The sequence below is a fragment of the Bacillus sp. JJ1474 genome, from assembly GCF_036965225.1.
Lineage (GTDB): Bacteria > Bacillota > Bacilli > Bacillales > Cytobacillaceae > Cytobacillus.
The window spans coordinates 1-57671 of record NZ_JBALPC010000029.1; the positions used below are offsets into that span (position 1 = coordinate 1).

General features: G+C 39.8%; 55 protein-coding genes, 2 pseudogenes and 1 riboswitch (1 of these 58 running past the window's edge). Of the genes and pseudogenes, 48 read left to right on the forward strand and 9 right to left on the reverse strand.

Annotation, left to right across the window (positions count from 1 at the left end):
- Positions 1–352 precede the first annotated feature (352 nt).
- The 13 genes from V7164_RS04535 to V7164_RS04595 all read left to right on the forward strand — a co-directional run bounded on the left by V7164_RS04535 (position 353) and on the right by V7164_RS04595 (position 14260).
- Positions 353–1705, forward strand: a complete 1353-nt coding sequence (locus V7164_RS04535) for a D-serine ammonia-lyase (RefSeq protein ID WP_335353491.1) — start codon at positions 353–355, stop codon at positions 1703–1705.
- A 34-nt stretch (positions 1706–1739) separates the two neighbouring features.
- Positions 1740–2951 (forward strand): alanyl-tRNA editing protein, encoded by a 1212-nt coding sequence (locus V7164_RS04540; protein WP_335345129.1) that lies wholly within the window; start codon positions 1740–1742, stop codon positions 2949–2951.
- Between the two features lie 172 nt (positions 2952–3123).
- Positions 3124–3441, forward strand: a complete 318-nt coding sequence (locus tag V7164_RS04545) for a DUF3870 domain-containing protein (protein WP_335345130.1) — start codon at positions 3124–3126, stop codon at positions 3439–3441.
- A gap of 151 nt (positions 3442–3592) precedes the next feature.
- A complete protein-coding gene (locus V7164_RS04550) occupies positions 3593–4417 on the forward strand; it encodes a M55 family metallopeptidase (RefSeq protein ID WP_335345131.1) in 825 nt (274 codons plus the stop codon).
- A 13-nt stretch (positions 4418–4430) separates the two neighbouring features.
- Complete coding sequence (locus V7164_RS04555) at positions 4431–5363, forward strand: ABC transporter permease (RefSeq protein ID WP_335345132.1); 933 nt, start codon at positions 4431–4433, stop codon at positions 5361–5363.
- On the forward strand, positions 5363–6316 hold the full coding sequence (locus V7164_RS04560; protein WP_335345133.1) for an ABC transporter permease: 954 nt from the start codon (positions 5363–5365) through the stop codon (positions 6314–6316). The genes V7164_RS04555 and V7164_RS04560 overlap by 1 nt, the downstream gene beginning before the upstream one ends.
- Positions 6317–6321: 5 nt before the next feature.
- Positions 6322–7320: an ABC transporter ATP-binding protein gene (locus V7164_RS04565; RefSeq protein WP_335345134.1), complete on the forward strand. Its 999-nt coding sequence runs from the start codon at positions 6322–6324 to the stop codon at positions 7318–7320.
- A gap of 162 nt (positions 7321–7482) precedes the next feature.
- Positions 7483–9126 carry a peptide ABC transporter substrate-binding protein gene (locus tag V7164_RS04570; protein WP_335345135.1) on the forward strand — a complete coding sequence of 548 codons (1644 nt, stop codon included), beginning with the start codon at positions 7483–7485 and terminating at the stop codon, positions 9124–9126.
- 316 nt (positions 9127–9442) lie between these two features.
- Complete coding sequence (locus V7164_RS04575; RefSeq protein WP_335345136.1) at positions 9443–10363, forward strand: S66 peptidase family protein; 921 nt, start codon at positions 9443–9445, stop codon at positions 10361–10363.
- A gap of 64 nt (positions 10364–10427) precedes the next feature.
- Positions 10428–11537: a dipeptide epimerase gene (locus tag V7164_RS04580; protein ID WP_335345137.1), complete on the forward strand. Its 1110-nt coding sequence runs from the start codon at positions 10428–10430 to the stop codon at positions 11535–11537.
- On the forward strand, positions 11521–12450 hold the full coding sequence (locus tag V7164_RS04585) for a C40 family peptidase (protein WP_335345138.1): 930 nt from the start codon (positions 11521–11523) through the stop codon (positions 12448–12450). Before V7164_RS04580 ends, V7164_RS04585 begins: the two co-directional genes overlap by 17 nt.
- A gap of 2 nt (positions 12451–12452) precedes the next feature.
- Entirely contained in the window at positions 12453–13475 is a 1023-nt protein-coding gene (locus tag V7164_RS04590) for an ABC transporter ATP-binding protein (RefSeq protein ID WP_335345139.1), read from the forward strand.
- Positions 13475–14260: a serine hydrolase gene (locus tag V7164_RS04595; protein WP_335353492.1), complete on the forward strand. Its 786-nt coding sequence runs from the start codon at positions 13475–13477 to the stop codon at positions 14258–14260. Before V7164_RS04590 ends, V7164_RS04595 begins: the two co-directional genes overlap by 1 nt.
- Before the next feature lie 336 nt (positions 14261–14596).
- Here the strand turns inward: V7164_RS04595 and V7164_RS04600 are convergent, their stop codons facing one another.
- From V7164_RS04600 to V7164_RS04620, 5 genes are all read right to left on the reverse strand, one after another.
- On the reverse strand, positions 14597–15919 hold the full coding sequence (locus tag V7164_RS04600; RefSeq protein ID WP_335345141.1) for a TrkH family potassium uptake protein: 1323 nt from the start codon (positions 15917–15919) through the stop codon (positions 14597–14599).
- Positions 15920–16147: 228 nt separating this feature from the next.
- Complete coding sequence (locus tag V7164_RS04605) at positions 16148–16774, reverse strand: pyridoxamine 5'-phosphate oxidase family protein (RefSeq protein WP_335345142.1); 627 nt, start codon at positions 16772–16774, stop codon at positions 16148–16150.
- A 25-nt stretch (positions 16775–16799) separates the two neighbouring features.
- A complete protein-coding gene (locus V7164_RS04610; RefSeq protein WP_335345143.1) occupies positions 16800–17693 on the reverse strand; it encodes a DMT family transporter in 894 nt (297 codons plus the stop codon).
- Positions 17694–17760: 67 nt separating this feature from the next.
- Positions 17761–18417, reverse strand: coding sequence for a VC0807 family protein (locus V7164_RS04615; RefSeq protein WP_335353493.1), 657 nt, complete (start codon positions 18415–18417; stop codon positions 17761–17763).
- A 113-nt stretch (positions 18418–18530) separates the two neighbouring features.
- On the reverse strand, positions 18531–18968 hold the full coding sequence (locus V7164_RS04620; RefSeq protein ID WP_335345145.1) for a Dps family protein: 438 nt from the start codon (positions 18966–18968) through the stop codon (positions 18531–18533).
- Positions 18969–19299: 331 nt separating this feature from the next.
- On the opposite strand from V7164_RS04620, the gene V7164_RS04625 reads away from it, so the two are divergent.
- The gene (locus V7164_RS04625; protein ID WP_335353494.1) at positions 19300–20175 is read left to right on the forward strand and encodes a sulfite exporter TauE/SafE family protein; all 876 of its coding nucleotides are present in this window, start codon (positions 19300–19302) and stop codon (positions 20173–20175) included.
- A gap of 71 nt (positions 20176–20246) precedes the next feature.
- Here V7164_RS04625 and V7164_RS04630 read toward each other — a convergent pair whose 3' ends face one another.
- On the reverse strand, positions 20247–21440 hold the full coding sequence (locus V7164_RS04630) for an FtsW/RodA/SpoVE family cell cycle protein (RefSeq protein ID WP_335345147.1): 1194 nt from the start codon (positions 21438–21440) through the stop codon (positions 20247–20249).
- A 150-nt stretch (positions 21441–21590) separates the two neighbouring features.
- Complete coding sequence (gene mgtE / locus V7164_RS04635) at positions 21591–22949, reverse strand: magnesium transporter (RefSeq protein WP_335345148.1); 1359 nt, start codon at positions 22947–22949, stop codon at positions 21591–21593.
- 489 nt (positions 22950–23438) lie between these two features.
- Here mgtE and V7164_RS04640 point away from each other — a divergent pair, with 489 nt between their 5' ends.
- The 26 genes and pseudogenes from V7164_RS04640 (at position 23439) to V7164_RS04765 (ending at position 48202) form a co-directional block, all read left to right on the forward strand.
- Complete coding sequence (locus tag V7164_RS04640; protein WP_335353495.1) at positions 23439–24215, forward strand: hypothetical protein; 777 nt, start codon at positions 23439–23441, stop codon at positions 24213–24215.
- Positions 24216–24315: 100 nt separating this feature from the next.
- Positions 24316–24503: riboswitch (cobalamin riboswitch) on the forward strand.
- A gap of 160 nt (positions 24504–24663) precedes the next feature.
- A complete protein-coding gene (locus V7164_RS04645; RefSeq protein ID WP_335344666.1) occupies positions 24664–25638 on the forward strand; it encodes an ABC transporter substrate-binding protein in 975 nt (324 codons plus the stop codon).
- Positions 25604–26662, forward strand: a complete 1059-nt coding sequence (locus V7164_RS04650) for a FecCD family ABC transporter permease (protein WP_335344665.1) — start codon at positions 25604–25606, stop codon at positions 26660–26662. The genes V7164_RS04645 and V7164_RS04650 overlap by 35 nt, the downstream gene beginning before the upstream one ends.
- A 3-nt stretch (positions 26663–26665) precedes the next feature.
- Positions 26666–28135 carry a heme ABC transporter ATP-binding protein gene (locus V7164_RS04655; protein WP_335344664.1) on the forward strand — a complete coding sequence of 490 codons (1470 nt, stop codon included), beginning with the start codon at positions 26666–26668 and terminating at the stop codon, positions 28133–28135.
- A complete protein-coding gene (cbiB, locus tag V7164_RS04660) occupies positions 28132–29097 on the forward strand; it encodes an adenosylcobinamide-phosphate synthase CbiB (RefSeq protein ID WP_335344667.1) in 966 nt (321 codons plus the stop codon). The genes V7164_RS04655 and cbiB overlap by 4 nt, the downstream gene beginning before the upstream one ends.
- The gene (gene cobD / locus V7164_RS04665) at positions 29072–30148 is read left to right on the forward strand and encodes a threonine-phosphate decarboxylase CobD (protein WP_335344663.1); all 1077 of its coding nucleotides are present in this window, start codon (positions 29072–29074) and stop codon (positions 30146–30148) included. Before cbiB ends, cobD begins: the two co-directional genes overlap by 26 nt.
- A complete protein-coding gene (locus tag V7164_RS04670) occupies positions 30130–30702 on the forward strand; it encodes a bifunctional adenosylcobinamide kinase/adenosylcobinamide-phosphate guanylyltransferase (protein ID WP_335353496.1) in 573 nt (190 codons plus the stop codon). Before cobD ends, V7164_RS04670 begins: the two co-directional genes overlap by 19 nt.
- A 2-nt stretch (positions 30703–30704) precedes the next feature.
- A pseudogene (locus tag V7164_RS04675) lies at positions 30705–31424 on the forward strand (cobyric acid synthase); the annotation flags it as partial.
- 142 nt (positions 31425–31566) lie between these two features.
- Positions 31567–32358, forward strand: a complete 792-nt coding sequence (gene cobS, locus V7164_RS04680) for an adenosylcobinamide-GDP ribazoletransferase (RefSeq protein WP_335344659.1) — start codon at positions 31567–31569, stop codon at positions 32356–32358.
- Positions 32316–32921 carry a histidine phosphatase family protein gene (locus V7164_RS04685; protein ID WP_335344658.1) on the forward strand — a complete coding sequence of 202 codons (606 nt, stop codon included), beginning with the start codon at positions 32316–32318 and terminating at the stop codon, positions 32919–32921. The genes cobS and V7164_RS04685 overlap by 43 nt, the downstream gene beginning before the upstream one ends.
- Positions 32873–33304 (forward strand): bifunctional adenosylcobinamide kinase/adenosylcobinamide-phosphate guanylyltransferase, encoded by a 432-nt coding sequence (locus V7164_RS04690; protein ID WP_335344657.1) that lies wholly within the window; start codon positions 32873–32875, stop codon positions 33302–33304. Before V7164_RS04685 ends, V7164_RS04690 begins: the two co-directional genes overlap by 49 nt.
- 93 nt (positions 33305–33397) lie before the next feature.
- Positions 33398–33982 carry a cob(I)yrinic acid a,c-diamide adenosyltransferase gene (locus V7164_RS04695; RefSeq protein WP_335344656.1) on the forward strand — a complete coding sequence of 195 codons (585 nt, stop codon included), beginning with the start codon at positions 33398–33400 and terminating at the stop codon, positions 33980–33982.
- Positions 33983–34477, forward strand: a complete 495-nt coding sequence (locus V7164_RS04700; RefSeq protein ID WP_335344655.1) for an ECF transporter S component — start codon at positions 33983–33985, stop codon at positions 34475–34477.
- On the forward strand, positions 34474–35196 hold the full coding sequence (locus V7164_RS04705) for an ATP-binding protein (protein WP_335344654.1): 723 nt from the start codon (positions 34474–34476) through the stop codon (positions 35194–35196). The genes V7164_RS04700 and V7164_RS04705 overlap by 4 nt, the downstream gene beginning before the upstream one ends.
- Complete coding sequence (locus V7164_RS04710) at positions 35190–35798, forward strand: histidine phosphatase family protein (protein WP_335353497.1); 609 nt, start codon at positions 35190–35192, stop codon at positions 35796–35798. The genes V7164_RS04705 and V7164_RS04710 overlap by 7 nt, the downstream gene beginning before the upstream one ends.
- 569 nt (positions 35799–36367) lie before the next feature.
- Entirely contained in the window at positions 36368–36751 is a 384-nt protein-coding gene (locus V7164_RS04715) for a VOC family protein (RefSeq protein WP_335344652.1), read from the forward strand.
- 386 nt (positions 36752–37137) lie between these two features.
- On the forward strand, positions 37138–38604 hold the full coding sequence (locus tag V7164_RS04720; RefSeq protein ID WP_335344651.1) for a SulP family inorganic anion transporter: 1467 nt from the start codon (positions 37138–37140) through the stop codon (positions 38602–38604).
- Positions 38605–38941: 337 nt separating this feature from the next.
- On the forward strand, positions 38942–39997 hold the full coding sequence (locus V7164_RS04725) for an ABC transporter substrate-binding protein (protein WP_438824086.1): 1056 nt from the start codon (positions 38942–38944) through the stop codon (positions 39995–39997).
- Positions 39987–40814, forward strand: coding sequence for an alkaline phosphatase family protein (locus tag V7164_RS04730; RefSeq protein ID WP_335344649.1), 828 nt, complete (start codon positions 39987–39989; stop codon positions 40812–40814). Before V7164_RS04725 ends, V7164_RS04730 begins: the two co-directional genes overlap by 11 nt.
- A 120-nt stretch (positions 40815–40934) precedes the next feature.
- Complete coding sequence (locus V7164_RS04735; RefSeq protein WP_335344648.1) at positions 40935–41771, forward strand: ABC transporter permease; 837 nt, start codon at positions 40935–40937, stop codon at positions 41769–41771.
- A complete protein-coding gene (locus tag V7164_RS04740) occupies positions 41768–42547 on the forward strand; it encodes an ABC transporter permease (protein WP_335344647.1) in 780 nt (259 codons plus the stop codon). Before V7164_RS04735 ends, V7164_RS04740 begins: the two co-directional genes overlap by 4 nt.
- On the forward strand, positions 42544–43548 hold the full coding sequence (locus tag V7164_RS04745; protein WP_335344646.1) for an ABC transporter ATP-binding protein: 1005 nt from the start codon (positions 42544–42546) through the stop codon (positions 43546–43548). The genes V7164_RS04740 and V7164_RS04745 overlap by 4 nt, the downstream gene beginning before the upstream one ends.
- Entirely contained in the window at positions 43545–44333 is a 789-nt protein-coding gene (locus V7164_RS04750; protein ID WP_335344645.1) for a DeoR/GlpR family DNA-binding transcription regulator, read from the forward strand. Before V7164_RS04745 ends, V7164_RS04750 begins: the two co-directional genes overlap by 4 nt.
- On the forward strand, positions 44327–45334 hold the full coding sequence (locus V7164_RS04755; RefSeq protein WP_335344644.1) for a histidinol phosphate phosphatase domain-containing protein: 1008 nt from the start codon (positions 44327–44329) through the stop codon (positions 45332–45334). The genes V7164_RS04750 and V7164_RS04755 overlap by 7 nt, the downstream gene beginning before the upstream one ends.
- Positions 45335–45652: 318 nt before the next feature.
- Positions 45653–46735: a D-alanine--D-alanine ligase gene (locus V7164_RS04760; protein WP_335344643.1), complete on the forward strand. Its 1083-nt coding sequence runs from the start codon at positions 45653–45655 to the stop codon at positions 46733–46735.
- Positions 46736–46828: 93 nt separating this feature from the next.
- Positions 46829–48202 carry a UDP-N-acetylmuramoyl-tripeptide--D-alanyl-D-alanine ligase gene (locus V7164_RS04765; RefSeq protein ID WP_335344642.1) on the forward strand — a complete coding sequence of 458 codons (1374 nt, stop codon included), beginning with the start codon at positions 46829–46831 and terminating at the stop codon, positions 48200–48202.
- 63 nt (positions 48203–48265) lie between these two features.
- Here V7164_RS04765 and V7164_RS04770 read toward each other — a convergent pair whose 3' ends face one another.
- Positions 48266–48406, reverse strand: a complete 141-nt coding sequence (locus V7164_RS04770; protein ID WP_335353498.1) for a hypothetical protein — start codon at positions 48404–48406, stop codon at positions 48266–48268.
- Positions 48407–48689: 283 nt separating this feature from the next.
- Between V7164_RS04770 and V7164_RS04775 the strand changes: the two genes are divergently transcribed.
- The 3 genes from V7164_RS04775 to V7164_RS04785 all read left to right on the forward strand — a co-directional run bounded on the left by V7164_RS04775 (position 48690) and on the right by V7164_RS04785 (position 52577).
- Entirely contained in the window at positions 48690–50066 is a 1377-nt protein-coding gene (locus V7164_RS04775; RefSeq protein ID WP_335353499.1) for a globin-coupled sensor protein, read from the forward strand.
- A gap of 142 nt (positions 50067–50208) precedes the next feature.
- On the forward strand, positions 50209–50907 hold the full coding sequence (locus tag V7164_RS04780) for an alpha/beta hydrolase (protein WP_335348143.1): 699 nt from the start codon (positions 50209–50211) through the stop codon (positions 50905–50907).
- 197 nt (positions 50908–51104) lie between these two features.
- A complete protein-coding gene (locus tag V7164_RS04785) occupies positions 51105–52577 on the forward strand; it encodes a DEAD/DEAH box helicase (RefSeq protein WP_335348144.1) in 1473 nt (490 codons plus the stop codon).
- Between the two features lie 39 nt (positions 52578–52616).
- Here the strand turns inward: V7164_RS04785 and V7164_RS04790 are convergent, their stop codons facing one another.
- On the reverse strand, positions 52617–53027 hold the full coding sequence (locus V7164_RS04790; protein ID WP_335348145.1) for a VOC family protein: 411 nt from the start codon (positions 53025–53027) through the stop codon (positions 52617–52619).
- Positions 53028–53214: 187 nt separating this feature from the next.
- Between V7164_RS04790 and V7164_RS04795 the strand changes: the two genes are divergently transcribed.
- The 5 genes and pseudogenes from V7164_RS04795 to V7164_RS04815 all read left to right on the forward strand — a co-directional run.
- On the forward strand, positions 53215–53694 hold the full coding sequence (locus tag V7164_RS04795) for a PH domain-containing protein (protein ID WP_335353500.1): 480 nt from the start codon (positions 53215–53217) through the stop codon (positions 53692–53694).
- Entirely contained in the window at positions 53687–55129 is a 1443-nt protein-coding gene (locus tag V7164_RS04800) for a PH domain-containing protein (protein WP_335345502.1), read from the forward strand. Before V7164_RS04795 ends, V7164_RS04800 begins: the two co-directional genes overlap by 8 nt.
- A gap of 599 nt (positions 55130–55728) precedes the next feature.
- Positions 55729–56298, forward strand: a pseudogene (locus V7164_RS25635) (methyl-accepting chemotaxis protein); the annotation flags it as partial.
- Positions 56299–56433: 135 nt separating this feature from the next.
- Positions 56434–57465: an NAD-dependent epimerase/dehydratase family protein gene (locus tag V7164_RS04810; protein WP_335345500.1), complete on the forward strand. Its 1032-nt coding sequence runs from the start codon at positions 56434–56436 to the stop codon at positions 57463–57465.
- 15 nt (positions 57466–57480) lie between these two features.
- Positions 57481–57671, forward strand: partial view of a hypothetical protein gene (locus V7164_RS04815; protein ID WP_335345499.1) — the 5' end (the start) only. Its footprint extends 541 nt past the window's final position; the window shows 191 of its 732 coding nt (coding positions 1–191); its start codon is at positions 57481–57483; its stop codon lies off the right edge, out of view.

Here is a 57671-nt window from a genome sequence, read left to right on the forward strand (position 1 = left end):
GAGGTGCAAGCGGTCATCAGTAGCCGGTTTAGGTGCCCGCTCCTACCAACAATAGTCAACTTCGGTCATCAAACCCAGCCAAATTTTTGGCATCCTTAAAAGGAGAAGTCACAACTTTTTATATACGCCTCGATCATCCATATGAAGGGGAAATCGGTGATACGTATCAATCCCCACTTTTGAAAAGATCGGTTCGACAAACCCGTCCTTTTCTGCTCTTGTTATTTTCATATTAAATTGTCAAACTTGTTTCTCAAATAATAAATTTTCGATTATTTCGCGTTTTACCTTGTAAAAGTGCCTCTTTTCATTCAAAATAACAAGATAAAAATGTAGAAAAGAGATGATTTTGATGCAAACTGATGTTATTCAAGGGAAATCGATAGAAGAATGGGAAAAGGAATACCCGGTGCTTTCAGAAATGACTAAGTTAAAGGAAGTTTTTTGGACGAATCCGAAGTACAAGTCAATCGCGGAGCACTCTTCCATGACGATGGAAGATGTCATCGATGCGGAAGAAAGATTGGCGCGCTTTGCCCCGTACATTGCAAAGGTATTTCCAGAAACGGCGAAGGAAAAGGGATTTATTGAATCACCGCTCTTTCCGATTCCGAATATGGAAACTAGGTTAGAAGAGCTTTATCAACATGTTTTACCTGGAAATTTGTTTTTGAAGGGGGATAGCCACCTTCCGATTTCTGGCTCTATTAAGGCGAGAGGCGGAATTTATGAAGTACTGAAATATGCCGAGGAATTAGCCCTAACACATGAGCTGCTTTCGCTAGAGGATGATTATTCAATATTGGCTGAGCAAAAATATAAAGATTTTTTTTCAGGCTACTCCATTGCTGTAGGTTCAACAGGAAACTTAGGGCTTAGCATCGGCATTATGAGCGCGAAGCTCGGCTTCAAAGTGTTCGTTCATATGTCGGCTGATGCCAAGCAGTGGAAAAAGGATTTGCTTCGCGAAAAGGGAGTAGTTGTCGTTGAGCATGCATCGGATTTTAGTGAAGCCGTTGCACAGGGCAGAAAGCAGGCAAATGAGGATCCGAATATGTATTTTGTTGATGATGAAAGCTCTAAGCATCTTTTCCTAGGCTATTCAGTAGCAGCCATTCGTTTGAAGAAGCAGCTGGAGGATACGAATATTAAGGTGGATGAGGAGCATCCATTATTTGTTTATCTGCCATGTGGTGTAGGTGGAGGGCCAGGAGGAGTCACATTCGGCCTTAAGCTTGTATTCGGAGATAATGTCCATTGTTTCTTCGTAGAGCCGACTCATTCCCCATGTATGCTCCTTGGTTTAATGACGGGACTTCATGATAAAGTAGCCGTTCAGGATTTTGGCATTGATAACAAAACGGAAGCTGACGGACTAGCTGTTGGGCGCCCATCTGAATTTATTGGCAAAACGATTGAAAATAAAATTAGTGGAATTTCAACTGTAGAAGATGAAAAATTATTTTCCTTCCTGACATTGCTTGCTGATACAGAGGGGATTTTTCTAGAGCCATCCGCTCTTGCAGGTTTCTCAACTTATATCGAATTATTACAATCCGAAACGGGGAAAGCATATACGGAAAAGAATCAGCTTCAGTCAAATTTAAACAATGCAGTGCACATCGTCTGGGGAACAGGCGGAAGCATGGTGCCTGAGAAAGAAATGAAGCAATATTACGAAAGAGGAAAACAAACGATAGAATAGGTGTTTTTAAGAAAAAGCAAAGGGGATTAAAACATTGGACGGTAAGTTATATTATAAAGATCCTTATATGAAATCCTTCCGTGCCCATTTACTGAAACAAGAGAAGGATGAGCAGGGCAGATGGTTTGCTGTTTTAGATGAAACAGCTTTCTATCCAACGGGCGGGGGCCAGCCTTATGATACTGGCGCCTTGAATGGTGTGAAGGTTATTGATGTGGAAGAAATTGACGGAGAAATCCGCCATTATTTAGAGGCCGAGCTTGGTGAAACTGCTGACATGGTTGCGTGTGAAATTGATTGGGACAGGCGTTTTGATCATATGCAGCAGCATGCGGGCCAGCATATTTTAACGGCGGCTTTTGTAGAGCTTTTTAATTTTGCAACGATAGGTTTTCATTTAGGAAGAGAAATGGTATCGATTGATTTAGATGTTAGCGAGCTTACAGAGGAACAGGCGATGGAAGCAGAGCTGTTAGCGAATCGAATTGTGTTAGAGGGGCGGCCAATCGAAACGAAATGGGTTTCGGAGGATGAACTTTCCAAATCTCAATTACGGAAGGAACTTGCTGTTACCGAAAATATCCGCCTTGTGATCATTCCTGATTTTGATTATAACGGCTGCGGCGGGACTCATCCGAAATCCACGGCTGAAGTTGGGCCTATCAAAATATTGGATTGGGAACGGCAAAAAAATAAAATCCGGGTTCACTTTGTTTGCGGAGGACGGGTTTTAACCCAGCTCCATCAAAAGCATAAAGTACTCAGGGAGTTGACAGATCTGTTAAATGCACCGGAACAAGATCTTGCGGCAGCAGCTAAAAAGCTAATAGAGAATGGAAAAGATCGCGAAAAGTCATTAGAAGCTATGCAGGAATTGCTTTTGTCCTATGAAGCAAAGGATCTTCTTAGTTCAATAGATCATACAGAAAATAGGAAGATCGTTAATGAAGTTTTTCAGAATCGGTCTATTCAGGATCTTCAGAAGCTAGCCCGATTGATGACTGCTCTTTCTAATGAAGTTATTGTTTTCTTAGTGAATGAAACGGAAAGCAAGCTGCAATTTGTATGTGCAAGAGGCGCCCAGCAGACTGTTAGTATGAAGAGTATTTCAAGTGAGCTGTTTCCTTTAATAAATGGAAAGGGTGGAGGAAACGATCAGTTTGCTCAAGGCGGAGGAGAGAAACTAATAACGGGTGAACTGCTTCTTCAGCATGCAAGGGACAAGGTATTATTGGACGTAAAATAAGCAATAAAATAAAATAACAGTTAATAAAATATTTAGAAAAATCTTATTAAGTGGTTGTCAGTCTGACTCTGTTGTATTACAATCCTAGTAAGGGCTTATGCATTACATTGAATGTTTATGTTAACCACATTAACACCCCATGTAATATCCTTGCTCTGCAGGAGGCATGTTCATGTTTCAGCAAAATACTGTTTATATTATTGGCGACAGTAAGACTTCTTCGAACAATCCGATTATGCAAAAGTATAATGGTTTCTTCATTGGTCTTGTCATCAACCGAGAAACCGACCAAATAGTTGATGCGGAATGTTCATCCACGATTGCATTGACTTCATCTTTTATTAAATCACTATTTGTAGGAAAATCCATCCTAGAAGTGGATCATGTGCTGGAAGAAATTGAACAGCGTTATTTTGGATCATCTCAAAAGGCTTTAATGGTGGCTTTTAAGAATGCGAATATTAAATATACCCAAATAATGAATAAATAAGCTGCTTTTTCTGTTAAACGCAGATGAAACCCAGCTGTTAGAGATGATTATTTTCTCTGGCAGCTGGGTTTTTATTTCAAATACTGTATGTTTCTTCAAAAGAAGTTGTTTTTTGATAAATTCTATTAAACTATAATAGGGGGACATATAAATGAAGCTATACATATCTGTTGATATGGAAGGGATTACAGGTCTGGCTGACTATACACATGTTGATTCTTCCAAGCATAATTACGAGCGAAGCAGAAGGATTATGACTGAAGAGGCTAACTATGTTATTACAGCAGCCTATGACCAAGGTTGTTCAGAGGTATTAGTAAATGATAGCCATTCGAAAATGAATAATCTTCTCATAGAAAACCTCCATCCAGAGGCTCAAGTAATAGTAGGAGATGTTAAGCCTTATTCAATGGTCCAAGGGTTGGATTCAACTTTCGTTGGAGCTGTTTTTGTCGGTTATCATGCAAGGGCTTCCATGAAGGGAGCAATGTCCCATTCGATGATTTTTGGCGTACGCAATATGTATATCAATGACGTGGCAGTCGGAGAGATGGGTCTCAATGCTTATGTTGCAGGCTACTATGGAGTTCCTGTCATTATGGTAGCGGGAGACGACCGTGCCGCATTGGAAGCGGAGCAGCTAATTCCAAATGTAACCACTGCGGTTGTAAAGGAAACGATTACCCGTTCAGCCGTTAAATCATTAACACCTGCAAAAGCAGGCGAGCTTCTAAGAGAGAAAACTGCCGAGGCTCTGAAAAATCGCGATTTAGTGAAACCGCTTGCACCGCCAGATAATCCGCTTCTCAGAATCGAATTTGCCAACTACGGGCAAGCAGAATGGGCTGCTTTAATGCCAGGTACTGAGATTGAAGAAAACTCGACCATCGTCCGTTATCAGGCAAAGGATATTCTTGAAGCCTATAGAGCAATGCTGGTCATGGTTGAATTAGCGATGAGAACATCATTCTGTTAGGAAGTGTTATTAAATGACAACTTACATTGTAAAACGCCTCATTGCCATGCTGGTAACACTTTGGCTAATCGTTACGCTTACCTTTTTTCTCATGCATTCGATACCAGGCTCTCCATTTAACGAGGAAAGGGCTACGAATGAGACGGTTCAAAGGAACCTGGAAAAGTTCTATCACTTGGATAAACCGCTTTATGTTCAATATGGAATGTATTTGAAATCAGTTGCTACATTAGACTTTGGACCTTCAATTAAAAAATCATCTCAAACCGTCAACGAAATGCTTGGAAGGGGATTCCCGGTTTCGTTTGAGCTAGGGATTGTGACTTTAATTGTTGCGGTTCTATCCGGTATCACACTTGGAGTGATTGCTTCCCTTCGTCATAATGGCTTCATTGATTATATGGCCATGACGATAGCTGTTCTCGGGATCTCGATTCCAAACTTCGTAATGGCCACCCTTCTTATTCAACAAGTGGCTGTTAACTGGGGTATCCTTCCTGTTGCTACATGGGTGAGTCCGAAGCATATGATCCTGCCAACGTTAGCACTTGCAACAGGCCCAATGGCCATCATCGCCAGGTTAACGAGAGCCAGTATGCTTGAAGTACTGACACAGGATTATATTAGGACAGCAAAAGCAAAGGGATTGTCACCAGTGAAAATTGTTTTTAAACATGCATTAAGAAATGCACTATTGCCGGTCGTTACAGTATTAGGCTCACTTGCAGCCAGTATTCTGACGGGGACATTTGTTATCGAAAAGATTTTTGCCATCCCGGGCATGGGAAAGTATTTTGTGGAAAGTATTAATCAACGAGACTACCCTGTCATCATGGGGACAACAGTTTTTTACAGCTCAATTCTAATTATGATGCTATTTTTAGTGGACATTGCTTATGGCATCCTCGACCCTCGAATCAAGCTGCATAAAAAGGAGGCGGCCTAATGGAACTAAAAAAACAGCATGATCGACATATTGCAGCAGACATTCCAGATGAATGGTTTGTTCCGAAAAAAAGTAATCAAGCTGAGGCTGAGGCCGTTGTTCGTCCAAGTCTTAGCTACTGGAAGGACGCATGGAGACGCCTATTAAAGAATAAATTAGCCATGGCGGGACTGACCTTTCTCATTTTTCTTGCCTTTATGGCGATATTTGGACCAATCATTTCTCCACATGATGTCACAGAACAAAAGCTCATGAATCAAAATTTGCCCCCTTCAAGTAAACACTGGTTTGGGACAGATGAACTGGGCAGAGATGTATTTTCTCGAACGTGGTATGGAGCTAGAATATCCCTGTTTGTTGGGATCGTAGCTGCCTTAATTGATTTTGCCATTGGGGTTGTCTATGGAGGAATCGCCGGATATAAAGGCGGAAAAACAGACAATGTCATGATGAGAATAGTTGAAATTTTATACGGACTGCCATATTTATTAATAGTTATTTTAATAAGTGTTGTCATGGGGCCAGGTTTATTTACAATTATCTTCGCCCTTACTGTAACAGGATGGATTGGAATGGCCCGGATTGTAAGAGGGCAGGTCCTGCAAATAAAAAACTACGAATTTGTCCTTGCATCTAAGACATTCGGAACGAAAACATCAAGGATTATTAGGAAAAATCTGCTTCCAAACACAATGGGGCCGATTATTGTACAAATGACTTTAACTGTACCATCTGCTATTTTCGCAGAAGCTTTTCTAAGCTTTCTGGGGCTAGGCATTCAGCCGCCTTTTGCTAGCTGGGGGTCAATGGCGAGCGATGGTTTGTCTACTATTCTATCAGGTCATTGGTGGAGATTATTTTTCCCTGCATTCTTTATTTCACTGACTATGTTTTCGTTTAATGTGCTCGGGGACGGACTCCAGGATGCACTTGATCCGAAGTTAAGGAGGTAATCATCATGGAAAAAGTTCTCGAAGTAAATAATCTCCATGTTTCGTTTAAGACATACGGAGGAGAAGTGAAAGCTGTCCGAGGGGTTACCTTTGACTTATACAAAGGGGAAACACTAGCTATCGTGGGAGAATCGGGCTGCGGCAAAAGTGTAACATCACAAAGTATTATGCGCCTTATCCCAAATCCGCCAGGTAAAATTGTGGATGGCTCGATTCTATTTAAAGGAAACGATTTAACTAAATTGAAAGAGCCGGAAATGAGAAATATTCGTGGGGCAGATATATCGATGATTTTTCAGGATCCGATGACAGCTCTTAACCCTACTTTAAAGATTGGCGAACAGATTATTGAAGGGATTTTGCAGCATAAATCCATTTCCAGACAAAAGGCCAAAAAGACAGCATTAGAAATGCTGGATTTAGTAGGCATCCCAGATCCAGAGGAGAGGTTAAAGCATTATCCTCACCAATTTAGCGGGGGGATGAGGCAGCGTATTGTTATAGCAATGGCTCTCGTTTGCCAGCCAGAGGTATTGATTGCTGATGAGCCTACGACAGCACTGGATGTAACGATACAGGCACAAATACTAGATTTATTTAAAGATATTCAGAAGAAAACAGGTGTATCTATTATACTCATTACCCATGATCTTGGTGTAGTTGCCCAAGTGGCTGACCGGATTGCGGTCATGTATGCCGGAAAAATCGTAGAGGCCGGTTCGAGAAGAGAAATATTCTATCAACCGCAGCATCCATATACGAAGGGTTTATTAAACTCTGTTCCTCGTCTTGACTTAGAAGGCGCTGATCTTGTCCCGATAGGAGGCTCCCCTCCAGATCTATTTTCACCTCCGAAAGGCTGCCCTTTTACAGCAAGATGCAGCTATGCGATGGAGGTTTGTGAGCGGGCTTATCCATTTAAAACCCACCTAAGTAATGAACATCAAGTTGACTGCTGGCTGCAGGACGAACGTGCTGTGAAAATGCTGGCAAGTATGAAGTAGGTCAGACCTTTCAGAGGGTTTCTAGCTTTTTAAATAGCCCTAATTGCATATAGCAAGAAGGGTACGAAGGCATGAGACCTTTGAAGGTTCTTTTCTATCAGCGATTATCATATAGCTGAGAATAGTAAAAATGGTCATTAATATTAAAAAGGGGGAAATGGCATGAAAAAGGTTTTATCACTCTTGCTAACAGGTCTATTGATTTTGGTACTTGCGGCCTGTACAGCAAAGCAGGATGCAGGAAAAGAGCCTGTAGAAAAAGAGAAGGATGATGGCAATAAAGAAGAAGAGGTAGTAACTGAAAAGGTTCTTTATTTAAACAATGGCATGGAGCCAACTTCGTTTGATCCTCCAATCGGTTTTGATAATGTTTCTTGGGCTGGGTTAAATAACTTAATGGAAGGGCTGACACGCCTAGGTGAAAGTCATGACCCTGAAGCAGCAACTGCTGAAAAATGGGATGTGTCAGAGGATGGGAAAACATATACTTTCCACATTCGCGATAATGCAAAATGGTCAAATGGCGATGACGTAACAGCAGGCGATTTTGTATTTGCATGGAAACGCCTTTTAGACCCTGAAACAGGATCTCCAGCTGCATTCCTTGGCTATTTCATCGAGGGAGCAGAAGCTTATAACAATGGCGAAGGTTCAGCTGATGATGTGAAGGTTAAAGCAGTTGATGACAAAACTTTCGAAGTAACTTTAATTAGTCCACAAGCTTATTTCTTAAGTGTTATTACAAATCCGGCTTTCTTCCCAATTAATGAGAAGGTAGCAACTGAAAATCCAAAATGGTTTGCTGAAGCAGCATCATTTGTTGGAAATGGACCTTTTAACTTAACAGAATGGCAGCATGACAGCCATTTCGTAATGGAAAAGAATGACCAATACTGGGATGCTGGAACAGTGAAGCTAGACAAAGTTCATTGGGCCATTATCGATGATACAAATACGGAATACCAAATGTTCCAAACTGGTGAGCTTGACGTTTCTGAAGTTCCGGCAGATCTAGCTGAACAAATTCTCTCAGAAGGAAAAGCTAAGGTTGAAGATCAGGCAGGGGATTATTTCTATCGTTTTAACGTAACGATGGAGCCGTTCCAAAACGTAAATATTCGTAAAGCCTTTGCTATGGCCATTGACCAGCAGCAAATTGTTGACTTTGTTACAAAAAACAAACAAAAGCCAGCTTATGGCTTCGTTGCATATGGATTTAATGATGCGAACGGAAAGGATTTCCGTGAAACAGCAGGCGATCTTGTAAAAACAGATGTTGAAGAAGCAAAAGCTCTTTTAGCAAAAGGAATGGAAGAGGAAGGCTATGAGACACTTCCTGAAGTAACAATCACTTATAGCACAAGTGATGCACATAAGAAAATTGCTGAGGCTCTTCAGCAAATGTTTAAGGATAATCTGGGTGTAGAAGTGAAGCTTGCAAATATGGAGTGGAACGTATTTGCGGAAGACCAGAAAGCCTTGAAATTCCAATTTTCGCGCAGTTCTTTCCTTGCTGACTATGCGGACCCAATTAACTTCCTAGAAAACTTCCAGACTGGTCTATCTATGAACCGTACGGGCTGGAGCAATGCAAAATATGACCAATTAATTAAGGATGCAAAAAATGAAGCAGATGAAGCAAAGCGCTATGAAATGATGTACGAGGCTGAGAAAATCCTATTTGAAGAAATGCCAATCGTCCCACTTTATTTCTATAACCAAGTTAATTTAGAGAATGAAGCTGTTTCAGGCATCGTTCGCCATCCTGTTGGATATATGGAACTGAAATGGGCGGATAAAAATTAAAAGCGGAAGCGCCTTGCCCAGGGGCGACAAGCATAAGACGAGCCGGCGAGAAGGTTGCCCTTTAACCTTCTTGTCGGATTGGCTTATGACCTCCGACGTACAGGACGTACTAGTGCCGATGTTGCCACAGGACGCGGCGTTCTTAGTCGGCGAGCCCCTAGGCGCTGGAGCTAGATATCTATGCTAACTTACTTGTAAGTTAAATTAAATTTCAAAAGGGGTGTTCGGTTGAACATCCCTTTTTTTAAAAAGAATATGAAGAAATTTTTATATTTTGATTAAGGAAAGGTCAAATTTTCAGGAAGGATGTGCCAGCATGTTAATAAAACCTCGCGCGTTAAAGGCTGGGGACACCATCGGTATTATTGCGCCAGCCAGTCCGCCAAATCAAGAGAATTTGTATCGTTCTTTCGCTTTCATAGAAGATTTGGGATTAAAGATAAAGCTCGGAAAACATGTTTATGATCAATATGGATATTTAGCTGGAAAAGATGAAGATCGATTAGCAGATTTACATATGATGTTTGCAGATAATGACGTAAAGGCAATTATCTGTGCAGGCGGAGGATATGGGACGGGGAGAATTGCTTCCCATATTGATTACGAGCTTATTAAAAGCAACCCGAAAATTTTCTGGGGCTACAGCGATATTACCTTTTTGCATACGGCTATTCGCAAGCTAGCAGGACTTGTTACTTTTCATGGCCCTATGCTTGCATCTGATATCGGAAAAGTGGATGCAGATCCACTTTCGAAGGAATATTTTAAGCAATTATTCAATCCAACTGAGATCCAATATAACGAAGAAATTTCTCCATTAGAAACTTTAATTGAAGGCAAAGCCAACGGAGAAATAACTGGGGGGAATTTGTCCCTTATAGCGAGCACAATCGGCACCCCATTTGAGATTGATACTAAAGGCAAGCTTTTATTAATTGAAGATATTAATGAAGAGCCTCGTTCTATAGATAGAATGCTAAATCAATTGCATATGGCAGGGAAGCTTTATGATGCAGCAGGACTCATTATTGGTGATTTTAATAACTGTGTTCCGGAAAGGGAGCTTTCTTTATCTCTTGATGAGGTGATACATCATTATGCGCTTTTAGCTAATAAGCCTGCTATTAAGGGATTTAGATTTGGTCATTGCTCTCCGCATATTTCCATCCCTCTTGGTGTGAATGCGGAACTGGATACTGCAAATAAACAATTAATAATCGAAAGTGGCATACAGTAAAATGATTTCGTTCAAAGGGTGCTATGCTTCTGTTCCTTTTGAACTACCTTAAAAGGTGGTATATATGAAAATAGACAAAATTGAGACATACAGGGTAGCAATACCACTTATTAAACCATTCAAAACGGCACTTCGCACTGTGACTACGGCTGAGTCCATCTTAGTAAAGGTCTCATGTGACAACGGAATAATCGGCTGGGGGGAAGCTCCGCCAACTGTTGTCATTACTGGAGAAACTCTTTCAAGCATTGAATCAGCCATTCACCATGTATTAAAGCCATATTTAGAGCAGCAAAGTCTATTAAGCTATGAAACTCTTTTTCAAGGAATTCAATCGATTTTAATCGGAAATTCGAGTGCAAAAGCGGCGATTGATATGGCCCTATATGATTGTCTGTCACAGCAATGCAAGCTCCCGCTTTATCAGTTTTTAGGGGGCCATAAACAGGAAATTGAAACCGACTTTACCGTAAGTGTAAACGGACCTGAAGAAATGGGAGAAGACGCTGTTGCTTATGTTCAGCAGGGCTTTGATGTACTGAAGGTTAAGGTTGGAAAGGATAATGTTCTAACTGATATCGAGCGGATTCGTGAAATAAGGGGACGTGTAGGCAAGGCAATAAAAATTCGTCTGGATGCTAATCAGGGCTGGTCACCGAAGGAAGCCATTCAAGCCATTCGTAAAATGGAGGAAATGGATTTAAATATTGAGCTTGTTGAACAGCCTGTAAAAGCCTGGGATATAGCTGGTCTTAAACAGGTGACTGATCATGTGGATACTTTGATAATGGCGGACGAAAGTGTTTTCTCACCGCGGCAGGCCTTTGAGGTGATTAAAACTAGAAGTGCAGATTTAATTAATATTAAACTAATGAAATCTGGGGGAATCTATCAGGCCCAAATCATCAATCAGCTTGCAGAGGTAAACGGAATGGAATGTATGGTTGGAAGTATGATTGAAACGCGGATTGGTATTACAGCTGCAGCACACTTTGCAGCCAGTAAGAGAAATATAACCCGCTTTGATTTTGACGCTCCATTAATGCTGGCGAAGGAGCTAGTGGAAGGTGGCATTAAATATAACGGCAGAAAAGTTACCCTGCCATCAGAGCCAGGGCTAGGCATACGCCATGTTCATGTAGAGGGAGGGGTTTCACTTGGCAACTCAATATAAATGGCTAGTAAATGTTCCGGTAGCTACGGTTTGGACATCTTATGACTCCGCGAGGGAAATCGATAAAGAAGCAGTAGAGTACCCGGCTGATGTGGAAGCGTGGCTAAATGGCCTGACCTATGAAACGAGCTTAGGGCTATGTAATCAAAACCTCGTCCAAACACAAGTGTTATTCGGTCAAGAGGTTCTGATTACAGAAGAGAAGGAGGATTGGGCGCAAATCATTGTTCTCGACCAAGCTTCGTCCAAAAATCCTAAAGGATATCCAGGATGGGTTCCGAAGGCTCAGCTCATTCAGACTCAAGACTGGAAGCTTGAAGAGGGAACAATTGCAGTCGTAGACGAGAAAAAGAGTATTCTATACGGAAGCGATTATGAGCCTATTATGATATTAAGCTATCAAACCATATTGCCTATAATAGGGTTGGAGGGTGATTGGGTACGGGTTCAAACGCCATCAGGAGAGGGACTGTTAAAGGCTGGAGAAATCAGTCAGTATGAAACCTTGCATGCTCGTCTGAAAGGTAATGGAGAAAGCATTGTTGCGGCAGGTGTACAATTCCTTCAATTGCCTTATTTATGGGGAGGAATGAGCAGCTACGGCTATGATTGCTCAGGGTTTAGCTACTCCATGTGCAAAGCTAATGGATACACGATTCCACGTGATGCACATGATCAGGCAGCCTCAGGGGAAAATGTTGAATTGAACGAAATAAAGCCAGGCGACCTCCTGTTCTTTGCCTATGAGGAAGGGAAGGGCAAAATCCATCACGTTGGAATTTATTATGGGGAAGGAAAGCTCCTGCACTCCCCTAATACAGGAAAAAGTATAGAGATCATCGAATTAAAGGACACAGTATACGAAAAGGAATTATGTGCAGCTAGACGCTATTGGCAAGAGACGGGGGAATAGTTATGACAAATGAAGCATTGTTAGAAGTAAAGCATCTTAAGAAACATTTTTCTTTAGGAAAAGGACAAATATTAAAGGCGGTTGACGATGTTTCATTCTATATAAAAAAGGGAGAAACGTTCGGAATTGTTGGGGAATCTGGCTGCGGAAAATCGACTGCCGGGCGTACCATTATCGGGCTATATGATCGGACAGAGGGCGAAGTTATCTTTGACGGAAAAAATGTCCATGAAATGAATGAAAAAGAAAAGTTTGCTTTCCATAGAAAGATGCAAATGATTTTCCAAGATCCTTATGCTTCATTAAATCCGCGTTCAACCGTAAAGGAAATCATCTCTGAGCCAATGGAGGTTCATGGGGTATATCCGAATAAGCAGGAGCGACTCGAAAGAGTATATCAATTATTAGAGGACGTTGGTCTTAATAGGGATCACGCCAATCGCTATCCGCATGAATTTAGCGGTGGTCAAAGACAGAGAATAGGTATTGCCCGCTCTCTATCGTTAGATCCAGATTTCATTATTGCAGATGAACCGATTTCCGCGCTGGATGTATCTGTTCAGGCACAGGTCGTCAATCTTCTGAAGAACCTACAAAAGAAGAAGGGGTTAACTTATTTATTTATCGCCCATGATTTATCCATGGTTAAACATATTAGTGACCGGATAGGTGTTATGTATTTAGGGAACCTTGTGGAATTGACGGAAAGCGCTAATCTTTATAAAAATCCTCTTCACCCGTATACACAGGCTCTTTTATCAGCTATCCCGATTCCAGACCCAGATGTAGAAGACAGGCGTGAACGAATTATCTTACAGGGGGAGCTTCCGAGTCCAATTAATCCGCCGAGTGGATGTGTATTTAGAACTCGCTGTCCATATGCGATGGAAGCTTGTGCAACGATGAAGCCTGAATGGCAGGAAGTGGAGGAGAGCCATTTTGTTGCTTGCCATTTATATAATAAAAACGTGACAGGTGACTCTAACAACTCGCAAGTAGCTGTTACGTTGCGTGCGAAAGAGTAATGATGAGTCATGAAAATTTAAAAAAGCAGGTTTCTGAACTTGTTGCTCATTGTAAAGGTAGAGTCGGATTAGTCATTGAAACTTGTGAAGGCCGGATAGAAATCAATCATAATGATAAGTTTTCTGCTGCGAGTCTGATTAAAATTCCTATTTTAATAGAGGGATTTCGACAGTGTGAAGATGGACTTCTTGACCTTCACGAATATTTACCCGCTTTCCCCTCTAAAAGAGTAGGAGGCGCGGGCGTCATACAAGCTTTGTCGGCTGATTTGAAATTAAAAGTAATCGATTTAATGGCATTAATGATCATTGTTTCCGATAATAGTGCGACAAATCTAGTAATCGATCGGCTAGGAATGAATGAAATTAATCAGTGTATAAAAGCTCTAAACCTGCAAAGCACTGAACTTAACCGAAAGATGATGGATTTTGAAGCAATAAAAATTGGAATGGACAATTATACAACTCCAAATGATATGGTTACTTGCTTAAAGGTCATTGATCAACATCGTTTTTTATCAAAGGAAAACTCAGAAAAGGCTTTTGGTATACTGGAAAAGCAACAGTTTAAGAATAAGCTTTCTGAATCGATAGATTTAGAGGCCATGCAAGTTGCTAATAAAACAGGAGAATTACCCGGTGTCGAACACGATTGTGCTATCATTAAGTATGGTGGAAAAACAATTTATGCTGCTGTTTTGATTGATCAGCTTTCCAAGCAGGCAGAAGGCAGGCAGACGCTAGTACAAATCGGCAAGGTGCTTTCTAATTTTATGAAGAGTTGAGTGACGTTCTATCTTAGAGGATAGGGCGTTTTTTTTCGGAGCTGGAATTGGCTGATAAACAAGTGATTTGGCTGATAAATCCCTAAATTGGCTGATAAACGGATCGATTTGGCTGATAAATCTCTAAATTGGCTGACAAACGGGTCGATTTGGCTGATAAATCTCTAAATTGGCTGACAAAACAGATCGATTTGGCTAATAAATCCTTAAATTAGCTGACAAATCAATATTTCGCTGATAAGTTATTCGAACTTACTAACAAAATGAAATTTATTCAGCTAATAATATCAAAAAAGCTTGTAGAAGAACCGTTTCTACAAGCCAACCAGTATATTTTCATCCTGTTAATATATCTTCCTTTGGATAACGCACTTTCTGTTCCTTTTGATGACGGGCAAATGAAAATACTAATGTTAAAGGGCCTAATTTTCCAAGGAACATGATAAAGATAATGATCAGTTTCCCAATTTCAGATAAGTCTCCTGTTAATCCCATTGTGAGTCCAACGGTACCGAAAGCAGACAGGACTTCAAAAGCAAGTTTTATAAAAGGCTGATTTTCTGTAATGGTAAGGAAGAATATCGCGATAAAGATAAACAGGATACTAATCATTGTAATGGCTAAAGCTTTAATAACGAATGTATCAGCAATGGTTTTTCGAAAAACCACAATAGCGTTCTTCCCTCGTATAAAGGTAGTTACAGCTAGAATAAAAATAATAAAGGTTGTCAGCTTAATCCCCCCGCCTGTAGAAGCACTCCCTGCTCCAACAAACATGAGTAAGGTCATGAAAAACGCAGTGGGATCCTCAAGACCGCTGAGATCAACCGTATTAAATCCAGCGGTTCTAGGGGAAACGGCTTGAAAATAAGTGGCCCAGAATTTCTCCCAGCTGGTTAAAGGGCCTAATGTGTTTGGATTATTGTATTCTAAAAGAAAAATAATAATCATTGATGCTATGTTTACAGCAATCGTACTAATAATCATAAGCTTTGAATGTAAAGATAAATCTCGAAATCTTTTTGCTCTTTTCAAATCAATTAAAACCGTAAAACCAATACCGCCAATAATAAATAAAAGCGAAATCACGAGATTAATGACAGGATCACCTACAAAACCCATAAGATTATCTTCCCAAAGAGCAAAACCTGCATTATTGAAGGCTGAAACAGAATGAAACAAACTGTAGTAAAGACCTTTTGCTAAACCGTATTCAGGGACAAAACGTATCGAAAGTAAAATGACGGCGCAGCCCTCAATCGCAAAAGAATAGATAAATAAATTCCGAACAAGCCTAATAACTCCCCCAAGTGAAGTCTGATTTAAAGCATGCTGCATAACGAGCCGCTCTTGAAAGCCTATTTTCCTTCCAAGCATGAAATAAATCAAAACAGCAAACGACATAATACCTAAGCCGCCTAATTGGATGAGACACATAATAACAATCTCCCCAAATAAAGTGTAGGTTGATCCCGGATCAACTACATTTAGACCTGTTACTGTCATAGCAGATGTGGTTGTGAAAAGTGCATCAATCCAAGAAATGGAGTGCTCCGTAGCTATGGGAAGTTTTAATAGGATCGTCCCGACACCAATAAAGAAAGCAAATACAAGTACAAGAAGACGTGGAGGACTGATCTTTAATGTTTTATTCATCATGACTAACATGCACCTTTTTCCCAATAAAACAAAAATGTCTTTGCATGAAAATTCCCCCAATAATTAAGCTCTTTTAAAGAGTTCCCCAAAATAACGTGTTTAATAAAATACTCCTGAAAAAGGGGAATGTCAATAAAAAATTCTTAGTTAAGAAGGGGAGAGAGTAAAGTCTTTTAATAAAAATGAAAAGGAATGGCTCTTTAGAACCACTCCTTTTCTGCATTCATTTCAATATAGTCTTTTAGAATAGCTTTCTTCAAGAGATGTATGAATGGTTTCACTATTTACATCTGGTAAATTAATATGATCTGCTAATATTTGAGGTGGATATGGCAATTGATCTTTGGAGGCCCAAGTTTCTGGGTACCAAAGTTTAGACCGCTTAAAGGCCTTGGCACAATGTATAAAGCACTCTTCTACCTGAACCCCGATGCCAAGTGAAGGGACCTTGCCTTGAACCGCCATTTTTTCGAGAACATCCGAATCTTTAATAATGCATGCTTTTCCATTTATTCTTAAAGTTTCTTCGAGGCCTGGAATGACAAAGATAAGACCGATATGGGGATTAGCAATGATATTCCTCAGCGAATCCATCCGTTTGTTTCCGGGTCTTTCAGGTATAACTATATGTTGTTGATCTATTATATGTACAAAACCTGGCGCATCCCCGCGAGGAGAGGTATCGCAGTTTCCATGTGTATCCGAGGTTGAAATAAATAGAATTGGAGACTTTGCGATAAAATCCTTGCAGTGATGATCTATATGATGGATTACCTTATTTGCCACATTTTTGCTGGGCGTTCCTAATAATGTGCGAAGTTCTTCCTCGGAAGAAATGGTTTCCTTAAAAATCATTATATATTTCCCTCCTAAAAATCTTTCAAGCTCCTAATCGATTCCGGGACATTCTTATAAATCGAAGCTGAGGAATGGAAATGCCGATTAGGATAAGAGCAATTCCAATTGTTTGTGCACTTGTTATTTTCTCCCCCAATATAAGCATGGCAGCGACAATTGCAGCAGGCAGTTCGGCAGACCCAACAATGGTAGCTAGCCCAGCGTCAATTTTCGGTGTTCCAATTGCAAAAAGGACGATTGGAAAAATCGCTCCGAAAAACGCCATGGATAAACTATATTTCCACAGGCCATCGAGGTGAACCCCATTTGTAATAAGCATAGGACCTGCAATGAATAAGAGTACGATAAGTCCTCCAAGTGTAATAAAAACACTTCGTTGAATAGTCGGCACACCTGTTGCCACTTTCCCGCTTGCAAAAATAAATAATGCATACGTAACAGCAGATAAAAATCCATAAACCAAACCATCAATTTGAAGAGGCTGGGCGCTGCTGCTCAAAAGATTACTAGCAAAAACCGTACCAATAATTAGAAAGATGACAGAAAGAATCTTATTTTTGCTTGGCATCTTCTTTTCATATAGGGCTTCTATTAATATACCAATCCATGTGAATTGAAATAAGGAAACAATTGCTAGGGAAGCAGAGACACGCTCGAGGCTTAGTCCATAAAAAATACCTGTCAAGCTTAAGGCAGTGCCGGTTAACATAAGTGCCCCAGCTTGTTTAAAGCTAATTTTTACCCGTTTAATAAATGGATAAGTTATTAAAAGCAACAAAAAACCAAATAAGTACTGGCTGCCAGTTAACTCATAAACCGTATGGCCGGCTGTTAGACCTGTTTTGACGATAGAAGCTAAAATCCCATAACTGCAGGCACCGATGAAAATAAAGAGTGAGTACTTCAAGTTATTCATATGCTGTTGCTCCTTAAACATATTCAATAAGCTAATCTTAACATTTTCTTACAATCCTGAGTGATTATTATTTAAGTGTTGGACTTTCTCCTTGAGAAGGCTCCTTGTCATCATCATGAGAAGATTTTCCTAACTCCTTGTTAATAAAATAAAAACCGCTCAATGACACAATCGTAAAGCCCCAGTTTAGTATTTGTCTTAAAATAATTCCTTTATCAAATGCTTCTACACCATATTGTTGAATAAGCCACGTTTTAATAGTTGCCAAAATGATAAACTTAAGGGCAAAGCCAGCGGTAATCCAGCCGAAGATGGTTAATATTTTCTTCTCAAAGAAAAGGGATTTCATCTCTGAACGATCCTGCCCTTGCATTTCAGTCAAATCAAGCGCCATATATAAAAAAATGGGCTTTTTGACAATAATGGTCCCAAAGAAAACAACGCCTAAAATATAGGAATAAATGACATTATTCCAAAGGAGCTGAAGGGCTGAACCTGCTAGTACATCGATGAGGAAGGTAATGATCAGATTGGTTAGTAAATAAATACCGAAGAAGTTAATTTTCTTGAGCTCAAAAAAGCGGTATAGGCTGTAAAGAATACCTGGTACTGTGGATAGAATCATGGCCAAGTAATCACCTAGCCACTCGCGGCCTAAGTTCCATACTGCCAAGGGAAACACAACGTAAAAAACAATATCAAGCAGAACAATATATTTCTTCAAATAACCACATCCTACAAAATAGTTATTGTAATAGTTCACGATTTAGAAGCCAATTCCTCTTTTTAACGGAAAAAGCCAGTGAGAAATCTCACTGACTTTTCATCTGTCTTATATTATTCTCCTAAGTAAGCACTAAGCATCCAAATATGAGTATCAATTTTCCCTATCAGCCCTACAGCTAGATCATTAGTCGCGTCTTCATTATGTTCGTCAGCCATATCGGCTAGCTCTTTTAGCTCCGATTTTAATTGCTTGTAATCGGCAATTAAACTTGAAACCATTTCATCTGAAGTTGTTTCGCCTTTTGTTTCTTCGATCGTTGCCAGGCTTAAGTAATCCTTCATTGTTGCGACAGGTGTTCCGCCAATTGTTAGCAGGCGTTCAGCAACTTCATCTACAACACTTGCAGCCTCATTGTAAAACTCCTCGAACTTCTCATGAAGCGTAAAGAAGAATGGGCCTTTTACTAACCAGTGATAGCGGTGAAGTTTTGTGTAAAGGACACTCCAATTTGCAATTTGAACATTTAATGCTGAATATAAGTTTTCCATAATTTCATCCTCCTCTGTTATGCCTAAATTTATTATAACATGTACAATATTAAAATCAATACTAAATTATAATAATTATAATTTAGTATTAAATATTAAAAAACCTAGCCATAAAAGAGCTAGGAGTAATTGTTATTAGTTTTTCTTCTTTTTTCAAATGAATACATAAATAATATTACCAATGATCATTCTCCTTTGATGCATTTCATTTTATGGAGGCACGACATGTTAAAAGTTGAAAGCGGCGTATCAAGCAAAGGCTGAAAAAGTTTAGCATTAAGTGGATAAATCATCTACAATATAGGAAAGGTCGCATTCAGTAAGGAGTTTTATGATGCTCATTAGTTTATTTTTTCTATTAGGTGCCTGCATTAGTGTATTATCTGGTTTCTTCGGGGTTGGCGGAGGATTTATCTTAACCCCTTTGCTCATGCTTATTGGGTATTCTCCTATTGAAGCGGTGACGACAAGTTTATTATTTACACTTGGAACTTCATTTTCAGGAATCACAACACATATCCGCTTAAAAAACATCCTTTGGAAAAATGGAGTCATTCTCGGCATAAGCGGAATTGCAGCCACTCAGCTGGCAAAGCCATTTGTGCTTTTCTTGGAAAATAGAGGCTTGGATGAATGGGTTATCCCGATTTTCTATATCATTTTACTCTCTTATTTTGCAATGAAAATGTTTAAACAAGGGCGTAAGGCAGAGGGGGCTGAAAAAAGCAATCCTGTCGCCCCATCAATGATAAAGATGATTCTTATCGGTGCATTCGCCGGATTTGTTTCTGCAACATTAGGTGTAGGCGGGGGCTTTATTATTGTTCCGCTTTCGGTTGCCTTTTTAGGATTGGAACCAAAGAAAGCAATTGGAACAAGTCTTTTTACCATTTTTCTAATCGTTCCAGTAGCTTTTTTATCCTACGCATTCACGGTTCCGATTAATTATAAAGTAAGTTTGCTTCTTGTTGCAGGCGGCCTAATCGGCTCATCCTTTGGCGCTAAGCTGACGAGATATTATGAAAATAAGGAAATAACCCTGCTGCTTAGCAGCATCTATATTGCAACCTTAATAAGTGTCATCTTTAAACTTATCGGTTTAAGTATAGTCGGACTTATTTTATTAGGCTGCTTTATTCTGTATTTCTTTATTAAATCAATGATGAAGGTTCAAAGCTATCGTGCAAAAATAAAAGGATCAGCATGAAAAAATCGGGCGGAAATGCCCGATTTTTTGTGAATGAGGGGAATGGTACATTAGCTACCTATCATATTAGATTAGTTGGCTCTTTTAGCCACGTATTTGGAATCAGATGCAAACATATAAGCTTTATGGTGGTACCTAATACTGAATATAAGACCCATTGCCATCATATTGCCCATTAAGGAGCTTCCTCCATAGCTTATAAAAGGAAGGGGGATACCTGTAATCGGCAGAACTTGAATGGTCATCCCGATATTTTGAAAAACGTGGAAAGTAATCATACTGATCACACCCACACAAATATAAGTATTAAATGGATCCTTCGTTTCAAGAGCTGTTTTCGTCAAATGATAAATGAGGAGGAAAAATAAACTAATGACCAAACTGCCGCCAATAAATCCATATTCTTCACCTATTACGCTAAATATAAAGTCAGTATGACTATCAGGAATATAAACCTGTCTTTCGCTAAAGCCTTTTCCTGTTAAAAGGCCGGAGCCGATGGCCTGCAATGATTTATACAGCTGCAATCCGGCGCCCTGTTTGTGGCCGGCTGGATCTATCCAGGAGTATATTCGAAACAATTTATACGTTTGAATATTAAAGTGTTTTTCCAAAAACTCAGGCGCCCAAATGACTAGGTATAGAATGGTTCCGCCAAAAACGGTACCTAATCCATAAATGGGGACAATAATCTTCCAAGAGATCCCTGATACTAAAATAATGCCTGTTGCAATAGCGATGATTACTAGGGCTGTACCTAAATCCTCAATAATAATCAGACCTAACGGAACAGCTGTTATGATTCCAAGTTTAAATAAAAGAAATAAATCAGTTTTTATCGTTTTGACGATGAACTTTTCGTAATGATTGGCAATGACTCTGCTTAAGGTAATGATAAGGAAAACCTTAACGAATTCAGATGGCTGAAAGGAACCAAGTGCAGGAACTTTATACCACAGCCTTGCACCCTTTATTTCTGGTACTAAACTTAGAGGTGCTATAAATAACCCAATGAGAAGCAAGATTCCCAGCCCGTAAAGAATCCAAGAGAGTCTTTTAATTTGTTCACTGTCAAAATACATGACAATTCCAATTATCACAATCCCTACTACATAGTTCTTTACCTGGCTCAACACAAAATTACCTTCATATTGTCCAGATGCTTGCCCGCTATATATAGCTATACAACTTATTAAAAAAAATATAAATAAAAGAAGACACAATGTCCAATCGAATCGTTCGGCTACTTTTATTGGCTTATTCATTAAGCATACACCTATTCCTATTATTCTTTCCATTTCATCGTAACAAAGAAAAAATACCCTTTCAATGCCTTTTCCTGCTGCATACTTATATGACGAAAAAATAAGCCTAGAAGTTTCCGAAAATAAAAGCACGGAAAAAGATCCATGCTTTTACATAAGATGATTAATAAACATTGTCGCAATCCCAAAGTATGTCACAAGTGAGAAAATATCATTTAATGTTGTAATTAACGGTCCTGAAGCAACAGCAGGATCGATTTTGAAACGGTACAAAATTAAAGGAATGATCGTTCCTGCTAATGTCCCAATGATTAATGTTAGAAATAAGGAACTGCCAACCACGGCGCCTAGAATTGCGTTGCCTTGCCAAAAAAAGGCAATGAGTGAAATTAAAACTCCGCAAATCAAACCAATAATCAAGCTTACCCCAAATTCTCTCATAATGAGATGAATTACCACTTTCTTGTCGATATCATTAGAAACAAGCCCTCTGACAACGACAGCAAGAGATTGAGTTCCGGTATTTCCTGTCATCCCAGAGATCATAGGCATAAAGAAGGCTAGAGCCACGACTTTCTGCAGAGTTTCTTCATAGCCGCTAATAATACTGCCTGATAAAATTCCGATAAATAAGAGCAAAATCAACCATGGGAGCCTTCGATAGGCAGCTACGAAAGCCTTTGTTTCGAAATCAATCGACTTCCCTGTAGCAGAAAGTTTTTCAAAATCTTCATTTGCTTCCTGAATGACAACATCAATAATATCGTCAACTGTCGCTATCCCCATCAACACATTTTCTTCACTGACAACTGGGATCGCAAGAAAGTCATATCTTTCAACGAGTCTTGCTACTTCCTCCTGATCGGTAGTCACGGAAACCGAAATAACTCGTTCGTACATAATATTTTTAATGACCTCGGTAGGCTCAGCAATCAGGAGGTCACGGTAAGATACAACGCCGACCAGTTTCCGGTCTTGATCAATGACATATAAATAATTGATGGTTTCAGCAAATTCAACAAATGATTTCAGTTTTCCAACCGCGTCCATAACGGTATAATAATCCCGAATCCAAACGAAGCGGTTTGTCATCAACCGCCCAGCTGTTTCTGGCGGATAATTCATAATGTCCTGAACAATTTTGGATTCGCTTTTCTTCATTCCGGAAAGAAGCGAAGCGATTTTTTCAGGGGATAAATCATCCAAGAGAAGAGCTAAGTCATCGTTGTCCATTAAATCGAGAACTTCTCCTGTTTTCTCGATACCTAATTTATTTAAAACCTCAAGCTGATCCTCTTTGCTTAGCTCTTGAATTAAGTCAGCAAGCCGGTCAACATTCATATAAAGCAAAAAACGTGTTTTATGCTTTTCTGGAAGGTCTTCGTAAATTTGGGCAATATCATAAGGCTGCAATTCATCGAGAATGGTTTCAAACTCTTTTTTCTTATTTTCTTTTAATGTTTTAATAATGTGAAGAGTGATTTGATTTTCTGTCATATTCTGAATCATTCAACTCACACTCCTTTCGCGGGAATGAGGTTTAATCTTTAAGGCACTTGCGCCATAATGAATAACATACCATGATTATTATAAAAAAATTTGCTATTGAAAGAAATGCCGTTATGATAAATATAATTGAAACTTTTTTGAGGAAAATAAAATAAAGTGATTCATTACCTTGATTTTTATTGATAAGATGATTCTGTTATTAAATATCTTATTAAATTGACTCTTTTATTCTGAAGATGTAAGCATTTTTTATCGCAGATTAACGGGCTGTAAGACCCCCCACTTCAAGAAGTTGAGTAAAACTAAAAATTTCTAAGTGGAGGATCAACAGCCCGTAAAGGCCCGATTGGTTCAACTAACAATCAGTGGGGGATGAAAGCCGACTAAGATTGTCACGTCCTGTGGCAAACATTGGCACTAGCACGTCTGTGCGTTGGTAAACCCCCACTGATTGAAGTTTCACTTATCATACGTACGGAGGTTTCACCATTGAAAAAGAGGAATCATAATATTCGAGATATCATCTATATTCATTTGAATGAACGTGAGCAATATGTCATGACGTACGGAATTGAATTTTCTGAGTTCACACAAGCTTTGTTCGATTCGATAAACAATCTGCTATTGTTAAAGCATCGCTATGATGATGCTGACTTTAATATGCACACCTTACATGAATATGTATCAAAAGACAAGCTGAGAAAGCTAATGGATAAAGATGTATATGGGTATGGTGATTTCTGTTGGATTGATTTCGAAGAAGAAGAGGATTTAAATGAGCTTTCGGGCCAAGCCATCGCAGAGCTTTTATACATTGGCCATTTGAAGGAGCATTTGAAACCGCCCTTTTATAATAATTTGAGCAATCGGTATGTTTATTTAGCCCATGATGACGGCTGGTTTAATAAAACGTATTATCGGGATTTTAATGATTTTTTCCGAATGCTTGGGGAAGTCATTCCTGAAAAGATGGTCCATACAAAGGTAGAGAAATCATTGCTTGGCTTGAAGAAAAAGAAAACCTATCCGCCGATATCAAATGATATTCTTCGTACATTGAAACCCCTTATGAGAGAAGGGGTCATTCTGTCTATTAAGGATATTGACCAAAGTCGGGCAAAAATTGAAATTCCAGTTTGGCCGATAGGCGATTTTGCCGATATGGATGAAATGTATGAGGAATACGAATATATAGTGAAAACTCCATGTGCTGCAAAGCTTGTCTTTGATAAAAAACTGAGGGAATGGAAAATGTACGGCCAATAATAGAGGTAGACATCTGTTATTGGTTTTTGCATGAGTAAAATATAACTTTACCCCATTTTCTAAAAATATAGTGTATAATCAGAAGTGCGGAAAAATTTCATACATAATTTAAAGAATGGGTGTTTTCTTACAAGGAAGACTTAAAAGGGAAGTTGGTGTTATTCCAACGCGGTCCCGCCACTGTAAATGGGAGCTTACTGCATTTGACCACTGTACAAGCAATGTATGGGAAGGCGCAGAAAAGCGATGACCATGAGCCAGGAGACCTGCCTAATTCTTATGCACCACAAGCCTACGAGGATAGGAGGTGTTTGACAGGTACAAGCCTTTATTTTCTCGTATGCCTATGCAAACATCTCCATATTACATGTGGGGATGTTTTTTTATTTCAAAAAATGTGGGATTCAGATCAGGGTTATCCCGTATTTCAAAATTGGAGGAATTTAGAATGAAAAAGCTTTATTCAGTATTATTCGCATTGCTGCTGGCTATCGGCGTTTTGGCAGGATGCGGGGGAAGTGCAGAAGAACCAACTGAAAATACTGCAGAGAAGGAAACGCAGCCAGCACAAGAGGAGAAGGCCGATTTTCCGGTTACAATTAAGGATGCCCTCGATAATGAGGTTGTTATAGAGTCGAAGCCTGAGAAAATTGTTTCTCTGCTTCCAAGTAATACAGAGATTGCATTTGGATTAGGTTTAGGTGAGGAAGTCGTTGGGGTATCTGATTTTGACAATTATCCGGCTGAAGCTGCAGAGAAAGAAAAAATTGGCGGTATGGATTTTAATGTTGAAAAGATTATTTCCTTAAGCCCGAACCTAGTATTGGCACATGCATCTAGCGCTCATAATGCAGAAGCTGGTCTTCAGCAACTAAGAGATGCGGGGATTACTGTTCTCGTAGTCAATGATGCGAAAAACTTTGATGAAGTGTTTGATTCCATAAATATGATAGGTACAGCTGGTGGAAAGAAGGAAGAGGCTGAAAAGCTTGTTTCAAGTATGAAAGCAAAGCTTGAAGAGATTAAAGAAAAAGCAATAACAATCCAGGATGCAGATCGAAAAAAAGTTTTTGTTGAAGTATCCCCTGCTCCGGAAATTTATGCCGTTGGAGCGAACACGTTTATGGATGAAATGCTTAAAATGATTCATGCAGATAACGTTGTAACCGAAGAAAGCTGGCCAAAAATGGATCCAGAGGCGGTAATTGAAAGAAATCCGGATGTAATTATTACAACTCACGGATATTATACAGAAGACCCTATTGGCAACGTGCTTGGCCGCGATGGCTGGCAGGAAATTAATGCAGTTAAAAATAATCAAGTGGTAGACGTTGATTCTGATACCGTTACCCGTTCAGGCCCAAGGCTTGTTGAAGGAGTAGAACTACTTGCAAAAGCTATTTACCCGGAAACATTTAAATAATAAAATTTTTGCTTATATATTTGCAGTCGGATTTCTAGTTACCGCCATGCTGCTAGGCATTTCCATTGGAACGGTTTCTGTTCCTGCGATGGATATTATTAAAATTATTGGTGCAGAAATTTTCCGCATGACACCAAATGAACAAGTTGATTCGATGTTTTCAAATATTGTTATGAATATCCGTCTTCCTAGGGTTATTCTGGCAGGCTTGGTTGGCGCATCTCTCGCAATTGCGGGAGCCGCCTTCCAAGGTTTATTGAGAAATCCTCTCGCAGACCCGTATACGCTAGGCGTTTCTTCAGGTGCCTCGGTGGGAGCTGTTATTACTCTATTCTTCGGACTTTCCATTCCATTTTTGGGCCTATTTACGCTCCCGCTATTAAGCATCCTTTTTTCCTTTGCTACCATTTTTCTTGTCCTGCTGTTTGCCCGCCAAGTGGAAAGGTCGATGAAGGTAGAGACGATTATTTTAACAGGTATTATTTTCAGTTCCTTCTTAGGAGCTTTCATCTCACTGATGATTGCTTTAACAGGCGAGGAATTAAGGCAAATTATTGGCTGGCTGCTTGGCAGTGTATCGATGCGCGGCTGGGCTTATATCAAAATTATCATTCCATTCTTTATTATTGGGTCAGTTATCCTGATCATAAATAGCAATGAACTGAATGCTATGTCCTTTGGGGAAGAAAGAGCCCAGCATATAGGCGTGAATGTGCAGAGAAGAAAGATGATGATTCTTATTGCAGGCTCGATGCTTACAGGAGCGGCTGTGGCGGTTTCGGGTACGATCGGTTTTGTAGGGCTCGTTATTCCGCATTTGACTAGGCTGCTGTGGGGACCAGATCATAAGCATTTATTGCCTTTATCCATATTAACAGGCGGCGGCTTCCTTATTCTTGCCGATCTTGTAGCAAGAACCATTATCTCTCCAACCGAGCTTCCGATTGGGGTTATTACAGCGCTTATTGGGGCACCTGTATTTGCAATCATTTTGATGAAACGAAGAACGGAAAGAAGAGGATAAATCATGCTCAGCGTCCAACAGATAACAGGAGGATATACAGGAGATTCTGTCATCAAGAATGTATCCTTTGAACTGGAAAAAGGAGAGTTATTCGGGATATTAGGTCCGAATGGAAGCGGAAAAACAACGTTGCTCAAAATGCTTAGCGGCATTTTGCCTTTTAGCAGCGGGGAGGTCTTATTAAAAGGAAAATCATTAAGTGATTACTCCACAAAAGAATTGGCGAAAATCATTGCTGTTCTGTCGCAGCATTCCAATCAAAGCTTTTCCTATACCGTAAAGGAAACGGTTTCTTTAGGGAGGTATGCTCATCAAAAGGGATGGTTTCATTCGTGGTCACAGGAGGACGAACAGATAGTAAAGCAGGCAATGGAACAGACAGGCGTTGGGCATTTTGAAAGCCATAATCTTCATGAGCTTTCAGGTGGAGAAAGACAAAGGGTTTTCTTAGCACAGGCACTGGCGCAGGAGCCTGAAATTTTGCTGCTGGATGAACCAACGAACCATCTCGATCTTTCCTTTCAAAAGGATTTGCTTGATTTATTAAAAAGCTGGACAAAAAATCGCGGCCTGACGGTTGTCTCTATTTTTCATGATTTGAATTTAGCAGGTTTATATTGTGACCGGCTTTTGCTGTTAGAGAAGGGTGAAATTAATATAAACGACACACCAAATGAAGTTTTGCGGGAAGACCGAATACGAGGGGTCTACAAGACGAAGATTGAAAAGCATCCCCATCCAAAGGTGCCTGCCCCTCAAATGGTGTTACTCCCTGAAGACTTAGCAAGAGATCAGGAATGTTTATGCCTAGATGAAAGTTATCTAGAGCTTTCTGATCAACATGTTGTTTTCCGGTCGCCTATCCCTCTTCGAACAATGTCATCGGGAGTTGTTGGCTCCGGAACAGGTTGGCATCAACTATTTGTGAATCGCCATGTGGATAAAAATTATGACTGCAGTGATCATCGGAAAGAGATGGTTGAGTATCTAAAGGCTCATGGGTTTGAGCCAGGAGAAACCGTGGGCATGATGACAGCCGTCATGCTTCAGGATGTGAGCTATCAGCTTTATCAAGAAGAAAGTTTTGCAGCGTTTATTATTGTAACAGCAGGTGTAGGAAACGCTGTTGACGCAGCCAAAGCTGATGAACATGCTTTTCAATTACAGCCGGGTACGATTAATACATGGGTTTTTGTCAGCGGAGACATGACGGAGGAGGCCATTATCCAGAGCATCATGACTGCTACGGAAGCAAAGGTAAAAGCGTTGCAAGACCTAGAAGTAAAGGACCCTGTTACAGGCACAATCGCCACAGGAACATCGACAGACAGTATATTAATTGCATCTACTCAAAGAGGCCAGAAGCTAGAATATGCCGGCACCATCACGCCGCTTGGAAAAATGATCGGTAAAGGCGTCTATGAATGTACAAAGGAAGCGATTCAAAAGAGCAGAAAAAGGGTGAAGAAATGATATTGTATCACCTGATTGCCCTGACGATTGCCATACTAATCGATCTAGTCGTAGGTGACCCGCCACACTATCCGCATCCTGTTAAATGGATGGGTTCTCTTATTTATAAATTAGACAAAAGCTGGAATAAAGGAAGCTCGAGAAGATTAAAAGGAACAGTCATGCTGTTAACAGTTTTACTGACAGTAGGTGGTATATCTCTCCTGCTTGTCAATGTCATGTATGGGATCCATCCGCTTGCTGGCATACTTGGGGAAGCTATTTTGATTTCAACCGCCATTGCACAAAAAAGTTTAAAAGAGGCTGCTCTGACTGTTTACAATCCTTTGAAAAAGGGAGATCTCGCGGAGGCTAGACATAAGCTATCTTATATAGTCGGCCGGGATACTGATAGGCTAGACGAGCCTGAAATTGTAAGAGCGACCGTTGAAACCGTTGCTGAAAATACGAGTGATGGGATTACGGCTCCGCTTTTCTGGGCGTTAATTGGAGGAGCTCCTCTTGCACTTATTTATCGGGCGATTAATACATGTGATTCGATGGTTGGCTACCGCAACGAGAAATATGAAGACTTTGGCTGGGCTTCTGCCCGTCTAGATGATGCGGTTAACTGGATTCCGAGCAGGCTGACGTCTGTCTGCATGCTGTTTGGAAACCGTTCTTTGCACACTAGTACGAAAAAAGTGCAGGAAATTATTTTACGTGATGCAAAAAAACACCCAAGCCCAAATTCTGGCTGGGGAGAGGCGGCGGTTGCTGGGCTATTAGGTATTCAGCTCGGCGGCATCAATTATTACAAAGGAATCGTTTCGAATCGGGCAACTATGGGGGATCCGATTTTTAAACTTGAAAAAGAGCATATTCTTAAGACAAATCATATTGTTACACGTACTATTCCAATCTTTTTATTCTTGCTGTGGATAGGAGGAATGCTCATTGAATTGGCCCGTACATGGTTCTAATCCTCAGTATTTATTTACTGCATTAAATATGCCGCTGCCAGATCATATGATTGATTTTAGCGCAAATATTAATCCGCTGGGCCCACCTCCGATCTTGAAGGAAAAATGGGGGGAGCTTTTTTCCTTGATAGCTGATTATCCCGATCCAAAGGGACAGAAGTTTAAAAAGAAACTGGCTGAAAAAGAAAACCTATCGGAAAGACAAATATTAATTGGTAATGGGGGAGCGGAGCTGATTTCACTTATCGGTAGGATGCTTGCCGGAAAAAGAGTTATGATCGTTCAGCCAGCTTTTTCAGAATATGAAGAAGCGTGCCGGATTAACGGCTGTACGATCGATTATCATCAGTTGAATCCAGACAAATGGGAATTGAATGTAGAAGCGCTAGCAGAAAAATTGCACTATACGGACGCATTATTTCTGTGTAATCCATGCAATCCAACAGGTGTTTATTATTCTAAGTCTCAACTGATTGAACTGATGAATGAATGTCAAAAACAAAATTGCCTTTTCATTATGGATGAAGCCTTTTATGATTTCCTTTCCGAGTATGAGTCAATGGTTCCTTACATATATGAGTTCTCGAACTTGCTTATCATTCGATCCATGACGAAAATGTTTGCGATACCAGGTTTGCGATTAGGATACGTGATGGCAAATCAAGCCATCATTGATCATTTGGCAAGCTTTCAGCCGCATTGGAGCATAAACGCACTTGCCTTACAGGCAGGAGAATGGTGTCTTGAAAGTGAATCTTATGTAAAGGAAATTAGGGAGTTAATTGATAGGGAAAGAGAAAGACTATTTAATTTTTATAGTCAGAAAGAGTTAATGCTATCCCCTTCACGAGTTAACTTTTATTTATTAAAGGACCCATTGGTTCAAAATCAGCTTCCGCTTTTTCAATTTTTACTCTCAAAAGGAATCATTCCAAGGCATACGATGAATTTTCCAGGACTAGAAGGTGCCTGGCTGCGTTTTGCAATAAAGGGTCCAAAGGAGAATGACAAACTTATGGGGGCGATAGAGGAATGGCGGAGTCGTCCATAATCTTTATTAGCGGCGGTGTTCGGAGCGGAAAAAGCAGCTTCGCTGAACAGCTTGCAGCAGGTGAAGCGGAAAATACAGGCGGACAGCTTCATTACGTTGCTGCAGGACAAGCGAGTGATTCGGAGATGAAGGATAGAATCCAACGGCATCAAAAGGACCGTCTGAATAGTGGCTTAAGCTGGCAGACGTGGGAAAAGCCCACTAAGCTGCAAGAACTCTCGGGTGTCTTTACCAATACAGATATTATATTGTTAGACTGTTTAACAACTCTATTAAATAATGAGTTCTTTAGTGTGGATGAGCAATGGATGAAACCTGAATTTCAACAAAAGGTCATGCAAGGGATTCTAGAGGGACTTGAACAGATTTCGCGAAATTGCCATCGGCTCATTGTCGTCAGCAATGAAGTATTAAATGAACCGCAAGGGAGCAATGAGTTAGTCTTCATTTATAGGAGAATGCTTGGTCAGCTCCATCAGCAAATCGTTGCCAAAGCTAAACAAGCTTTTCTTGTGGAGGCAGGCATTCCCATCCTGATGAAAGGAACAGAATGAGCATGAAAGGGATTATGATACAGGGAACAGCTTCAGACGTGGGGAAAAGCTTAATTGTTACTGCCCTTTGCCGGGCGTTTTCTAATAAAGGCTATAAAGTAGCACCATTTAAATCACAGAACATGTGCAATTTTTCTTATATAACTAAGGGCGGCAAGGAAATAGGCCGATCTCAGGGACTGCAGGCTGAAGCAGCCAAAACAGAGGCTACTGAATGGATGAATCCTATATTATTGAAGCCAAGGCCCAATCAGAATTCAGAAATTGTTTTACTCGGGCAGACCTTGGAGACTGTCTCTGGAAAAGGCTATCGGGATTTGTTTTACGAAAAGGGATTGCAAACGATTGAAACGGCGCTTGAGAATTTATCAAAAGAATTTGACCTGCTTGTGATGGAAGGAGCAGGGAGTCCGGTTGAAATCAATTTAAAGGATAAAGAGCTTGTTAATATGAAGGTTGCCGAAATGGCTGATGTTCCGGTGATATTAGTAGCAGATATTGAAAGAGGCGGTGTCTTTGCCAGCATTGTCGGCACATTAGAGTTACTTTCTGCTGCAGAAAGAGCCAGGGTGAAGGGGCTCGTTATCAATAAGTTTCGCGGTGACCCTACGTTATTCGAGGATGGAGTGGAATGGCTGGAGGAAAGGACGGGTGTTCCTGTTCTGGGCGTTCTTCCTTATGTAGAAAATCATATGATTGAAGAGGAAGACTCTCTTTCAATGCCTACCGGGAAAGCCTTTGTTATCGAAGCATCCCGTCCCAATGAATTAGAGGATGAGAAGTATGACGAACTCTCCTCCCGATTATTGGAGCATCTCGATTGGGAAAGGTTAGAGGAGATTATTTTTAGCTGGGGTATGGCTGATGAAGTGGTTTAAAGGATTACTTATCAACCTGCAGTTTTTTACTTCGATTCCAATCCCTTTCGAACTGTCAATGGATAAAGCCCATCTTGAAAAATCGATTAAGACTTTTCCGCTTCTGGGCCTCATACAAGGGGTCATATATGCATTGATTCTTTATGGCTTTCTCCACTGGACTCCGTTTTCTCTTTTAACCGCTGCATTTGCAGTGTGGCTTGCGGGGATTATGTTGACTGGCGGGATCCATCTTGATGGGTGGATGGATGTAAGTGATGCGTTCTTTTCTTATCGGGACCGAGAGAAAAGGCTTGAAATCATGAGTGACCCGCGGACAGGTGCCTTTGGTGTGTTATCTGTCATCGTATTATTAAGCGCCCGTTTTCTATTTATTTATGAGATTATCCAAATGATCCATTCGGTTTCATATGTGATGATCGCATTGCTGCCGTTTTTCAGCAAAATAGTGATGGGTGTTTTGTTATTAAAAGTGAAACCGGCTAAAAAAGAAGGCTTGGGCACGCTGTTTAAACAAGCGGCTAATGAAAGAACCCTCGTTGTCTATCCGATTTATATCGTCATTTTGCTTATCATTGCAGCAGTTTTTCTAAAGGAAGTCATTTGGGGGATGCTCTTCTTTATTTTTGTCTCAGGATTCCTTTTTCTTTTTTTACGAAAAAAAATTAGTAGCTGGTTTGGCGGAATGACAGGGGATGTGCTCGGAGCAAGTGTAGAGGGGACGGAGGTGCTGCTATGGATGACATTGTGGTTATTGCATTATTTCGCCATGGGCTGACAGAGGCAAATAAACGACAAGCTTATCTTGGCTGGACGGATTCACCCCTATGTCAAAAAGTAGAAAGAGTTTCGGAAAAATATGATTATCTCTTTTCAAGTGATTTAGGAAGATGCTTAGAGACGGCAAACATGATGTTTCCTAATGACACGGTTCATAGAATGGAAGAATTTCGGGAGATGAACTTTGGCGGGTGGGAAGGAAAAACATATAAAGAGCTTGAGAATGATCAGGAATATCGGCATTGGCTTTCCGATTCCTTTACCAAAAAGCCGTCAGCGGGAGAATCGTTTGATGAGTTTTCTGAACGAGTGGATTTAGGCTGGAGCAAGGTGACCGATATAATTTATAACCTTTCTTTGGAAAAAGCAGCAATTGTCACACATGGAGGGGTCATCCGGGCATTATTAACGAAATGGGCACCGATGGAAAAGGGCTTTTGGGAATGGGAAGTCCCCCATGGTAAAGGCTATGAGCTCATCTGGAATCGGGAAGATCTTAGGAGGGGTGAAAGATGCACTTTGTTACGGGAGGCGCCTTTAATGGCAAATCTAGATGGGTAACAGAATATTATCAATTAGAGGATACTCCTCATTTATGGATTTCCTGTAATAAACATGAACTCGCTCCATTGAGATTTGATGATGATCCAATCGTTATTCTTGAAGGAATTGAAGCTTGGCTAAAGGAGTTATCAGGTCAATATGAAATCGGTCAAGCACGGAAGCAATGGCAGCTTCAGCTTTCTGAGTGGATTAATTGGGAGAATGAAGATCCGCGCAGAAAAATAATATTAATAGGAACAGATATGAATAAAGGAATTGTTCCGATGCTTGCAGAAGATCGTAAGTGGCGAGACCTGACCGGCTGGGCTTATCAGGATGCCGTTCGAGCAGCAGGGCGAGTAGATTTAATCTGGTATGGGATTAGCCAACGGTTAAAATAAGAAATTAGCTATGAATGTAAGAGATTCATTCTAAAGGTATTACAAGCTTTACAGGTTGCCATAAAATCATTCATTTATAAAGGGGCAGTGACAATGAGAATTTACACGCGTACAGGTGATAAAGGGAAAACAAGCATTATCGGCGGAAGAGTGGATAAGGATGATATTCGGGTTGAAACGTACGGAACGGTTGATGAAGTGAACTGCTTTGTTGGTCAGGCAATGGCACAGCTGGAACAAGACAAATTTAAGGATATTTTGAATGACTTGGAAAAAATCCAGCATGAATTATTTGACTGTGGCGGCGACCTAGCGAATGTTAAGAAAGATCGTGAGCTAAAGCTACAAAAGGAATCCGTTGAATACTTGGAGAAGAAGATTGATGAATTAATTGAAGAGGCACCTAAGTTAGAGAGATTTATTTTACCAGGAGGAACACCTGCTGCAGCATCGATCCATATTGCTCGAACGGTAACGAGAAGAGCGGAGAGATTAGTCGTTTCTTTAAAAAAGGCAGACCCTGAAATTCCAGAGGCAGCCCAGCAGTATTTAAATAGATTATCAGATTATTTCTTTGCGTTGGCCAGGGTCATCAATTTCCGCTTGAATGAAAAGGATGTTGAATATATCCGAAGTGCGAAGGTTTTTCGTGAAGGGAAACGCAAGGAGGATAAATAAATGAAAAGCATGAAAATGGCTTTAATTGCTTTATTAGTGGCATTGACAGCCATTGGTGCAGCCATTAAGATTCCTGCGATTATCGGCAGCGTGGCATTGGATGCATTTCCTGCGCTGCTTGCCGCGGCCATAATAGGTGGTCCTTCGGGTGCTGTCGTTGGGGCTATGGGGCATTTGCTGTCAGCTTTGCTAGGCGGGATGCCGATGGGGCCGTTTCATGGAATTGTTGCTGTTGAGATGGCCATCCTAGCCTACGTATTTGCCATTCTTTACCGAAAAGGGATGAAGTGGCAGGCAGGTATGTTCTTTATTCTTGGCAATTCGTTTGCCGCGCCGCTTCCATTTATGTTTTTAATTAGTGAAGCATTTTATTTGTCTATTGTGCCGTCTCTTTTAATTGGCTCTGCCTTGAATACAGTCCTGGCCTTCATTCTAATTCCGAGACTAGCCCGATTGGTCGAGCCTATGCTCTCTAGAGTGAGAACATACGAATGAGGGATGTGCTGATCATCCCTTTTAATGGGGAAGAATCTCTTGTCATGGCTAGTGATAATAGCGGAGGGATTGGATTAAAGGAGATGGATGAAGTCCAAGTTCCTTATGAGACGGTAGCTTATTATAGCTTCCGAGTAGCGGTTATGGAGTGTATGGCAGCAGGGGGTAAGCCCTTTGCCGTTACGGTACAGAATTTTTGTGGAGAACATGCTTGGAACCTATTAATGGACGGTATTAATCGAGGGATTGAAGAGCTCGGTTTAGAGGGGATTCAGATTAATGGCAGTACGGAAAGTAACTTTTCGCTAGTACAGTCAGCAGTTGGGTTAACTGTTCTTGGAAAGGTGAAGAACGATACTGTTGATCATAGTTTGAAGTTTTCAGAGGAGACGATGGTTGCGGTTATTGGTAAGCCATTGGTTGGAAATGAGGTTGTCGAGTTAGAAGCGGAAGTCGCGCCTCTATCTTTATTTAAGCAATTTTGTTTATTGGAGGGTGTCATCCTGTTGCCTGTAGGCTCGAAAGGGATTCTCTATGAAATGAACCAATTGTTTGTGAATCGGACATTTAGGGAGACTGAGATAGCTGCCGATTTAGATGTGAAAAAATCATCGGGACCGTCCACTTGTTTTCTGGCTGCTTTTAGCCAAGAGAAAAAGGAAGATATCAAGGCCGCGGCTGGTCCATATTTTCATAAAGTTGAAGTGATCAAATGTTAAATTTATTTGTGATTAGACACGGGGAAACGGAATGGAATACGCAAAAAAGGATGCAGGGGCGGCTAGATTCTGATTTGACAGAAAAGGGCAAGAAAGACGCGCGATCATTGGGAGATAGACTAAGGGAGACAGATTTCGTGCGGATTATTTCCTCCCCTAGCAATCGAACATTAGAAACAGCTAAGTTAGTTGTTGGGGAAAGAGCAGTGGCTATTGAAACAGATGAAAGATTGATGGAGATCCATTTGGGAGATTGGCAGGGGAAAGTGGAAGCGGATATTGAGAAGGAATATCCAAATCATTTTCATGCTTACTGGAATTTGCCGGCTTTGTATGAAAGTGTGGGTGGAGAGAGCTTTTCTGATGTGAAAGAGCGTATACTTGAGTTTTTATTAGAGCTAGAAAAAGCCACTCCTTCTGGAAATGTTCTCGTTGTTACACATGGAGTCGTGATCAAAGCACTTTATCTTTTATGCAGAAATGCCCCTATTGAAGAAATTTGGAACCCCCCTTTCATCCATGGAACGAGTCTTACAACGATTAAGATTCAGCATGGAAAAATGGAATTAATTTTGGAAGGCTGTACAGCACATTGCGACTAGACTTGCTTATTAGTAAGTCTAGTTTTTTGTTCTTTTAGGGGGAGTTGTCGAACTCAGCAGAACTGGTACTTATTTCTAGGTTAATTGTGACCGTTAGGAGTGAAAAAGGAATCGAACGGTAATCAAAGAGGACTAATGGTGACCGAGCGGATTGAAAAAGGCCAGGATCGGTAATCAAAGAGGACAAATGGTGACCGAACGGGTTGAAACAGGCCAGGATCGGTAATCAAAGAGCGCTAATGATGACCGATCGGGGTGGAAAAGGTATGAAGCGGTAATCAACGAGTGTTAATGGTGCCCGAACGGGTTGAAAAAGGCCAGGAACGGTAACCAAAGAGGACTAATGGTGCCCGAACGGGTTGAAAAAGGCCTGGATTCGGTAATCAAAGAGCACTAATGGTGACCGGTCGGAGTGAAAAAAGGAAAAAACGGGAATCATAGCTTATTAATTCAGCCATTACCTTTTTTTCAGCTTTATCCACTCGTATATCACATGTAAATAAAAAGGGAATTGGCTCATACGTAGAGAATTTTAAGAAAGTATTGAAAAAAATAAAGCGGGTGAGTTCATGAATCTAAAGTTAGGGTATGTCATTTTATATGTTGAAAATCTTGATAAAACAAAACATTTTTACGAAAACTTATTAGGTTTAGAGCTAATGAATGAATTTGGAACTTATATAGAATTTAACACAGGATCTACAGTTCTATCTTTTAACACAAGAGAAGGGGGACGTGAGGTTACAAGTCTTCCGATTCCAAATGGTATTAGAAAGGAACAAACCTTTGAACTCGGATTTGTTACGGAGGACGTAGAGGGAGTTGTTGAAGGCCTTCGTGAAGAAGGGGTATCCATCCTTATGGAACCGGTTGAAAAGCCTTGGGGTCAAAAAGTTGCATATGTCGAGGATCCTGATGGACATTATATTGAGATTTGTTCTCCGATAGGGTGAGAGGAGACTAATCAAACGATTAATTAAACTAATCAAACGATTAATTAAAATTAATCAAACGTTTAATTAAGGTCAACCATGGGGTTAAATCAAACTAATCAAACGATTAATTAAAACTAAATGAGAGATTTCGCCCGCCAGCAAAATGGTGGGTTTTTCTTTATTAAAATAATTTTTTTCTAACCATCTAAAAAACGAGATTATTAGTGAATATTAAAGATCCAGCCCTATTTAAACGCTTCCGCTTATATTGCAGTTTCTAAATATATGGTAAGATGGTTTTTGTTTTTAACGGCCCTGACTTCGATGAGAGTTCGAAGTCGCTTTATTCAAAACAAGTTCCGAATGCAAATAAGTGTATAAGGTTCAAAAAAAGGAGTGTTTATTTGAAAGTACAAACAACTAAAGAACAATGGTTCGGCAATATTCGCGGAGATATTCTTTCTGGGATTGTCGTTGCCTTAGCTCTAATACCTGAGGCGATTGCTTTCTCAATAATTGCTGGGGTCGATCCTATGGTTGGACTTTATGCTTCCTTCTGTATCGCTGTTACGATTGCAATATTTGGAGGCAGACCAGGGATGATCTCTGCTGCAACAGGGGCAATGGCATTGCTAATGGTTACACTTGTTGCGGATCATGGTTTACAGTATTTATTTGCTGCGACCATTTTAACGGGAATATTCCAAATTTTATTTGGTGTTCTTAAGTTAGCCCGTTTTATGAAATTTATTCCGAGATCGGTAATGATTGGCTTTGTTAATGCGTTAGCGATCTTGATTTTTATGGCTCAGCTAGAGCAATTTGTTGGAGCCAATTGGGTAATGTATGCAATGGTTGCTGGAGCACTTGCCATCATCTATCTTTTTCCGAGAATGACTAAGGTTGTTCCTTCTCCACTAGTGGCAATAATAGTTATTACAATCATTGCCATTATGACGAAGAGTGATGTCAGAACGGTAGGAGATATGGGAGCCCTTAGCTCATCTCTGCCTGCTTTTTTAATCCCGGATGTTCCCTTCAATTTTGAAACGTTAAAAATTATTTTTCCCTATTCAATTGGCTTAGCTATTGTTGGTTTAATAGAAACATTACTAACTGCTACTATCGTAGATGACATGACAGATACTGCTAGTGATAAAAACCGCGAAAGCCGCGGACAGGGAATTGCGAATATTGTCGCTGGCCTTTTTGGCGGAATGGCTGGATGTGCCATGATTGGCCAATCCGTTATCAATGTTAAATCTGGCGGTAGAGGAAGACTTTCAGCTCTTGTTGCAGGGACGTTCTTAATGTTCCTTATTTTAGTTTTAGGAAAAGTGGTTGTTCAAATCCCAATGGCGGCTCTTGTAGGCGTCATGATTATGGTATCTATTGGAACGTTCGATTGGTCTTCTATTAAAGGAATGGCAAAGATGCCTGCCACGGACTCGATTGTAATGGTTACTACAGTCGTAACGGTTGTATTTACTCATAATTTATCAATCGGAGTATTTGCAGGAATTATTTTAAGTGCGATTTTCTTCGTAGCAAAAATTTCAAAAGTCTATGTTACTTCAAAAGTAGTTGGGGATAAGAAAGTTTACGCTGTAAAGGGGCAGGTTTTCTTTGCCTCTGTAAATGAATTGCTTTCTTATATCGATTTTAGCAGCAACGATCAGAATGTAGAAATTGATTTTAGTGAAGCGCATGTGTGGGATGATTCAGCTGTAGCAGCTATTGATAAAATTGTTATAAAGTTGCGGGAAAATGGGGCATCCGTTCGGCTTGTTGGGTTAAATGCTCCAAGTTCTCATTTAATAGACCGTTTGGCTATTCATCAAAAGCATGGGGCGAAACTATCAGAACACTAAAGGTAATAAAAAACTGGGACTGTCCAAAGTCAATTAACCTGACTTTGGACAGTCCCTTTTGCTTTAGGTATATAAAATGATATCAAATTTCACACCATCTTCCACTTGCAATTACTATTTTGATAGTTTCCTATGTTTTAACTTAATCAAATGTGGGATGTAAATGGTTTGTAAATTGAAGTTTACAAAGGATTAGTGTTTGAAGGGTTTTTGCTTAATATTTGTTTTGTATATTTATATTGTAAAACAAAACAAAAACAAACATCTCAGGAGGAAAATGACCATGTCTTGGACTCGTAATTGGAAAAAAGGAATCATCGGTGTAATGACTATTTCTATGTTAGCAGCTTGTTCCTCAAACAATAGCAATAATGATTTAAGCGCAGGAGAAGAAACAGATTATAACCAATTGACATTGGCTCAAATAGAAGAAAAAGCAAAAGCAGAAGGTAAAGTAAATTCAGTTGGGATGCCAGATACTTGGGCAAACTGGGTGGAAACATGGGATGAGTTGGGAGCAAAGTATAATTTGCAACATTCGGATACAGATATGTCTAGTGCTGAAGAGCTAGCGAAATTTGCAGCAGAAAAGAAAGATGCAACAGCTGACATTGGTGATGTTGGAATTGCCTTTGGACCGATAGCAGAGGAGCAAGATTTGACGCTTGCTTATAAAACATCTTACTGGGATGACATTCCAGCTTGGGCAAAAGATGATAATGGAGACTGGATTGTTGGATATACAGGCACGATGTCTTTTATTACCGATAAAAATAATGTGAAAAATGCACCTGCGTCTTGGGCAGATCTGAAAAATGGCAATTACAAAGTTAGCATAGGGGATGCCCTAACAGCAAACCAAGCACAATTTGCTATTCTAGCAGCTGCCTATGCATTCGGCGGAGACGAAAAGAATATTCAGCCAGGTATTGATTTCTTTGCAGAATTAGCGAAACAAGGCCGATTATCTGCTGGGGATCCAAGTGTAGCTAATCTTGAAAAAGGTGAAATTGATGTTGCTTTAGTTTGGGATTTTAACGCACTGGGCTATCGTAAACAAATTGATGAAGCGCGTTTTGACGTAACGATTCCAGGAGAGGCTTCTGTTACATCTGGTTATGCCACTATTCTTAACAAGTACGCAAAAAATCCTCATGCGGCGATGTTAGCTCGTGAATACATTCTTTCTGATGAGGGGCAAGAAAATTTAGCAAAAGGATATGCTCGTCCAATTCGTGAAAACGTTAAGTTATCAAAAGAAGTTCAATCTCTTTTATTACCAAATGAAATGTATAAAAATGCTCAACCAGTGAGCGATCAAAAAGCTTGGGAAGACACAACAAAAAAGATTCCGCAAATGTGGCAAGAACAGGTGTTAATCCATGTCAAATAATCGTTTAATCATGATCGTTGTGGATGCGTTACGTTTTGATACGGCATGTTCACATATGGGATTTATGCAGCATTTGGTTGAACAAGGAAGGGTCGCGCGTTATGAAGTGAAATCGGAAGTCCCTTCGCTATCTCGACCTTTATACGAAACTATTTTAACTGGAACATCACCTTTCGTTCATGGCATTGTCGGGAATGGAGTCATTCGATTATCGACGCAAGAAAGTCTATTTCATTTAGCAAGACGCAGCGGGAAGAAAACCGCTGCAGCTGCTTATTATTGGGTAAGCGAACTTTATAGTCATGCGCCTTTTCGACATGGTATCGATCGAATTCAATTGGACAAGGATGCACCTATTGAAAATGGACTGTTTTATTTTGAAGATCATTACCCAGATAGTCACTTATTTGCCGAAGCTCAATGGCTTGTTTCAGAAAAAAATCCGGATTTTCTCTATATTCATCCGATGAATGTAGATGATGATGGACATAAATTTACAGCCGATTCGGTTCAATATCGAAATCGCGTTTTGGCTACAGATGCCCTATTGGCACAGACGTTGCCTATTTGGATGGACCTTGGTTATGACATCATCGTAACAGCTGACCATGGGATGACGGCTGATGGGAATCATGGTGGGAATACAACGGATGATCGTCATGTTCCGCTATTTATTGCCTCTAATAAAGTGAAACCGATTATTCAAGAGCAGGTCGTTTCACAGCTGCAATTGGCGCCACTTGCCTGTCATTTACTTGGAATCGATCCCTCTGAAGCAATGGTTCCTCTGCTCATGCCGGGTCTAGTCGATCAATAATGTGAAAGAAACTTCTATCACTGGGGGTTTCTAACATAATGGACATGGCGTTTCTTCATCGGCCATCCCCCCATTGATGGTTAGTTACTAATCTGCGATAAAAAGGGAGACAACATGATTATGAATGGAAAAAAAAGCGTACTTCTTATATTAGTTCCGTTCGCTTTATTGATGACGTTCTTTTTTCTCGTCCCGCTCGTTTACATGTTGGTAAGCAGTTTTTCTAATAGTCATGGGTTTACGTTAGAACATTATCAAGAAGCGTTATCAAGCTCTTATATTTTACAAGGGTTTAAAAATAGTTTCGCTTTGTCTGTCGTTTCAGCATTCATTGCCCTCGTTGTTTCTTTACTTGGGGTGTTTGCGATGACATATTTTCCCGAACAAATCCGCGAAAGGTTATTGATTTTGTCCAATTTAACCTCTAACTTTGCAGGTGTTCCGCTTGCTTTTGCATTTATTGTGTTGCTTGGAAATAGCGGTCTTTTTACATTAGCACTTCATTCGTTTGGCTGGGACCTATCCTTTTCGCTTTATAGTTGGTCAGGGCTTTTACTCATCTATATTTATTTTCAACTTCCTCTGGCAATTATGCTTTTATATCCGATTTATTACGGAATACAGCAGCAGTGGAAAGATGCCGCTTCTTTATTAGGCGCTTCACCGCTTGTATTTTGGAGAAAAATCGGTCTTCCTATTATCTTTCCAGGTATTGCAGGAACGTTTACCATTTTGTTCGCCAATGCGATGGGTGCCTATGCATCTGCTTATGCTTTAACGGGGAGTAATTTTAACTTAGCGGCTATTCGGATCGGGGCATTGATTACAGGAGATATCTTTGCTCAACCAGAATTAGCGAGCGCTATTGCCGTTCTGCTTGGTATGATCATGATAATTGTTATGTCGCTTAGTGAATGGCTTGTCAAAAAAACGAGAAGGGATTTGTTGAAGCGATGAAAAAATTTACAATCATTATGCTCACCCTGATCGGAATATATTTAGCTTTGCCAATTCTCGCAACAGCTTTGTATGCATTTTCAACAGAATGGAATAAAACCATTTTACCTGAAGGCTTAACGTTCGAATGGATTAGTATGCTCTTTCAAGATGCTCGCTTTATCGAGGCGTTCGGCCGATCTGTACTTCTTTCTGGAGGAGCAGTTATCATTTCGATCTTGTTTATTGTACCGGCGATTTTCGTAATCGTCTTATATTTTCCATCATTAGAAAAGTGGTTTCAAGCAAGTATTGTGATGGTGTACGCCTTCCCAGGTGTTATTCTAGCAGTTGGATTAATTCGATTTTATTCAGGCACAAGTTTGCCAATGATACTCGCTGTAGTCGGAGTATATGTCATCAGTGTGCTCCCATATATGTACCAAGGAACACGAAATAGCTTGAGGAATGTGCAAGGCCGTCAATTAATGGATGCGGCAGAATTATTAGGTGCTTCAAAAATGGACGCTTTCCGTAAAGTGCTGCTTCCAGCAGTATATCCAGGGTTATTCGTATCAGCACTGTTATCGTTTTCCGTATTATTTGGCGAATTTGTTTTGATTAACCTTGTGGTTGGTTCTCGCTTTGAAACCGTTCAAATCTATTTAATGGCGAAATTAAGTACAAGCGGTCATATTGCGAGTGCAATTGTGCTCGTATACATCGTGTTAATGGGGATTTTGACGATGGTGATGGCGGTATTAACGAATAAAGCGAAAGGGATGACACGTGCATGAGTCATGTATTGTTAAAAGACGTCCATAAACAATATCGAGATACAAATGTTCTGACTGGAATTGATATGAATATTCAAGATGGTGAATTTGTTACGCTACTTGGACCAAGTGGCTGTGGGAAAAGTACAATCTTGCGAATATTATCCGGTCTAACAGATGCAACCGGCGGTACGGTGATGATCGATGGAAAAGACATGAAGAACATTCCGCCCAAAAAGCGCAAAGTGGGGATGGTATTTCAATCATACGCATTATTTCCGAATATGACAGTGTTTGAAAATGTTGCATTTGGTTTAAAAATGAACAAAAAACCAGTAAATGAAGTAGAAGAACGTGTAGAAAGAATGTTAGAGCTCGTTGGTCTGCAAGAAAAGAAAAAGGCGTATCCGCATGAGCTTTCCGGCGGTCAGCAACAACGGGTTGCACTTGCTCGCTCACTCGTTGTTCGTCCGAAAGTATTGTTGCTTGATGAACCGTTAAGTGCGCTTGATGCACAAATACGGAAGCATTTGCAAGTCGAACTGCGCATGATTCAACGGGAACTGAATATGACGATGATTCTTGTTACACATGACCAAGAAGAAGCAATGTCTGTTTCTGATCGCATTTTCGTCATGAATAAGGGGAAAATTGCGCAAGAAGGAACACCATCTGAAATTTATACAAGGCCTAAAACGGAATTTGTTGCCAACTTTATTGGCAGATATAATGTTTTTTCAAAGGAGCAACTAGGAAGTTTGTTTGAGAAAAATTTAGCGATGTCTGCTGATAAATACGCGATTCGCCCAGAATCGATTCATATACAATCACAACCCTCCTCTTACCCATTACGAGCAATTGCCGGTGATTCAGTTATGAATGGAAATGTGATCCGGACAACATTTTATGCCAATGACAAGCAATTTACGACGGAACAATTGCATCACCGTGCCCCTACTTTTGTGCAAGGGATGGAATATCAATTATTTGTCGAACCAGAGGATGTTATTGCTTTATCATGAATGAAATAAAGGAAGAACGACATCGTTTAATTATTCAATGGGTGAAAGAGGAGAAGCGTGTATCCGTTGCAAAAATGGCGACAGCGTTTTCTGTGACGCCAGAAACGATTCGCCGAGACTTGAACGAGCTAGAGAAGCTTGAACAGTTAACTCGAGTACATGGGGGCGCTGTCCTGTATACAAAACTAGAAGAAGAACAAGCCTTTTTACGAAAGCTTGATATCAATCGGATCGAAAAAGTACAAATTGCTTTAGAAGCGATATCACGTATTGAAGATGGAGATACGATTGCGATCGATGTTGGGACGACAACGGTTCATATTGCTGATTTCATTCAAAATTTGCAGAATTTAACCATTGTAACGAATTCAATTGCTGCAGCCGATCGGTTTAATCAAGCGATTGAAGAAAAGCGAGTGACTGGAAAGGTTATCATGCTAGGTGGGGTGTCGAATCCCGCGCAATCCTCAGTCTCAGGTGCTATGACACTCGAATGGCTAAGTCATATGCATATGGATAAAGCGTTTATTTCCTGTGGTGGAATGGTTGCAGATACAATCTATGATTATGATTTAGATGAATCGCTCGTTTCAGCGAAAATGATGGCTTGCAGTAAGAAATGTATTTTGCTCGCGGATTCATCGAAAATAGGTGTTCCTTCATTTTTTTCTTTCGCTCAGGCGGGCCAATTCGATGAAGTTATAAGTGATCAGCTATGTCCGAAAGAATGGAAAGAATCGTACACGAAATGGACAATCGCAAAGGGGAGTCAAGTGGAATGTTAATCGATTATCACGTACATCTAGAAGAAGGACCATATTCGTTTAGCTGGCTTGAACGAACGGCGAAAGCTCTTGGATATTTTCAACCAATTGAATTACTTGAACGTGGGTCGAAAGCAAAGATTGAATACGAAATGAATCAGCTGCACAAACGATTGAATGCTGGCTGCTATAGTCAAGAATGGTTGGATTTATATTTGAAAAAAGCAAAGGAAGTCGGTTTGAAGGAAGTTGGCATTGTCGATCATTTGTATCGCTTTCAAGAAACGAAGAATTATTTTGAAACCGCGTTGAATTTAGACCCATCTCATTCAATTGGTGCATTGCAGTCATACTGGTTGAAAAGTGTCATGACGGAAAAGATGGACGAATTCGTAGAAGCTATTTTAATAGCAAAAAAGCGCTGGGAAAATGAAGGTGTCTCATTAAAGTTAGGCATTGAAGCGGATTATTTTGTCGGGCAAGAGCAGGAGCTTGCAGCCCTTTTAGAAGGAAAACCATGGGATTATGTGATCGGTTCTGTTCATTTTGTAGATGGATGGGGATTTGATAATCCACAAACCGTATCTCACTTTGAAAAGCAAGATTTAACCAAGTTATATACACGTTTTTATGAAACCGTTGAAAAAATGATTCGGTCAAAGATGTTTGATTTTGTTGCCCATTTAGATAATTTAAAAGTATTTAATTTCAAAGTAAACAATGAATCATTTAATCAAGAATGGTATGAACGTATAGCAGATGCACTATTAGAAACGAATACGGCTACAGAAGTGAATGCGGGTCTATATTATCGCTATCCAGTTAAGGAGATGTGTCCATCCGTAGATTTCCTAAAGACAATCGTCAAGAAAGGTGTGCCCATTACTCTTTCTTCTGATTCACACTTTCCAGACGATCTTGGTAAATATGTTGCAGAAAACAAGTCATTATTGCAGCAATTAGGTGCTCCAAAGCTAGCAACCTTTAAGCAAAGAGAAAGAATCATGGTACAGATCCAGTAAAAGGGGTCTGTTTTTTTTGATAAGAGGGAATTACTATCTTATAAAAAAATACCGAAATTTCATTATTTAATAAACTATTTTTAATTAAATTGAAATAATAAAATAGTTTTTTGTAATTCTTTTTTGAGATAAAATTAACTGTGCAAAGCTTGTAAAAACAAAATTTAGTTTCCACGCATGATGTTTTTACATACATATAAAGTAATGGGCGAATGTTTGAAAAATATTCCTCAATAAATCACACCTTAATCACTCCCTTTCTTAATTCACAAAGTGGTAAAATAGGAAAGTGATTGAGAATGGAGGTTCACATTATTTATGAAAACGAAAGTTGGACTATTATACGGCGGGAAATCTGCTGAACATGAAGTTTCTATGCAAACAGCTATGGCTGTCCTAAAGGCTTTGGATCAAGAGAAGTTTGAAGTTTATCCCATATATATATCAAAAGATGGCGGTTGGAATAAAGGACCACAGTTAACAGGACCTGTTACAAATGTGAAGGAGCTGGCGTTTTCCAACTTGGATGCACTGCCTCCAACTGCTTTAGCTCCTGCATTGTTTAAGGCTGCAGAAGATGAAAAAAGCTCATTTGATGTAATTTTCCCGCTGCTGCACGGACCGAATGGAGAAGATGGTACAGTTCAAGGGCTGCTTGAGCTTCTCAATCTTCCTTATGTAGGAAATGGTGTTTTGTCCTCTTCAGCAGGCATGGATAAGGTAATCATGAAAAATATCTTTGCTCAAGCTGGTCTTCCACAAGTAAAATACTGTTGGTTTATTCGTAGTGAATGGGAAAAGTCGAATGAGGCTGCTTATCAAAAAGTAGAAGATGAACTAGGCTATCCATGCTTCGTCAAGCCGGCCAACCTTGGTTCAAGTGTCGGTATTAGTAAGTGTACAAATAGATCGGAACTTGAAAAAGCCTTTGCTGAAGCATTCCAATTTGACCGTAAGATCATTATCGAAGAGGGAGTGACAGCAAGAGAAATTGAAGCGGGTGTTCTTGGAAATGATGATCCTGAATGCTCGGTTGCCGGTGAAATTGTGCCGAAGAAAGAATTCTATGATTATAAGGCAAAATACGAAGATGGAAACACAGCTCTTATTATTCCTGCAGAAATTACAAATTCTGAGTATAATCAGCTAAAGGAAATGGCCATTCGGGCATTTAAAGCGCTAGATTGTTCCGGACTTGTAAGAGCGGACTTCTTTTTAACAAGGGAAGGGAAATGGTATATCAATGAGGTCAATACAATGCCTGGATTTACACCATTTAGCATGTTCCCTCTTCTTTGGAAGCATACTGGGGTCGAGTATCCTCAGCTTATCGAGCGCCTTGTGAATTTAGCTATTGAAAGACATGCGGAAAAGCAGAATATTAAATATACGATGGAATAATTGTGCGAGAGCATATAGGGACACGGCGATTTGCCGTGTTTCTTCAATGAATAATGTGTTTGGGGATATTCGCAGTCTATATGGAGGTAACCGATGATAATAAAAACTGTTAAAGAAATTTCCGAGATGATTAAGATTGATAATGAAATTTCCCGTTTTCAGGATACTGTCATAAGCGGTGTCAGCATTGATACAAGGAAAATACAGACTGGCAATTTATTTGTTCCTTTTAAAGGTGAGAATCAAGATGGCCATCGATTTGTGGAGGAGGCTATTAAAAAGGGTGCCGCGGCAGCCCTTTGGCAAAAGGATGTTCCAAATCCTCCATTACATTTGCCAGTTTTAATAGTAGAAAATACACTGCTGGCTTTACAGGAGCTTGCAAGAAATTACCGGCACACGCTCGGCGTTCGCATTGTTGGAGTAACGGGCAGCAATGGGAAAACAACAACAAAGGACATGACTGCTAATCTGCTGTCAATCAATTATAAAGTCCAAAAAACAGAAGGAAATTTTAATAATGAAATTGGTTTGCCCTTAACGATACTTGATCTTGATCAGGATACGGAGATTGCTGTCCTTGAGATGGGGATGAGCAGTAGAGGGGAAATCGATTTTCTAACGCGTTTGGCTGAGCCTGAGGCTGCGATTATTACGAATATCGGTGAGTCGCACCTGCTCGATCTTGGGTCAAGAGAGGGAATAGCAGAAGCTAAGCTGGAAATTATTAATGGACTGCAGGAAAATGGGGTAATTACTTATTATGGTGATGAACCTCTGCTGGATGAAAAGCTATCTAACTATAAAGGCAATATTAAGATTAGAACATTTGGAAGAAGCGGTATGAATGATATATACCCAGTAGAGATAGAACAAAATGATACCGGAAGCACTTTCAAAACAAATGTTGCGGATATAGAGTTTAAACTTCCGGTTCTTGGGACCCATAATGTATTAAATGCACTGGCAGCAATGACTGTTGCTTGTCATTTTGGGGTTCCATTCGAACGAATGAATGAAGGCTTCTCGAAGCTGAAACTAACAAATATGAGAACCGAGCTTTTACAAGGCAAAAAAGGTGAAAAAATTATCAATGATGCTTATAATGCTAGCCCAACCTCCATGCATGCAGCGATCGAACTCCTTTCCCATCTCCCAGGGTACAAAAATAAAATTCTTGTTCTTGGTGATATGCTTGAATTAGGGCCACAAGAAAAGGAGTATCATTTAAAAATGGGTGAATCCATTGAACCTGAAAAAATCGGCTATGTGTTTACGTTCGGAAAGCTGGGCGAATGGATTGCAGAAGGGGCCAAAACGAAATTGCCTGCAGATCGGGTTTTCGCATTTGCCGAAAAACAGCCTCTCATTGAAAAACTTGAAAAGCTTGTTGATAAGGAAACGATTGTATTAGTAAAGGCGTCTAGAGGCATGCAGCTAGAAAGTATTGTTGCAGCACTCCAATAGTGGGAGAGATTATAGCGTTTTGGTTTCCGCTTATTGCAAATACTCGTTTGAGCGGAAACCATATCACATTAAAAAGGAAAAATCCCTGTTCCAAGCGAAACGGGGATTTTTCCTTTTTACAACCCAATCCTTATTAATTGAAAAATGAATCAACACGATCAAAATTCCAGATACAATAAAAGAAACGATAAATTCCTTCCCCATATGAAACTCCCCTTTACTTCACTTTTATCTCTTATACAAATGAAGAAGGTGAATGGTTCAAGAAATCAACAAATCAAGTTTAACATAGCTAATAATCTTAATATAACCTTTACAAAATATAAACGCTGTTTCAGGTTTTTTACATTATAATTATTAAGCTTAACTAATGAATTACCGATGAAATAACAGGGTGTCTCTCCTGGTATATTTTATTAAAGTCTTATTCATCAGTACAACTTTCCAAATATGTTTCGGATAATTTCATCTATAGGGGGAACATGAATTGATTGGTATTCCATTCAAGTCNNCTTTAATAGCAAATGAAAAAGGAGCTCTGCGTTTTTTAAAAAGAAGGAATATAGAACAAGCAGAGGATCAAGAGGTATCATTTAACAAAAATAGTTTTGTTAGCAGCACTATTGATGAATTAAAAAACAGTAAAGAATATTCTCAACTATTATTTATAGGATTGTCAGACACGGATATTGAGAATCTTGTACAGATTCGTCCTATTATTGAAAAAAATGCTGAGGATATAGTTGATAACTTTTATTTGAAAGTACAAGCAATGCCTAATTTGTTTGACATTATCCAACAGCATTCATCAATTGACCGTTTAAAACAAGCGTTTGTACAGTATTTACTTGATATGGTCTCAGGGGAAATTGGAGAAAAATATGTGAACCGGCGGAAGAGTATTGGCCGTGTTCATAACCGGATAGGCTTATTTCCACAATGGTATTTAGGTGCTTACACACTACTTCAAAACGAAATCCTTTCTGTGTTAATGAAGGAAATCCATTCAAGTGAAAAGGTATTTACATACTATTCTTCATTTCAGCGGCTCTGTTCCTTTGACATGCAGATAGCAATAGAAACCTATATAGAATCGTATACTTCATCGATGATGAAGCTGGGTGAAATTGGAGAGTTTCAAGCCAGCTTAAAAGATTCCTCTGCAACTTTGGCGGCAAGTGTTGAAGAAACAACATCCACCATTGCTGATAAGGAAATTGTTGTGGAGCAAATGCGTGAAGAAATACTTGAGATTCAAGTTTCCTCTAAGCACATGATTACACATGTAGAGGAAGGCAAGCAAGATGCATCAAATGCCTTATCTAAAGTTGATCGAGTTGTCGAATTAATTGATACAACGAAAGCGCTAGCCAAGGAGCTCAGTGAAAGTTCAGCACAAATCGGACAGATAGTTAATTCAATCCGGGGGATATCTAACCAAACGAATATACTTTCATTAAATGCGGCAATTGAAGCGGCCCGAGCAGGAGTACATGGAAAAGGATTTTCAATTGTAGCACAGGAAGTAAGGAAGTTGGCTCATCAAACAGAAGACGCTCTTGATCACATCCAAGGACAAATTAAAGCGACACAGATAACGATTGAAAAATTTGAAAATAGCTTTCAATATATTGTGGGAGAAATACATATGTTCAGGGATGCTAGCGACAATATTATTAAGATTTTAGAAAAATCCGTTGACAGTGTACAATTGACAGACAAAAGAATCGGTCATTTCAGTGATTATGTGAACGAATTCAAAAAGGCGTTTGCTGATATTTCGATTGCTTCACAAGAAATTGCCAAAATGGCTGAACAATTGAGTGGAATGAATCATGAATTAGCTGATAAGTTTAACAGCTAAAATAGGATTTTATTGTAAACCTTTGTGCAAGTGCGTAAGGCTTGCTTTTATTTCATTAATATTTGCCAAAGCAAAAATCAGCATGGCTCCGAGAAATAGGTGTAAAATATGATTATCTACATTTTGGCTGGTGGTGATTTTTGTGATTGGATGTTTATGTATTCATGGCTTTACGGGAGCACCTTTTGAAGTAGAGCCGCTTGTATCCTATTTAAAGAAACGGACCAATTGGGAAATTGCAGTTCCGACACTTCCAGGGCATGGAGATACGTTAAGCTTAAAAGGGATTGAATATAAAAATTGGATCGAACATGCTGAACAGGCATTGCAGCAGCTTATTGAGAAGTGTGAAACTGTGTATGTCATTGGCTTTTCAATGGGCGGTCTGATTGCGAGTTACTTAGCTGTCCACTATCCTGTGACAAAGCTCGTGTTACTTAGTGCAGCGGCCTATTATGTAAATCCTAAGCAGCTGCTCTTAGATATTGGTGAGATGGCAAAAGACGCTTTTCGCGGTCGATTAACAGAAAATGAAATGTTTATGAGATATAAAAGAAAAATATTAGCTACTCCTATTACGGCTACGCTCCAATTTCGAAGACTTGTTGCTGCAATCAGACCGATTTTAGGAAAGATTGAAATCCCAACCCTTATCGCCCAAGGGGAGTGTGATGGTGTTGTTCCGCCAAAGAGTGCACAATATTTATACCACAGGATTGGGACCTCGGCGAAGAAGCTCATTTATCTTAAAGAGTCAAAACATCTCATTTGCCATTGTGAGGAAAGAGAAAATCTTTTTTCCGAAATTTATCACTTTCTATTGAAGAGAGAACCTGCTTAAAAAGGGTTCTCTTTTCTGCATTCATTGCAAACACCTTTATAAAATGATAAAATTATCAACAAAGTGCCAAAAGGAACTTCTCATGAAACCTGGACATACTCCTATTGGAGAATGTCTTTTTTCACTTTCAAGTAGGATTAATTGAATGTGAATATATACAGAAATTAGATTAGTTTTTTTTAGAAGGAGAGAAAACAGTGACAAAGTTTCAAGATCTGGGAATTAGCCCTGCAACGATGAAATCCCTGAAGCGAATGGGATTTGAAGAAGCTACACCAATTCAAGCGCAAACGATCCCGTTAAGCTTAGAAAATAAAGATTTAATCGGACAAGCACAAACGGGTACAGGAAAAACGGCAGCGTTTGGAATACCGATGATTGATAAAATAGATTATGAAAAAGATGTCATCCAAGGAATTATTATTGCTCCTACACGCGAGCTAGCAATTCAAGTATCTGAAGAATTATATAAAATCGGCTATGGAAAAAGAACGAAAGTATTAGCCATTTATGGCGGTCAAGATATTAACCGTCAAATCCGCGCTTTGAAAAACCGTCCACATATAATTGTGGGAACTCCTGGCCGAATATTGGATCATATTAACCGGAAAACATTGCATCTTGAAAATGTTCAAACTGCTATTCTAGATGAGGCAGATGAAATGTTGAATATGGGCTTTATTGAGGACATTGAAGCGATTCTTGCTCAAATTCCGGAGGAGCGCCAAACGTTGTTGTTCTCAGCAACGATGCCGCCTCCAATTCAAAGAATGGCTGAACGGTTTATGAAGGACCCGCAGATTGTACGTGTGAAGACAAAAGAGGTAACAGTTCCTTTAATTGAACAATACTATCTGGAAGTACAGGAAAGAAGCAAATTTGATATTTTGACAAGACTTCTGGATATTCAATCGCCAGAGCTCGCTATCGTGTTCGGACGGACAAAACGCCGTGTTGATGAGCTTGCAGAAGCATTAAACCTAAGAGGCTATAACGCGGAAGGCATTCACGGGGACTTAAGCCAGGCGAAACGCATTTCAGTTCTAAGGAAATTTAAAGAGGGCTCAATTGATGTTCTTGTTGCGACTGATGTAGCAGCCCGCGGATTGGACATCTCTGGAGTTACTCATGTATATAACTTTGATATTCCGCAGGACCCTGAAAGCTATGTACACCGAATTGGACGTACAGGACGTGCAGGGAAGTCGGGAGTGGCAATGACCTTTATTACGCCAAGAGAAAAGTCTTACTTGCAGGTCGTTGAAAGAACAACAAAAAGAAAAATAGAAAAAATGAAGCCGCCAACATTAGATGAGGCTCTTGAAGGACAGCAAAAAGCGGTTGTAGAGCGTATTCTGCAATCGGTGGAATCGAACAATCTTCAATACTATAAGCAGGCAGCAGAAGAATTACTAGAGCAGCAGGATGCAACGATTATTGTTCAGGCCGTACTAAAAATGCTGACGAAGGAACCTGACACAACTCCTGTTAAGTTAACGGAAGAAAAGCCAATGCCTGCAAAAAGGGAGCGCAGACAAGACGATCGCAGCAAATCTTACGGAGGCCAAAGAGGAAGACAGAGCGCGCCAGTAAGATCTCGCCAAGGATCTTCAGGAAAACGCTACAGCAATAATGGCAGCAATCGAAGCAATTTTAATAATTACCGTTAAGTTAGAAGAGAGCAATGCTCTCTTCTTCTTTTTTAAGGATTAAGCTTTTGTCATGTTTAAATCCCACGCGATTCCATAAGCATCCTTCACTTTTGCATATTTCGCTCCCCAAAAAGTATCTTGAAGCTCCATTAAAACTGAACCTTTATTACTTAAGCGGTCATAAACCTTTTGGATTTCATCTTCTGAATCGAACTCAAGAACTAACGAAATCTGATTGCCAATTTGAACATCGCCATCTGAAAAGGAATCGGAAGCCATAAAGAATAAATCATCTTTTTTAAATTGTGCATGCATGATTCGGTTGTCTGCATCTGGCGGAGTTGGGTAATCCGCATCGCCAAAGGTTTGTAAATTTAAAATCTCACCTTCGAATACTTCTTTATAATATTCAAGTGCTTCCCTTGCATTTCCGTTGAAAAATAAATAGGGTGTAGCTTGACCTTTCATAAATTTCACTCCTAAAATTTTGTCCAATACCATATTTCCCATTATAAAGAATGTTTAATCAGAGGCAAAGAACAAGTGTTCGACAAATGAGGAAGTTATTCATTTCAAGTTAGATAATTTTAGATTTTGAATCCTATTTAGTACTATTAACGTAATGATACTTAGCTCTAAGTTTAGGAGGTACCATATGGTTTTAGAACCGCAAAGAAGGATATCCGAAAGAGGATTAACAGTCTGGAGGATTTCCGGTGCAATTCATTCGTTTTTTTCATTATTGCTAGCTGGAGGGGTTATTGCTCTTACCATAATATTTAATTGGCCAATGTGGATGATTGCCGTTGCCCTTATATTATTTGCTATCGATATGTATTTAGTGATTATGCTCATCCCTACTTTGAGATGGAAGCGTTGGCGGTATGAGGTAAGGGAAAATGAAATCGAACTTCAGCATGGAGTGTTCGTCATCAAAAGGACTCTCGTGCCGATGATTAGAGTTCAGCATGTTGATACCCGGCAAGGGCCGATTTTGCGAAAATACGGTTTAGCCACTGTGGCCATTTCAACTGCTGCGACTGTACATGAAATTCCGGCTTTGGATATGGATGAGGCGGAGGAGCTAAGATTTTTCATTTCTAAGCTGGCAAGGGTGGCTGATGAAGATGTCTGAGCCAAGAAGACTGCACCCGATTTCAGCAGTTGTAAATTTTTTAAAGCAATTGAAAGATTTAATTATTCCATTTCTTGTTTTTGTTGTTTTTGGAAGCAGGGATGGGAGTATTCAACTTATTATTTCAGTTGTTATTATCGTTTTCATCTTAATCGCTGGAATCATATCCTGGCTGAGATTCACGTACCGGCTAGAAGAGGGAGAGCTCAGGATAGAGTACGGTGTATTTGTTAGAAAGAAAAGATATATTCCACTTGATCGCATTCAGAGTCTTGATTTATCGGAAGGGATATTACATCGTCCATTTGGTCTTGTAAGAGTGAAGGTGGAAACGGCCGGTTCAAGCAGCAAAGGGGAAGCTGAAGCTGTGTTAACCGCCATTTCAAAGGAAGAGGCAAATCAAATTCAGCACATTCTTTTTTTCGCAAAAAATGAAAAAAAGGAAACCGATGCAGAGGTGTCTTTTGAAGACACTCAAGAGAAAATACTTTATAAAATTACCCCGGGTGAGCTCCTGCTTATGGCGTCTACCTCTGGAGGAGTCGGTGTTGTTTTTTCCGCGTGTTTTGCTTTCGTTTTCCAATTTGAAGAAATGATCCCTTATGAAAGACTGTTTAACGGGTTGGAGGATGTGATTTCAAACGGGGTCCTTTTTATAAGCATTCTAGTGTTTATAGGGTTTTTGATTGCGTGGGTGGCTGCGTTAGTAGGGACTATGGTAAAGTATGCTGGTTTTACAGTAAAGAACGTAGGAGAGGACCTTATCATAACGAGAGGACTTTTAGAGAAGCGTCAGATTACGATCCCTCTGCACCGGATTCAAGCCATTCGGATATCAGAAAATTTAATTAGACAGCCTCTTGGATTTGGAACCGTATTTTTAGAAAGTGCCGGCGGGTCTGCTATTGATCAGGAAAGTGCGCGGGTCATGATACTTCCAATTATCAAAAAAGAACGCATTGCCAACATATTAACTCCTTATTTAAATGATTATTCATTTGAGTCTGTTATCGAATCTGCACCGAGCCGGGCATTAAAACGGTATATGTTTAGAGGGCTTCTGTATAGCTTACCGATAGCAGCAGTACCCGTCATCTTTTTTAGACCTTGGGGGTATTTGGCCCTGTTGTTCGTTCTCCTATCCATTGCTTGGGCGTTTGTTAAGTATAAAGATGCGGGCTGGGGAATTGATGAATTACAGTTGAATTTAAGATATCGTGCAGTAAATAAAACAACAGTTTTTATGAAAAGAAATCGAATTCAGTCCTTGAATATAAAAGAAAGCTATTTTCAAAGAGGGAAAGAGCTAGGGACTGTTACTGCAGTAGTTATGTCTGGTTCAGGCGGAACAGGCGGTACGGTTGTAGATTTGGAGAAACAGGATATAAATGATATTTATAAATGGTATTCCTATACGAAATTAAGCGCCGATTAGGCGCTTTTCGTATTTAAAAATTTAGAATTTTAACCGATAGTAATAATGGACTAGTTTTCTTTATGGTGCTTAACCCTCTTTCGAGTGAGCTTTACCCAATTCTCGGCTATTGAGGGGAAGGTTGAAAGGCGTTCTATTGAAGGTGGTCGAATTGGATAATTGTGACTCAGGAGGGATTTTATTTGTTTACGACTAAGAAGAGAAATATTCAATTGACAGAAGAAAACACAGAATTAAAAAATCGCTTGAAGGTTATTTTTGAAAAGGCACAGCAAAATGAAGAGTATCTTAACGATTTCATTGAGGGCTTTAATAGTGAATTAACAATTGCCATTGAACAGCATGAGAAGGTAAATGGGCAGCACGATGTCTTGGGCGAATTAGTAGGAAAAATAAATGAACGGTTTGATAAAGTAAACAATATTAGCCAGATGTCCTATGATAAATCCCTTGGCCTGCAAGAAAAGGGTCAGAATTTATTTGAATCAACTGTAGATATGGTGAAAATCTCAGAAGAGGGAAGGGATTCTGTTAGTAAAGTTGAAGGACTCATTGCCAAATTAGGTGACCAGCTGCATGAGACATCCGTTAAAATGAATCAGTTAAATGAAAGATCGAAAGAAATTGAGATTATCGTCAAAGTGATAAAGGAAATTGCTGATCAAACGAATTTATTGGCGCTTAACGCTTCCATTGAAGCTGCAAGAGCGGGGGAACATGGTAAGGGGTTTGCTGTTGTCGCTGAAGAGGTAAGAAAGCTTGCTGAAAATACAGCGGAAAGCACCCATAATATAAGCGTCCTGACACAGAATATCCAAAAAGATATTGAGGACTCACTGCAATCGACAAAGATGAGCACAGGGTTAATCGAAAATGGGATTCAGCTTAGTACTGACACGACAAGTAAAATAAACTACATTTTAACAGTGTTTAATAACGTCCAATCTGAGGTAAAAGATGTGATTGGCACAATCGAAGAGCAAAGAGAATATTCAAATGATGTGATGAGCGAAATAAGCGAAACACAAGCTATTTTTGAACAGGCAAATGAGATGATAATTAGACATATTAATGATGCAAGTGTTGTTGATGAGAAATTAGAAGGCGGTATTAGACAGGTTGCAGAATTAAGCAATTGGGGCAAGGTGCTCAAGGAAAATAATGAATAAAATATTCCATAAAAAACAGTGAGTTTCACTGTTTTTTTCTTTGCTAAAGGAAAAAAGGGAATGATTATAGTTATTAAGAATAGGTATAGTTACGGGCAATACATAAACTTAAGTTTTTATTAATAGGAGGTTTAGATGAAATTATTAATACTTGGGGGAACAAGGTTTTTGGGACGATATCTTGTCGAAGCTGCTTTAGAAAAGGGACATCAGGTAACACTCTTTAATCGGGGAAAAGAAAACCCTAATTTGTTTCCTGATGTTGACACGCTTATTGGTGACAGGAATGGGAACCTAGAAGCATTGAAGGGGAAAAAGTGGGATGCAGTTATTGACACTTGCGGTTTTATTCCACGTATCGTGAGAGAATCAGCAGAACTATTATCTGATGTAACGGAGCACTATACCTTCATTTCAAGTGCCTCCGTTTATACGGACTTAACCAAAATAGGTATTAATGAAAATCATCCTGTTCTTACAATCTCAAAGGAGAAGGAAGAGGAAATTACAAAAGGCATAGCTGGTCCCTTATATAACGAATATTATGGTCCCTTAAAGTACTCCTGTGAACAAGTGATTGAAGAGGTAATGCCTAATAGAGCTTTGTTCATTCGTGCGGGTTTGATTGTTGGTCCACATGATTATTCCGATCGTTTCACCTACTGGGTTCAAAGAGTAGCTAAAGGTGGGGAAGTGTTTGCTCCTGGGAGCCCAGATAAACAAATTCAATTAATCGATGTAAGAGATCTGGCAACAGGGATCATCAACATGGTTGAGAGAAGAAAATCAGGTGTTTTCAACGTAACTGGACCAAATGATACGTTGACAATGGGAGATTTTCTTCAGGAATGTAAATCAGTCAGTAAGAGTGATGCTATCTTTACGTGGATAGATGAAGAATTTTTAGATAAAAATCAAGTGAAATATTGGACCGAAATGCCTTTGTGGCTCCCTGAAAAATTAAATATGCCCGGGTTCCTTGCATTAAACATTGAAAAAGCAGTAAATGAAGGTCTAACATTTCGCTCTTTGGCAGACACCATTCGTGATACGTTAGAATGGGACTCTAGCCGGGCGGTGGACATTGAACGTAAAGCAGGCATGGAATATATGAAAGAAAAGGAATTATTAGAACGGTGGCATGCGACCATAAAAAGTAATTTTTAATCGTGGGGTAAAGAAATGGAGAATAGCCCTAAAGGGTATTTATATTTATTAGGTTTATGGAGTTCAGTTATTTTCGCTTTAACAGGTATACTGTATGGAGCAAGCATGGGGATTTTATTAAGTAAATATTCCATACCGGAGTATATAAATTTGGAGCAGTTTATGAGTTCTGTTGATCCGGAATTTATTGATTTATATGCATTTTG

Excerpts from the sequence above, each read along its gene's own strand:
- V7164_RS04535 (WP_335353491.1), top strand. The coding sequence starts at position 353 with ATGCAAACTGATGTTATTCAAGGGAAATCGATAGAAGAATGGGAAAAG.
- V7164_RS04545 (WP_335345130.1), top strand. The coding sequence starts at position 3,124 with ATGTTTCAGCAAAATACTGTTTATATTATTGGCGACAGTAAGACTTCT.
- V7164_RS04550 (WP_335345131.1), top strand. The coding sequence starts at position 3,593 with ATGAAGCTATACATATCTGTTGATATGGAAGGGATTACAGGTCTGGCT.
- V7164_RS04555 (WP_335345132.1), top strand. The coding sequence starts at position 4,431 with ATGACAACTTACATTGTAAAACGCCTCATTGCCATGCTGGTAACACTT.
- V7164_RS04560 (WP_335345133.1), top strand. The coding sequence starts at position 5,363 with ATGGAACTAAAAAAACAGCATGATCGACATATTGCAGCAGACATTCCA.
- V7164_RS04565 (WP_335345134.1), top strand. The coding sequence starts at position 6,322 with ATGGAAAAAGTTCTCGAAGTAAATAATCTCCATGTTTCGTTTAAGACA.
- V7164_RS04570 (WP_335345135.1), top strand. The coding sequence starts at position 7,483 with ATGAAAAAGGTTTTATCACTCTTGCTAACAGGTCTATTGATTTTGGTA.
- V7164_RS04575 (WP_335345136.1), top strand. The coding sequence starts at position 9,443 with ATGTTAATAAAACCTCGCGCGTTAAAGGCTGGGGACACCATCGGTATT.
- V7164_RS04580 (WP_335345137.1), top strand. The coding sequence starts at position 10,428 with ATGAAAATAGACAAAATTGAGACATACAGGGTAGCAATACCACTTATT.
- V7164_RS04590 (WP_335345139.1), top strand. The coding sequence starts at position 12,453 with ATGACAAATGAAGCATTGTTAGAAGTAAAGCATCTTAAGAAACATTTT.
- V7164_RS04595 (WP_335353492.1), top strand. The coding sequence starts at position 13,475 with ATGATGAGTCATGAAAATTTAAAAAAGCAGGTTTCTGAACTTGTTGCT.
- V7164_RS04600 (WP_335345141.1), bottom strand. The coding sequence starts at position 15,919 with ATGATGAATAAAACATTAAAGATCAGTCCTCCACGTCTTCTTGTACTT.
- V7164_RS04605 (WP_335345142.1), bottom strand. The coding sequence starts at position 16,774 with ATGATTTTTAAGGAAACCATTTCTTCCGAGGAAGAACTTCGCACATTA.
- V7164_RS04610 (WP_335345143.1), bottom strand. The coding sequence starts at position 17,693 with ATGAATAACTTGAAGTACTCACTCTTTATTTTCATCGGTGCCTGCAGT.
- V7164_RS04620 (WP_335345145.1), bottom strand. The coding sequence starts at position 18,968 with ATGGAAAACTTATATTCAGCATTAAATGTTCAAATTGCAAATTGGAGT.
- V7164_RS04625 (WP_335353494.1), top strand. The coding sequence starts at position 19,300 with ATGATGCTCATTAGTTTATTTTTTCTATTAGGTGCCTGCATTAGTGTA.
- V7164_RS04630 (WP_335345147.1), bottom strand. The coding sequence starts at position 21,440 with ATGAATAAGCCAATAAAAGTAGCCGAACGATTCGATTGGACATTGTGT.
- mgtE (WP_335345148.1), bottom strand. The coding sequence starts at position 22,949 with ATGATTCAGAATATGACAGAAAATCAAATCACTCTTCACATTATTAAA.
- V7164_RS04645 (WP_335344666.1), top strand. The coding sequence starts at position 24,664 with ATGAAAAAGCTTTATTCAGTATTATTCGCATTGCTGCTGGCTATCGGC.
- V7164_RS04655 (WP_335344664.1), top strand. The coding sequence starts at position 26,666 with ATGCTCAGCGTCCAACAGATAACAGGAGGATATACAGGAGATTCTGTC.
- cbiB (WP_335344667.1), top strand. The coding sequence starts at position 28,132 with ATGATATTGTATCACCTGATTGCCCTGACGATTGCCATACTAATCGAT.
- V7164_RS04670 (WP_335353496.1), top strand. The coding sequence starts at position 30,130 with ATGGCGGAGTCGTCCATAATCTTTATTAGCGGCGGTGTTCGGAGCGGA.
- cobS (WP_335344659.1), top strand. The coding sequence starts at position 31,567 with ATGAAGTGGTTTAAAGGATTACTTATCAACCTGCAGTTTTTTACTTCG.
- V7164_RS04685 (WP_335344658.1), top strand. The coding sequence starts at position 32,316 with ATGGATGACATTGTGGTTATTGCATTATTTCGCCATGGGCTGACAGAG.
- V7164_RS04690 (WP_335344657.1), top strand. The coding sequence starts at position 32,873 with ATGCACTTTGTTACGGGAGGCGCCTTTAATGGCAAATCTAGATGGGTA.
- V7164_RS04695 (WP_335344656.1), top strand. The coding sequence starts at position 33,398 with ATGAGAATTTACACGCGTACAGGTGATAAAGGGAAAACAAGCATTATC.
- V7164_RS04700 (WP_335344655.1), top strand. The coding sequence starts at position 33,983 with ATGAAAAGCATGAAAATGGCTTTAATTGCTTTATTAGTGGCATTGACA.
- V7164_RS04705 (WP_335344654.1), top strand. The coding sequence starts at position 34,474 with ATGAGGGATGTGCTGATCATCCCTTTTAATGGGGAAGAATCTCTTGTC.
- V7164_RS04710 (WP_335353497.1), top strand. The coding sequence starts at position 35,190 with ATGTTAAATTTATTTGTGATTAGACACGGGGAAACGGAATGGAATACG.
- V7164_RS04715 (WP_335344652.1), top strand. The coding sequence starts at position 36,368 with ATGAATCTAAAGTTAGGGTATGTCATTTTATATGTTGAAAATCTTGAT.
- V7164_RS04725 (WP_438824086.1), top strand. The coding sequence starts at position 38,942 with ATGTTAGCAGCTTGTTCCTCAAACAATAGCAATAATGATTTAAGCGCA.
- V7164_RS04730 (WP_335344649.1), top strand. The coding sequence starts at position 39,987 with ATGTCAAATAATCGTTTAATCATGATCGTTGTGGATGCGTTACGTTTT.
- V7164_RS04735 (WP_335344648.1), top strand. The coding sequence starts at position 40,935 with ATGAATGGAAAAAAAAGCGTACTTCTTATATTAGTTCCGTTCGCTTTA.
- V7164_RS04740 (WP_335344647.1), top strand. The coding sequence starts at position 41,768 with ATGAAAAAATTTACAATCATTATGCTCACCCTGATCGGAATATATTTA.
- V7164_RS04745 (WP_335344646.1), top strand. The coding sequence starts at position 42,544 with ATGAGTCATGTATTGTTAAAAGACGTCCATAAACAATATCGAGATACA.
- V7164_RS04750 (WP_335344645.1), top strand. The coding sequence starts at position 43,545 with ATGAATGAAATAAAGGAAGAACGACATCGTTTAATTATTCAATGGGTG.
- V7164_RS04755 (WP_335344644.1), top strand. The coding sequence starts at position 44,327 with ATGTTAATCGATTATCACGTACATCTAGAAGAAGGACCATATTCGTTT.
- V7164_RS04760 (WP_335344643.1), top strand. The coding sequence starts at position 45,653 with ATGAAAACGAAAGTTGGACTATTATACGGCGGGAAATCTGCTGAACAT.
- V7164_RS04765 (WP_335344642.1), top strand. The coding sequence starts at position 46,829 with ATGATAATAAAAACTGTTAAAGAAATTTCCGAGATGATTAAGATTGAT.
- V7164_RS04770 (WP_335353498.1), bottom strand. The coding sequence starts at position 48,406 with ATGGGGAAGGAATTTATCGTTTCTTTTATTGTATCTGGAATTTTGATC.
- V7164_RS04790 (WP_335348145.1), bottom strand. The coding sequence starts at position 53,027 with ATGAAAGGTCAAGCTACACCCTATTTATTTTTCAACGGAAATGCAAGG.
- V7164_RS04795 (WP_335353500.1), top strand. The coding sequence starts at position 53,215 with ATGGTTTTAGAACCGCAAAGAAGGATATCCGAAAGAGGATTAACAGTC.
- V7164_RS04800 (WP_335345502.1), top strand. The coding sequence starts at position 53,687 with ATGTCTGAGCCAAGAAGACTGCACCCGATTTCAGCAGTTGTAAATTTT.
- V7164_RS04810 (WP_335345500.1), top strand. The coding sequence starts at position 56,434 with ATGAAATTATTAATACTTGGGGGAACAAGGTTTTTGGGACGATATCTT.